The organism is Flavobacteriaceae bacterium, assembly GCA_014075215.1.
In the GTDB taxonomy this organism is placed as follows: domain Bacteria; phylum Bacteroidota; class Bacteroidia; order Flavobacteriales; family Flavobacteriaceae; genus Polaribacter.
In genome coordinates, this window is sequence record CP046177.1 from 576,714 (window position 1) to 634,384 (window position 57,671).

Genomic DNA, 57,671 nt, shown 5'->3' on the forward strand with positions numbered 1-57,671 from the left:
TCCATGGTTTAGTTCTTCACTTATAGAGGTTGCTATATTTTCACCAAATCTAAATTCATCTTCAATATTTTGATATAATTGTGCTTGATTTTGTTTTACAGCTAAAATATAGTCCGCTTGTTTTTCAACAATGGCAGTAGCTATATCTGTCTGACATCCCATAGCATCAATAGTTACAATAGTATCTTTAATAGATAACACTTTTAGTAATTCTGGAATTGCAGTAATTTCATTAGATTTTTCATGGGTCTTTACCTGCCCTAAAACTAAGTTGTTTTCATTTGCCCAAGCGCTTACCATATGTACAGGGGATTTTTTACCAGATGCCTTAGCCCCTCTAATGGTTTTACCATCAATAGCAATTACTTCTTTGGGTTGCAGTTTAGCTAACATACTAACCCATTGTATAAAACATGTTTCAAATTCTACACTATCAATATTAGAGAATACACGATTAAAAGTGTCGTGAGAAGGTATGCCATTGGGTAGATCTAAAAAAGAGCGTAAAAAATCTTCTTTTGAATAGGCATAGTCTTCCTTTTCATTCCATGAATCTGCACCACAAATAACTGAAATTATCCCGATAAGAAGGATGCTCTCTAAATCGTAAAGTTGCTTGTGGGTGCGTCTAAAATCAGGAATTTGACCGAATATGGTCTTTAGTTTGTTTGTTGTTTTCAAAACTATTAAATTATTGATTATCAGTATAATATACAAACAATCAATAACATAAACAACTAATAACTAACTGAATCTCAATGAATTAAGAACATTACATATCAATAGGGTTTTTAAAAAGTTTAATGCGTTTGCCTTATACCTTTTAATGTTTGAAACTTTTAGAGTGTACATCCTAAATATAGAGTCGATCTTTTTTAGGTTTATATTTCATTTTGAGGCTAGGCATCTTTAACAAAGCATCAAACCTCCATCGAATGATATACATGCTGGACATCGTCATCTTCTTCCAGGCGTTCTAATAATTTTTCCACATCTGCCTGCGCTTCTTCGGAAATCTTAGTAGTGATAGTAGGAATTCTTTCAAAACCGGAAGATATGATGGCGATGTTATGTTCTTCAAAGTAAGATTGAATGGCTCCAAACTGTTCAAACGGAGCATAAATGATAATTCCTTCATCATCGTCAAAAACTTCTTCTACTTCAAAATCAATCAATTCCAATTCCAATGCTTCCATGTCCATAGAAATATCTTCTTTCTTTACTGTAAAATTACAAGTATGGTCAAACATAAAAAAAACGGAGCCCGAAGTTCCCAAATTTCCATCGTATTTATTGAAAGCAGCTCTGATATTCGCAACGGTTCTATTGTTATTGTCAGTAGCCGTTTCAATTAAAACAGCAATGCCATGCAGGGCATAGCCCTCAAACAACACTTCTTTATAGTTAGCAGCATCCTTATCGGAAGCTTTTTTAATGGCTCTTTCAATATTATCTTTAGGCATATTAGCTGCCTTTGCATTCTGAATAACGGCTCTCAATCTTGAGTTGATATCAGGATTTGGCCCACCTTCTTTTACAGCCATTACAATATCTTTCCCAATCCTGGTAAACGTTTTGGCCATCGCAGACCATCGTTTCATTTTCCTCGCTTTTCGAAATTCAAATGCTCTTCCCATAATTAGTTGATTTTTAGTGTTTTAATTCAATTATTTTTATAAGTAAGTAACCATGTCAGGCATTTCCTTTATGATTTGTCAAACCTGAATTACACCCAGGTTGAATTTTTTCTCAACAGGAGCATGATTTGCCATTTCAATACCCATGGAAATCCAAACTCTTGTATCTAGCGGATTAATCACTCCATCTGTCCAGAGTCTTGCAGCGGCATAGTACGGAGAAATTTGTTTGTCATAACGAGATTTAATTTGATTGAATAAGGCTAACTCTTTTTTTTCGGTAATTTCTTCTCCTTTCTTTTTTAAAGCGGCCGTTTCTATTTGTAACAATACTTTTGCTGCAGCATTTCCACTCATTACTGCTAATGCTGCACTTGGCCAAGCAACAATCAACCTCGGATCATATGCTTTTCCACACATGGCATAATTGCCGGCACCATAAGAATTGCCTATAATAACGGTAAACTTGGGCGCAACAGAGTTACTTACGGCATTTACCATTTTTGCCCCATCTTTTATAATCCCTCCATGTTCGGATTTTGAGCCCACCATAAATCCGGTGACATCTTGTAAAAAAACGAGTGGAATTTTTTTCTGGTTGCAATTAGCAATAAATCGGGTCGCTTTGTCAGCAGCATCGGAATAAATAACGCCACCAAATTGCATTTCTCCTTTTTTAGTTTTTACTATTTTACGCTGATTGGCAACAATACCAACAGCCCAACCGTCAATTCTTGCATATGCCGTTATAATGGTCTTTCCATATCTTTCTTTATATTCATCAAATTCGGAATCATCCACTAATCGCCTTAGAATTTCTTTCATATCATACTGTTCATGGCGAGCTAATGGTAGAATACCAAAAATATCTTCTTCTTTCTCCTTTGGTTTTTGAGGGGCTATTCTATTAAAACCCGCTTTATTAAAATCACCAATCTTACTCACTATATTTTTAATTTTGTTCAAAGCATCCTTATCATCTTTTGCCTTATAATCCGTAACACCGGATATTTCACAGTGAGTGGTGGCACCTCCTAATGTTTCATTGTCGATAGACTCACCAATAGCTGCTTTTACAAGATAACTCCCCGCTAAAAATATGCTTCCTGTTTTGTCTACAATGAGTGCCTCATCACTCATAATGGGCAAATAGGCACCACCGGCTACACAGCTCCCCATGACCGCAGCAATCTGAGTAATTCCTAAACTGCTCATCACCGCATTATTTCTAAAAATCCTTCCAAAATGTTCCTTATCCGGAAAAATTTCATCCTGAAGCGGTAAATATACACCGGCACTATCCACCAAATAAATAATAGGTAATCTGTTTTCTATGGCAATTTCCTGGGCCCGCAGATTTTTTTTTCCTGTAATAGGAAACCAGGCACCAGCTTTCACTGTGGCATCATTTGCCGCCACAATACATTGCTTTCCTTGTACATATCCAATCTTAACAATAACTCCCCCCGAAGGACAACCTCCATGCTCAGGGTACATTTCTTCTCCCGCAAAAGCACCTATTTCAACACTATTTGTATTGGCATCTAAAAGATAATCAATTCTTTCTCTCGCAGTAAGTTTTCCTTTTGAATGATGTTTATCAATACTTTTCTGCCCTCCTCCCAATTTCACTTTAGCTATTCTTTTTTTTAAATCAGAAAGTAATAGCTTATTGTGATCTTCATTTTTGTTAAACTTTATGTCCATAAAGTAATCTGTTTTTATTGACGAAAATAAGAAATTTTAATTGCAAATATTCACTATGAGACCTTTGCAAAATAGTGATATATTCCGTATTAAAATTGATTTGACTTCAAATTTCTACTTTCTAGAAAATTTTAAATCCTCAAAACCAACAGGTTATTCCGGTTGAAAATTTTCTTCGGGTGTCGAACTTTTTTGGGCTCAAGTAAATTTTATGGGTATTAAGCGAATAATTTTTCAAGTCTAAAGAGGAAAAATTGTGTATCTCTTACGCCTCTTTGATTGGCTCTAAAGAGTTTTATTTTTGAATTAAAAGACTCTGCATTTGCATTTGTATTCCTATTGTAAAAAAAGTTTAAGATGGTATTAAAATGATGTTTAATACTGTTCATTGCTGTATTGAAATTTTTAAATTCCAATTTTTCTGTATCCTCAAACCAATGTTCAAATCGTTGTTTGGCTTTTACTTTACATTTTTCTTGATAAATGCTTCTAAATTCTAAAGTGTGTTTATAGGCTTGTTGGATGTTTGGATAAAGATTACATAATAATTCTGCTCTTTGTTTTTGATTAGGTGTCCAATCGTTTGTCTTTTTAGCTAAAATATATCTACTTCTAGCCAAAAGTTGCTTTTTTGTATCACCATTAGATAGCACTATGGGTTTGTGTTTCTTCCTTGCTTTTTTAGCAGCTTCAATGGCTTTGTTTTCATCTTCTATTGCTTTCCACCGATGCTGTACTCTAACATGCTGTAAAGCTTCTGTTACCAGTTTTACCACATGAAATCTATCGGTAACAATTTTAGCATTTGGAAAACAAATCTTAGCTGTTAAATTCATATTATTTGCCATATCTAAAGTTACTTCTTTGACTTGTTTGCGTTGTTCTAAGGGTATTCTTTCAATAGCAGTAATAATATCATCACTTTTAATTCCTTTTACACAAGCCACTAAAGTTCCTTGTTTACTTCGTGCGTTCTTGTTGGTCAAATAGGTATAAAGTTCACCTTTAGATAGACTTACTTCATCAAGACTTAAATACTCTCCTATATTCTTCGGATAAATAAGATAATCTTCACAATGGGGCTTTTGATTCCAACTATCAAACCCACTTATCTGTTTCTTATAATGGCGTTGTAAAGTTCGTGGGTAAATACCGTAATAACTCGCTATATTACTGATCGTATCTTCTCGGGCCTCTACCTGTAGCTTTTAAAAAATCAGAAAGTTCTGACGTTAATTTAGAACCTTCTGCAATGAATGAATAATCATTTTTAATCGCTCCCTTTTTAGTCTTCTTATCTCGCCATCGTCTTGTTTTTATATGTAGATAAACTGCTTTACCGCGTATGGGAAAATCTTGAATCTGTTTACTGCTAATAAAACCTTTGGACTCATAATTACCCTTTGAGTAACCCTCTGGTAGAATATTCTTCTCTTCTAAATAAATGTGAAAAGCATCCTTTTTAACTGAAATATCTCCTAATTCTTCAAAAAATACAATATCAAAATGAAGTAATAAATCTTGAGGGAGGATAGATGCTAATAATTCTAAATGCATCGTCTTTTTTTATGCATCTAAAATAATCAATCCCCATAAATTGTCGTTGACCCAAAAAATGACGACTTGAACAAGCACAACAAAAACGCCTTGCGTATAAATTTCTAATTTATTGCTTGGAATTTTCATAGGTAAGTTAAGTATAGTAAGTACGAAGTGGCGTGTAAAGTAAGTACCAACCAAAAAGCCCATCACCAAAGTAGAACTGCCCAGAGCAGTTCTTACACACAAGTTTCCAAGGTGTAGCACAAACCAGTACAACCCATTGATGACGGGGTTTCTAAACTGGTTTGTGGCTTGGGCTATTTGAACCGTGTCCTAAATGTGAGGGGGTAGGTCTCTTGGTTGTTAGAAATACTGTAACTGATTTTAAATTTTTTGAAAAGTGAGAGTTGAAAATTTAAAGCCTATTTTTACGTTCTTGATGTACATGAAGCTTTTAAAAATAATATTGCATATCATTCTAATTGCTTTTCTTACTATAGTCACACAAGTAGGAGGGTTACTTTATTTGATAGCATTAATTTTAAGACCTTTTGTTTTAAAAAATCTAAGTATTAACCGTAGAAAAATGGTACTCTTAGGTCTATTTTTAATTTTCTATTCTTTAGGTAGTTTTATTCTTGTTCCAAGAATAGCAAAATCTTATGGAAGAGAAGCCTTGCCCATATTTTCAAGTAAAAACCTAAAACCATTAAATATAATGACCTGTATATTAAACAGGCATTATGTAAATGCCACATTAAAAAATAGCCTACAAAATGTTGCTAACAAGATGGAGCAAAAGTATCCCAATACGATTATTAGTTATTTAGATGCAAATTTTCCATTTTATAATGGATTCCCATTACTTCCTCACTTAAGTCATAATGATGGGAAAAAAGTTGATTTGGCATTTTTTTATAAGAGCCAACAGGGAAATGAACTAAATAAAACTGCCGCGTCATTTATGGGATATGGAGTTTTTGAAGAACCAAAAACAGGAGAATACAATGCTCCTAAAAATTGTAAAGATAAAGGCTACTGGCAATATAGTTTTTTAGGAAAGGTAGTTCCTCAATGGAATAAAAGTGAAATGATTTTTGATCAAAATAGAACTAAATCATTAATTCAATATTTATTGCGAGAAAATAGTACACAGAAAATATTTATTGAACCTCATTTAAAAAACAGAATGGGGTTTAACAAATAATAAGATAAGGTTTCATGGTTGTCGTGCCGTTAGACATGATGACCACATTCATTTACAAACCTATTGAGTTAAATCCATTTCCAATAGATGTTAAAAAAGATGATTGTAAAATAAAACCACATCAAAGAAAAAATAATATGTATTAAAGTCCTAAGTACATGACAAAAATTTAGTCAAGTTCATATTGTTTTGATTTACAGGGTTTAATAGCACAGAAGCGATATAATCTAATCCATATTTGAATATGCTTTTAGCCATTCTTCCATGCTTTTTTATTTTGATAGGCTTAATCTGATGTAAATATATACCAACTTTGTAACACCATACGAAAGCCATCATTACAAGCAGTACTAATTTTTCAATACGCTTAATATCTTGCAGGTGTGTGTTTTCAATATCAAAGCCACTGGCTTTCATTGCTTTAAAACACATCTCTATCTGCCATCGTTCTTTGTATTGTTCAAAGGCCTTATCAGGAGCGTTGAACGATACAATGATTAAGAAATCAGGCTTTCCATTTTTTGGGTACAACTTGCATCCGGAAAGGAAACAAAGCTGACCATTAACACGTACAATTTTAGGATAATACACAAACTCATTGATCTTATGTGGATTAAACAAGTGAAATACTTTGATGGTTTTGTTCTTATCAGGAAGCTCTACCTTAAAGTTGTTTCGAATGCGGATATAATATTTGATTCCATTTGTATTCAAGAAATCCAACCAATGATTACCTACAAACTCTCTATCGGCTACAATGGATTTAATAACATCTTTGCCAAAAAGTCTTATGAAACGATTCACAAGATCAATACGCTCCTGACTGTTAGAGTTCCCTGGCTTATCTAACATAGTAAATAACAATGGGAAGGCAACACCTTTATAGACAACTCCCAACTTAAAAATGTTGATGTTGGTCTGACCAAACTTCCAATTGGTCCTATCAATACTCAAGATCAATCCCTCTTGCTTAGGAAGGAGACTAAATATAAGACGAGCGATCAAATCTCCATCCAACGAATAATCAGCAATAAATCTTTGAATACGTCTGAGTGATGACTTCGAATCTACTGAGGTCTCAAAAGCGTTGGCTACCTTTTCAAAGGTAACTGTCTGTACCTTACAGAGGGCGATAATGAAATGTGATATGAGTTTGATTCTTGCCAAATTGATCTTACCTTGGAAATGAGAACTTAAAACTGAATTTAATTCACTACTTTTAGTGGAAGCATTGGTTTTTTTCATTAGAAAAATGAGTGATGTTATTCTTCTAATATACTGAAAATCAATGCTTTATTTTAATTATTTAACATTTAATTTACTGATAATCAATTAATTATATTTTTTGTCATGTACTAAAATTAAAGTCTCAAATGTCTTCCCTCTCCATAACTCTGAAGAATAACCAAAAAATTGTATTCCCAAACGTAACAACCAAAAAACACCTAATCCTAGTGCTATGCGATTTCCTAAAGCCGTTCCAATAATATCTTTTGATGAAGTTAAACATAATAATCCCATTAAAAAGACAATAAATGCAATAAAAAAGGTATGAACATAAGTCATCTGCTTATTTATCAAGCTTAAAGAATTAAACTCTTTTTCCCATTTAAAATATTTTGGAAAAATAAAGTGTATCAATGCCAATATAACTAATAATGTTCCAGCTACTTTAAGATGAGTTTCCATAATTATTTCAAAACAAAGTTATTTACAAACGGGCTGGTCTTTATTTGTTTTTCAATTTTAAAATTTGATTGAGCAAAAATCTTCAACCAGTTTTCTAAAGAGAAAAAATGAAAAAAGCCTATTGTATAAGCCATGAAATTAGGAATATCTCTCAAATGTTCTGTAACTATCATTTTTCCCGACGGTTTTAATATTCTTTTTAATTCCTTGAAAAATAGTAACCTTTCATTAAAATCTCTAATTTCATGAACAGAAAAAATAAGAAATATCACATCCACAGAATTATCCATCAATTCTAAATTATTGGTTTTTATTGATTTAGTTTCAGGAAATGGAGGGTATGCTTTTCTGGCTCGTTTTATTGATATTTCGGTATGAACTTCTGGATTATAAAAATCGAAAACTTGTAAATCGCAGTCTGGGTACCTATCCTTCAACAATTTACTTGTCTCATCAAAGCCTGCATGTATATTTATAAGTTTAGAGCCTCTCTCAATATCAACAATATCTAGCCAATTCAGTTTATAAAATCCCGAAATATCGTATACATACCAAGATACAATTAATGAAGCAAGAATCGTAATCAATATAGTAAGGGCAAAAATATTTCCGATGAATTGTAGATTTTCATTCAACATTGGAAGAATTAAAAATGAAATAAAAATTACTACAAAAGCAACGACATAAAAATGCCAGTTAAAACGGATAATATTCCAAACACCCTGAAATGGTTTTCTTAGTTCCATGTTTCATATCTCCCTTTTTTCCAAGAATAAGTGATGTTATTAATGATGAATGCGTTTGCTAATATAGGGTTAACAAGATTAAGAGTTTTCAAAAATGAAATTTTATAGTCCACTACTTTAATAGGTTTTGGTTTCCAATTTTGACGAACACCTTGAATAATGAGAACCTTTTTATTTTTTTCATTATAGGTGAAAGTAAAAGGTAAAGGCCCAGCAAACTTTCTGGCTTCCTTCCAATCTGTAAAAGGTGATTCTTTTGGCAATGGGATGTTTTCAGAATTTTCATTTACCACAATCCTAAAATCTGATTTATGAGACTCTATCTGCCTATGATAATCAATGGAAGTAACTTCGATATCCGTTGTATCATAATTATAATGAGTGAACATATTTCCAAGGAACTCCATTTTCTTTTTATTGGTTTCAGATTTTAAAATGTATAGCCCTCGATATTTCTTTCCTTTTACATTAGTAAAGTTTACAAAAACACGATAACCAATTAAGAAAAAATCATTTCCCATAAATTTTGGAAACCCTTTTGGGCGGAGGTTTTTTGTCTGCACCATTGCTACTGCAATGAACACCCATTTATCTTTAAATGTCTCCAACTGCAAACATTCAGGGATAAGACCTTGCAATTCTCCTTTTGGAATGGCAAATGTTAGTACTAGAGAGCTTTCAAAAAATGCTTCTACAGCAAAAGGATGATTTTTAAGAAATGGAAGCATTATGATTTAGCGATTTTTGATTTCAAAATAAATTCATTGTAATAAATCAATAAAATAAATAAGAGCGCAAAAACTGAATTCCATTTGCCCCATAACAATAAATCTGGAACAAGGATGAATTCTAAAATATTCATAATAGCTATTATAATAATCTGAATTATTACATTTACTCTTGAACGAAAACCACTAATGATCCAAATTGCCATAATGATTTCAGAAAATCCTATCAATTTTGTATATATAGTGGCATTGTCGCTCCCTAAAATTCTACTAACAATTTCTTGATGTCTCGGAACGAGATTTAAGACTTTACAAAATAAACCGTTGGCAAGCCAAACCAATGCGATTAAAAATGTGATGACAGGTTTTATTTTGAAGAGCTTTTTTTAGTTGATTTCATTTTGCAGTTCATTTTTATAAAAGTCAAAACATTTATTTACAATACTTTTTTACTGCATCCAGTACCATAAAATTTTTATCACCAAGAGAAACCGCTTTATTTAGATATTTACATATTATATCCAAATCCGATTTTGGGATATCAGCTTCTTTAGATGCAATTACCTGAAATCCTTTTTTTGGGTGCATAACATTTTGTCGTTTTAAGCAGCTTTATTTTTCTCAGTACAGATTAGGTTAACTACTTTGTTCCATTTATCACTCAGTTTAGTTGTTCTTAATGTGAGCATATTTTGAGCTCCAATTTTAGACCAACGTTGTCCAGAGAGTTTCATTCTTTTTTGAACAACCTCCCTGTTAGCTGCTTCTATGGCTCCAGATCCTATAATACCTGCTCCTGTATTTTGATATTGCTGATAGTCCATACGCGACCTATTTTCGGTATAATATGTGATAAGTTGGCTTTGTTGTTTACGTTGATTTTGCTTTGTCAATTCTAAGTTTTTGATATTCTCAATGACTTGATTTACTTGACTGTTTTTTAGTAGTTGCTCCTGTTGACCAACCCAACTGTTATATGACTCTTGATTAGAGAGACAAACCTTAGCAAAATCGTGTAAATGTTCTAAAGCATGATACCAATCCAATATTTGTGTGGCAAAAGGGTAATGTTGATCTACCCATTTCCATATCCATCTAGCACCATCACCAACAAAAATCAGTCGCTTATCAATACTCCTGTAACAGCCTAAGTATCTATCCATTCTATCTGTAAACTTATCAGCTTTGCCTAAATATGCTTCATACAACGAATGGCGTATCCATCCACGTTTATTTGATATGTCCATACAGCTACTCTGTTTAAAAATTCTGCCTAATTTTACTTCTTTCCAAGCCTCTTCCCGAGTGAAAAGCATCGACCCATCGACCATAGCATATATGCACTCTTGGTTATCTACCTTAAGAATATCAGGTTCAACGGCATCAACCTCCAATACTTTTTCTTGCTCTAATAAACCACCATAAAAGTCTGTGACTCTGTAAAGCTGCATCGCATTGACTGAAACACCTAGAAGATTCGATAAAACTTCATGACCATCTCCATAACAATCGTTTTGACCAATATAAATCATTTTGTCTTGCATATAGGGACTTATCTTAAATCCATTGACTTTTTCACTAAAGGGATGAGTGTTGTTAATCTCTATCTTTCCGTAACGTGATAAGTTTTTTTTACGCCTGTCTTTAGATGGTTCGCTTATACTTCTCTCTAAAACCTCTCGACCATAGTCCGTCCATATTTGATCAAAAGTCTTTTCGTAATCATAGTAACTCTTTATGTTTGATAATTTTGCTATCGCTTGATAACGCTTCTTGGCTTGGGCTAAAAATTCCTCTTCGCTAATCATAATGGTGTCGCTTTTAAAAGTTAATCCTTAAAAATAACTATTTCGCGACAAAATGTTATGCACCCCTTTGTTTTTAGACAGGGTACGACTATCATTAAATTCATATTTTCGAATAAGTGCAAAGGCACGATTTGAATAAGCATTAGTATAGAAGGGTTCTATTTCTATCGCCTTATTAAAATCTATAATTGCCTTATCAAACTCCAAATTATTTAATTTTGCTGAACCTCTTGCAAAATACATATCTGCTAAGTCTGGTTTTAAAGCTATACATTTTGTATATTTTCTTATTGCTGATTTAAAATTCCCCTCCTTGTAATATGATTGTGCTTGATTGTATAATTCAAATATTTTGTCATTGATTTTATTTTTTTGATAGACCCCATTTTTGTATAGATTCTTGCCTTTTAACTCACCCGTTGAATAATATGAAATAGACTCTCCTTCCAGTTTGCCATTTTCAAAAATTGAATGTTGTTTCAATTGCCCATTAGGGTGGTACATCTCCCAAACCCCAATCTCCTTACCATTTTGATACTCTCCTTTTTGCATTAACGTTCCATCTTCATAAAAACGTTTTTCCATACCATTTGTGACTCCTCTATTGTAGTCAATCTCATCTGACACCTTTCCATTCAAATGGTACATTAAGCGTTTTCCCATTAATCTTCCATTTGAAAGTGTACCTTCTTCTTGTTTTTTACCGTTCAAATAATAGTCAATGAATAAGCCTGAATATGGATTTTTGTCACCTTTTAAGTACCATGTTCCGTTTTTTTTGACCATCAATTTTGTTGTTGGAATGGCTTTTATGCTATCAGATCTAAGAGCATATTCTTTAGTAAAAACATATATTATCTTATCTAAATTCTTATACCCTGTTAACTCAATACTCGCTTTGTCTTTGATCATTTCAACTCTGTCTATTTCGTTCTCTGTTAGAGTACCAAAGCCTTCTTTTGGTTCTTCTATAATCGGAATCGAATCTACAATATAGAGAATATTCTCATTTTCGTTTTGAGCAAATCCAAAAACGACTTTTAAAAACAATACTACAGTAAACAATATTCTTTTTCCCATACTCAAAAATTGATGCTATTTCCTAACGAGGGTAAACATTTTTTGGGTTTTTCTTTTTCATTTCCTCATAGCTTTTCCATTTTTGCTTCATAATCTCTGCTTCTTCCCAAACTTTGCTATCCCAAAATCTCATATCGTTAATATTATATCTCCCGTCAATGTATTCCATTTCTCGAAAATAAATTTCTCCAAGTTTATTTTTTACCCTTAAATACCCGTCAGATTCATCGGACCCAACAGAATACTTTACTCTGTAGATAATTTTAATATTGCCATTTACACTATCTTTCTTTCCTATAAAACAGCCACCATCATAATCAATTCCATCTTGATATTCCTCTCCTGTTTTTAGTTTAACATAAGGGTTAAACATTTTAGTAATTGCTAAAAAAACAATCTTATTGTCATTTCCATAAAAAATAGTATCTATACTAGTCTCTAAATTAGAGACCTTAGATTTTGGTTTTGTTACGTTTCCAATAGAGTCCAAAAAATGTAAAGTAAGTTCTTTTAAATTTTTGACATCTTCTTTGTATTTTCCCTTTGAAACCTCATTTTTATTCAAATACTTCTCGGGGGTACTTGTTTTCCATTCACATGAATAGAAAACAAGTATGATTAGAAAGATAATGATACGATTCGTAAAATATTCCATACTAATTACAATTTGTACAAACCCATTCTTCTTTATCTTTATCCCACTCATAAGTTCCTTCTTGTAAATTACTAATATCCCCTAAAAAAGTATCAATAAAATGTGATGATTTCTTTTCATCATCTTTTGTTTCATCTGCTCCCTCTTCGTTTTCATTAGCTAACCATCCTGCTCCAAAGATGTCCCAAAAACCGTCATGAATAAATTGTTGTGTATAAATATTAGGATCAGCTTTTCCATATTTACTTCCAGCTTGAAAAGGATCGAAGTCAGCCACTAAAGATATTAGCACTCTTCGGACTCTCGGGTCTTTATGGTTTTTGATATATTCTTTAATTGCTTTTACAAATCCTTTACCATAAACATCTCCCATACTGAGTAACAATCTTTATAGTCTCCGTAATATTTCCTTGAGGGTCTCTAGCTAAACTTTCAATGATTGAAGAAGCCAATGCTTTCCCTTTAGCATAACCCTGTTTATAACGTTGTCCTGCTGTAAAATTATTAAATATACTACCAGGAGAACCATCAATATATCTTGCGTTAAAATCTCCAAAATGCCTCATTACAGATTTATCAAATGCTGTAATTTCTCTATACTCATAATGGTATTCTCCTGGATCCATCCATTCTGAAGGTTTTCTAGTAAATACAGGTACTTTTCCATAGGTTCTCCAATAAGAAGCTCCTCCACCTCCAAGTCCATTTATGAAAATAACAATATTCCCATCTGGATCAATTGCTTGGATAGGGATATTTAATGCATATACATATGGTGAGTTTGCAAAATAGAATTCAGCTTTATTGTCAGTTGAATGCCATCTACCTAAAGCCGCATCGTAATTACGTGCTCCATAATCGTACCAATCTAACCCAAGCTCGTCATTTAATTCTTTGCCATTGTATGAAAACTTGTTCGCAACCGAATTTGAATTTGCCGAAACCACGTTATTATACCCTTTATGTTGCATTCCAAAGGGATAGTGGCTAGCTTACATTTTTTTGAGCTTTCATCAATTTTTAGAACCTTAAATTTAGTTTCAGTACGGTATTTTCAAAGAACGTTATGTTTTGTTAATAATCTTCAATTTAGAATTATTATCCCTTCTGAAAACTATATTTTAATTTCTATCTTTTATAATTCCATCTCGTATAGTTCAAGAATTTCTTCAATTTTTCTTTTTTTATCCTCAATGCTATTAAATTTTCCTCGGCACTTATTTAAAACACTATAAGCAATAGTGATAAATGTCACTCCAGACCCATAAATAAAATACATAAACTTTAATGAGTAATTACCTGATTCAAATATCTCTTTCAGATAGAAATTACCAAATAGGATTAAACTGAGACCTAAAACAATTAAAATGTAGAATTTAAAATAAATAACTTTTTTTCTTATCCTAAGATTTTCAAATTCGCCCACTATCTTTTTATAATTTTTTATAGTTGCATTTGTTATTTTAAAATTATCACAAATCGTTTTAAAATCAGGTTTTTTATTCGTAAGTCCACATGCCAGACCTTTTTTCAGACTTCTTTTTTCATATTTACACAAATCACAATGTTTAGATTGAATCATTTTATTTCAAAATCAATTTTTAGAGGGTTACCTTTAATCACTTTAAAAAGTATAGGTTTAGAGCATTTTCGGATTTTAATCGACTACGGATTCCGTATATAAAATGGGAAAAATCTCTGTAACTTCTTTTCCCTTTAAAAGGTCATCTTGTTTGTTAGAATTTATTAAATCACTTATACTTTTATTAAACATTTTTTTTGAAAATTCATTTCTTACTTTAGTGTAATCTTTATAATTAAGCATTTTATTATAAAAACCAACAATCAATAATTGCTTAGTTACTAACACCTTTCCAGAATAATAAAATTCTTTTTCAATGGGTTAAAGGCATTTGATTATTTTCTGAATTAGGAATTATGTACTTCTTTAATTCGGAAATAATTAAACTGTCGCTTACTATTTTTCCTTTAATCTGACATTCTCCTTTTTGATTTACCCTGATTTCTAAATAATCTCTTTCTTTGATAATAGGCGGATTTGATTTATCCCTAATGTTTCCAATGTAGTTGTGAAAATCGTAATTCAACTCAATAATTTCTGCGTTAGATTTTTGAATGGTTTCTTTTTTATCATTACAAGAAATCAACAGAATAGCTAAACTAAAGTAATAGAGAAATAGATTATTTTTTATATTCATTATTGTAAATAATTTTTATTTAATTTTTTTATTGACGGATTTTGCTTCCTCCTTCAAAATTTTTTTTATTATTCGTTTTGTTTGTTTACTGTTTAAGCCTGGCTTCATTTTTGGGTGATATAATAATCTTACAATATCAGTATCCATTTTTGTATATTCTTTCATATCATTATTATCTTCAGATTTATCTTTGTAAAAGATACTATTAGGGTAAGTCAAAGGATCATTTGGCAAGCCTATACTTTGGGTTATTTCTTCTAAAATTGTTGACTCTTGTATACCTAGTGGGTCTTCGGAATTTATATAAATCAATGCTTTATCAATAGTATAATTGTCCTCATTGAATTCGGTATAAGCAACTCCTGATGTTTCATAGTTAATAAAATCATTAATCTTTTTGTGAAAATTATGATTCAATGTAGAAAGTCTCTCAAAATTACAGATATAAAGTATCGAATTACTTTCTAACATGTTATCACTTAGCTTTATTTTAAAGCCATCAGTTGCCAACTTGTTGATATTATTAATTGTTCTTTCTATGGCTTTCATTTGACCTTGATATTCTTCATCAAAATAAATGGAAAGGCACATAGGTTTTTTCCATTTGATAACTTTATTTGGGTTATCAATATACTCAGATTTCATAACTACCTCGTTAAAATAACTGATTAACTCTTTTTCATATTCAGTAGGAGTGTAATTTACTCCAAAAGTCTTCTCGAAAATAAAAACCCCACAAATAAGAGGTATTAAAACAAATAATATAAGTTTTAATTTAGAACTATTAATCAGCATGTTACAAGTTTAGGCTAAAGAATTCCCAATACTTCTGTATTAGGAATTCTTTGTTTTTATCTGAAACTCAAAAATACTATATAATCTCTAATGATTCCTATGCTTCTTTTTTTTCGTGATCTATCACTTTTCTTTTTTCGTTTTTTTACTTTTTCTTTTCTAGCTTTAGCTTCTGCTTTTTTCTTTGCATCAGCTTTTGCTCTCGCATCTGAATTTTTCTTAACTTTTGATGATAAGGTAGATTTTTTAGGGTTTTTCATGTTAGATGTCCTGAGTTTACTTTTCGTACCTCCTGGTCTAGCATCATATAATCTAACAAGTGCACTTATCATTGTTAAATATATTCTAGATTCTTTGGTTAAAGTTACAACTCTGGTACTTTCATCTGTAGTTGGGGTAGCATTATTATCTTTTCCACTATTACGTGTAACATAAAATGTACCTAAATCTGTTGTTACTTTTCTACCAGCACGAACTATATTAGTTGGATGAACATTTGATTTTTCAATTCCACCTTCTGTTCTATTAGGCCCATATTGCTCTTGAACCATTGCGTCTACTTCCTCAAATGTATATCCTTGGTCTGCTAAAAATTGAGTATGTAAAGTAGAAGCACTATCTCCATCTTCAGCTGTATATGTTCCACCACCGTTATCAATCCACTCAGGCCCCATACCTAATTTGTCAATAAATCGAATAGGATTATTTATTGCATAAACATAGGTTGACTGATACGAATAATCCTCTGCTAGAGGGTCGATAGTAACAAATCTCCCTAAAGCAGCATCATAATGCCTTGCTTCATATTCGTACATTGCATAGCCTAAAGATTCTTCTAACCCTTTCCCGTTATACTTAAATTTCTGTGCTACAGAATTTCCGTTCGAAGAAACTACGTTATTGTAACCCTTATGTTTCAACCCAAATGGCATGTAATGATTCTCCTGGATAATCTCGTCTTGAGAGATATCCCCGGATTCATCCGTATCTGTATAGCTCAGGCGGGCGTTTCCGAGCTGATCTCGATACTGGTACACGTAGTTAAATTGCTGATTTTCATATGTTACATAGCCCTCAGGTTGACTAAAGAACTGTAGTGCGCTTACGCATTTTTTTTCTCCGGTTGCCTTTTTCTGGCACGGTATCTCCCCTGAGAAGAAAAAATTTTGATATGTATGCTCGCTTGCTGTCATAGCTGATGCTAATATATAAAAAAATTCCGGATACTTGTTGGTTCATTGGTGGATTTGTTATCGGTAATTGGTAGTGAGTATTGAGTACTGAGTATTAAGTATTGGGGGGAACTTCCGTTTTAAAAAGGTGAGGATTTATAGAAAGGGCCGAAGCCCTTTAGATTAGCAAATAGAAATAATTACTTAAAATAAAAACATAATAGTTATGATGAAATTTCTTTTTTTGCTTCTTTTTTTCTTTGTTAATAACTCTTATTTTGTTGATAACCAAAAACACAAAAGAACGGAGTGAACTTTAGCGGCCAGCTAGCTTTTTAGAGCCATCCCCCGTATTAGTCTCCGTTCTTTTTAAAAGTTACTTAGAACCATATAGAATTTCAGTTTCTGCCCTTATTAAAGGTCTTAGTTTAAGTAACTATTATTAATATCTAATTACAAAATTATGAAAACAAATGAAATTATCGGAATCGATGTCAGTAAATTATTAATTGATGTTTGTATCTATTCTAAACAAATTGTTCAACAGTTTGAGAACAGTAAATCTGGATTTAAATTAATGCTAAAGTGGAGTTTTAAAAATTCGTCTTTCTCTAAAGAAGAAACCATGTTTGTATTTGAACATACAGGAATGTACTCTCATTTATTATCTGTGTCTTTAACTGAACAAAAATTATCTTTTTTCATAGCTTCTGGTTTAGAAATTAAAAGATCTATTGGTATTGCTCGTGGAAAGGATGACCAAATTGATGCCAAACGCATTGCTCTATATGGGTATCGATTAAAAGAAGAACTTAAACCCAGTAAGCTACCTAAAAGAAGTATATTACAACTAAAAAGTCTCTTATCTTTAAGGACAAAACTTAACAAACAAAGAGCTGGTTTTAAAGTTACTTTGAAAGAACAAAAAAGAATTTATAAAGCAAAAGAGTATAAAATAATCTTTGACGTTCAACAAAAAATGATTGCAGAACTAACCAAACAAATACACAAGATTAATACTCAAATGCAAGCTATTATTGACCAAAATATAATGTTAAAAGAAACCTATAAACTTGTTACTAGTGTTAAAGGTATAGGAATGCAAACTGCTATAATGATGATTGTGTTTACTGACAATTTTTCAAAATTTGAAAACTGGAGAAAGTTTGCCTCTTATTGTGGTGTTGCTCCTTTTCCTTACCAATCTGGAACTAGTATTAAAGGACGTACAAAAGTCTCTCATTTGGCTAATAAAAAATTGAAAGCAATTATTAATATGTGCGCTATTTCTGCTATACAACATAACCCAGAAATGAAATTATACTATCATAAAAGAATAAAACAAGGCAAAAGTAAAATGAGTACCGTTAACATTATTAGAAACAAATTAATAGCAAGAGTGTTTGCCGTTGTCAAACGACAAACACCCTATGTAGATACTTTTAAATTTGCTGCATAAATTAGTAAAAATAATATCTCAACTTTTACTTGTTTTTATCATAGAATACGGGGAGATAAATCGTCAGCTTTTTAAAATGAGACAAGCGATAGCGCGTTCAGCAGGGGAACTACATAGTTTGTTGTAAGTTCTTTAGCTTCTGATATCTAAACTGTTTTCCGTACTGATTTTAAAAACTGTAAACTCATTTTAGGATTGATTTTGAACTGTAAATCTATTTTAGGATTTAACTAAAAAAACGGTAAACTTTTTGTAGGATAATAGCCCACTATGTATTTCCCTTTTTTTACTGGTACCGCACTGTTTGTAGAGGCCAACGCCGATTGAGTGTTCTGCGTTGTACGCAAAACCAGCGCAGCGAAAGCGCAGCGCCAAAGCCGACGTGGACACAGGGGCTGTGAACGATTAAGTGAGCAGCGTGGACACGCCACAAGCATTTTTTTGTTCCTTGATTTAAAAAATAAAAAACTCCTTTTAAAAAAAAATGCGCAGTAGGCTTTGGCACCAGCGGCTGCGCCAGATAAGCAGCGGTGGATTTTTGTAGGCGACCCATGAGCCGTTAACAAAAATACAGAGGAGCTGCAGGTGAGCGGAGCAGAAGTAAGGAGGCAGCAGCTTTTTTTTGACCAAAAGGAACGCCCGCAGGGACCCTTTTTGGCCAAACAAAAGTGCTGCACAGAGGGGCGTAGCGAACACCTTTGATTCCGCTATAGTTTGTTTCAAGTTTGAGGAGTTTCAAGTTTTGGATATTGCTAAATCACCCACTAGAAGCTTTGTACTATCCATTTTTCTTATACCACTATAAGAAAAATTGATAATAAAAGGTGCGGATTTTGGAACCTTGAACACCTTGAATTTTGAGCTGTATTTAACCTAGCGGGTGGAACTTTTGGATGGCCTTGTGTAAATTCTCTAAATTGTCTTGCTGATATCTTTCGGTAGAACCTATGTATTTATGACCACACATCTGTTGTACTTCTCTGATATTGTATTTACCGAGCCGAATGGACTTGCTACATTTAGAGTGACAAAGAGTTAAGCTAATTTTATCTAAAATAACTTAACCATATGAAACGAAGAAAATACAGTAAAGAGTTTAAAATTAAAGCAGTAGAATTAAGCAATGTACGAGGTAACACAAAGCAGATTGCCATGGAATTGGGAATCAGTGCAGATCTTATTTACAGATGGCGTAGAGAATTAGAACAGCGTCCTGATTTAGCTTTTAGCGGTAATGGCGTCAAACAACTCACAGAAGATCAGAAAGAGTTAGAGCGATTACGTAAACAGCTCAAGGATGTTACCATGGAGCGGGATATCTTAAAAAATGCCGTGAGCATCTTCTCCAAGAGCGATCGGAAGTATTGAAATTTATCAAAGATTACAGTAGAGAATATCCGGTTGGGAAGATGTGTAAAATTTTTAAAATTAGTAGAAACAGTTATTACAGGAGTAAGAATTATGTTCCATCAGATAGAGATGGAAAAAATCGTATGCTACTCTCTGAGATTCACCGTATCTGTGAGCGAAGTAAATCTACTTATGGAAGTCCTAGAATTACAGAGGAACTCAAAGCTAAAGGGTTTAAAGTATCTAGGTCTAGGGTAGCACGATTGATGAAAAAACACGGGATTAAAGCAGTTCGTAAAAAGAAATTTGTTGTCACGACAGATTCTAAGCATCAATATCCAGTAGCTGATAATGTATTGGATAGAGATTTTAAAGCTACCGCTGCTGCACAGAAATGGGTTTCTGATATTACCTATTTAAAGACTGCACAAGGATGGCTGTACTTAACGGTAATTATTGACCTGTTTGATCGTAAAGTCATTGGTTGGTCTTTGAGCAATGGACTCAAAGCAAGACAAACTATCATTGCTGCATGGAGAATGGCTGTAAACAACAGAATGCCTTGTGAAGGTATGATTTTTCATTCTGATCGAGGTGTACAATACGCATCTCATGCGTTTGTTAATATCCTTAAAAGTTATCATGTAACACCCAGTATGAGTAGAAAAGGAAACTGTTGGGATAATGCAGTAGCTGAATCTTTTTTTAAAACAATCAAAACAGAACTAATGATAGACAATAAGTTTATATCCAACAAAAGTCTTCAAATTAAAGTCTTTGAATACATAGAAACTTGGTACAACAGATACAGAAGACATTCTGCTCTTGGTTACAAAAATATCATCGAATTTGAAAAATTATATCAAATCAAAAATGTAGCTTAACTTTTTGTACCATTTTTTGTTGCATATCCAATCCTCACCAGAAGAAATCAAAGCAGCATTTCGCAAGCAGGTAGTAAAATGGCATCCTGATAAGAATCCTAATAATCCGCAAGCAGAGGAACGGACTAAGCAACTCATTCAAGCGTATGAGTTTTTGTCTGGAGAGGACGCTCAATCCGCATTTGAAGGGTTGGGCCAAGACGAATACTATTGGGTGGATGTAAGCCGTAGCCACAAATTTGAGGTTGGCGGATTCACCTTCGAGATGAATTTTTCTTTAGGCTCCGGAGAAGATTGGATATATGGTGCAGGAATTTCAGATGACGCTTCGAGAATTTACTTGGGTTGTTACTCAGGGAAAACCTATCAGGTCAACCAAAGCGGAAACACTGAAAAAAATATACATCATCCCAGAAGACAAGAAGGGGGATTATGGCACAACCAACCCCATTTCACTTGTAACAGAACATAATGATAGACAATACATATTGACCCATTGGTTCTTGTACATTCTTAAAGAGGATAAGACCATTAACTATTTGAAAAATGAAAACGGTAGCTATAAATGGTTCGACAATGGATTCATCCTTCAGCAAAAGAAACAGATTACTCTTTTCGACAAGGATGGAAATTCCCAGGGTTCAGTATCATTCAAATCACCAATCAAACATGTATGTTTCAAAGACAACATATTCTTGGTGGAAACAACTACAAAGTCTTTCTCTTTTATACTTAAATGAGGGTGAAATTGAATAATTAAAAACGTTTGCCAACAAAGGCTAAAAAATCATAGCCACCCTGCGGGATGGCAACGCTTTTTAGCCAGACCGTTGTGTTTCATAATGAATCAGTCGCATATTTTAGCACTTTCGGTTTTTGCCAACGCTAAATTCCAACGCTCTAAAAACCAAAAGAGCTAAAATTCCCCAACGCTCGAATCAAAATGAGAACAATTGACCGTTGTACAATAGTCTACATAATTTCATCTTTGCGAGATGAATTTGCAAAGAAAATTTGGACTTGTATTAAAAGAACTTCGACTTGAAAAAGGACTTTCTCAAGAGTCTTTAGCCAACCAATCTGATATTGACCGAACTTACATAAGCGATATAGAAAAAGGAGAGCGAAATATATCTCTAAAAATAATTGAACGACTTGCTGAAACACTACAAATTTCTCTTTCAGAACTTTTTAAAAAAATAGAGGAATATGAGTGAAATTACAGATTACTTATTAAGAAAATATGGTGTAACTGAAGATGTCTTTTTTAACGCTTTAAGATTAAGCCCTAACGCTGAAGGTTACGTTAACGGTTCAATAACAGAATTACTACTTAAACAACGACTAGAAGCAAGAGGCTTTGAAGTACACAGAATAAAAGAAAAATGGGAAGGTGCAAAACACGCAAATCATCACGGAGATTTCTACTTTAAAAGAGAGAACGAGCCTTGGTTTGTTCTTGAAAGTAAAGGTGTAAAATCAAACTCTGAAAAGTGGCATAAACTATATAATTATGACAAGTTATTAAGTTTTCTGTCCAACCATAGTGATAAGATTAATTGGATTAATGAAAACTCACCTGCTGAACAGCAAATAAAAGAATGGGTTGATAATGAACTTCCGAATTTCCAAGATGAATACTCATTAACAATATATGACTTTGAGGAAATAAAAAAATACTTGAATAGATATGAAGGTAGAGATTTACCAAATACTGGAAAAGCAGAAATTATTAACGAATTAAGGAATTTGACTAGAGAAGAAATATCTGCTCAAATTGATGAGAGATTATCGTATGTTATGCAAAAGGTTAAAGTTTTGGAGACACATTTTGTTTCAGGAACATCTGGTGCAAATCATAGAACTCAAGCTACACCAAGAATAGATGAGTTTAACCTTATTTCAATTGATATTTTTTTGAGATACACGCAACACGAATTTGTTTTTGCAAATCCTACAGATTTAGAACCTTCTAATTCCGACAACAATCATCTACAACAAAATTATATAATGGGATTTGTTTTTAATGATGACGAATTAAGTCTATCTGAAGAATGGCATAGAAATTTCAACTTGGCTTATGAAACTTTAGATGATGAAGATGCCATTTCCGCAACAGATATGCAAATAGATAATCGTAATTAAAATATCGTAATATTTTTTTAAACACGCATTTGTGATTACATTTGTCACAAATGTGTAACCCATGGAGTTAAATTTAGATTTTGAACTAACCAAGACCGATAAATTATTAAGAAAGTTTGAAGAAATTCATAACTTCATTTATGCTAATGATGGACTTTCAACTCAACAAACTTTAGAAGAATTTATAAAAATCCTCTTTATAAAAGTTATTGACGAAAAAAAGAAAGAAAAGAAATTTTATATTGACAATACAGAATTTGAAAAAATAAAAAGTTCTAAAAAATCAGAACAACTACTTCAACGAATTAACAATCTGTTTTCTACTACAATTCAAGAATATTCAGACTTGTTTGACAAAGGAGATAGAATAAAATTGAGCCCTTTATCTTTAGCAAACACAATTAATAAGTTACAAGATTTTTCCTTAATCAATTCCTCAAATGATGCTAAAGGATTAGCATTTCAAAAATTCTTTTCTCATCAAGAAAAAGATGGTAGAGGTCAGTTTTTTACACCAGAACCAATAATAGATTTCTGTGTAAGTATAATTCAACCAAAACCTAACGAAACAATAATTGACCCAGCTTGTGGAAGTGGTGGTTTTTTAAATTCTTCCTTTAATTATATCATAAAAAACAATAAAAAGGTTAACGTAGAAAAAGTCGTTTCCGAGAATCTTTACGGTTTAGATATTAATAAAAGTATTGCAAGAATTGCAAAAATGAAACTGCTTCTTGAAGCAAATGTTGAAACAAATGTAAAATGTATCAACTCATTAACAGATTATGATGAAGTTTTATTAAAGGTAAAAGTAGATAACGCATCTAAAGGCTTTGATATTGTTTTAACAAATCCACCATTTGGAACAGCAGGGAAAATATCTGATAAAAAAATCCTTGCTTCTTTTGATTTAAGCTATAAATGGAAAAAAGTAAATGACAACGAATTTATTAAAACCAATAAACTTCATACAGGACAGGTTGCTGAAATATTATTTATTGAAAGGTGTATTGACTTGTTAAAAGAAGGTGGTAGAATGGGAATTGTTTTACCAAACGGTCATTTTGAAAATCCTTCTTTAGAATATTTAAGGTTTTACATTAAACAGAGAACTAAAATTTTAGGTATTGTTAACTTACCACAAGAAACCTTTATACCTTATGGAACTGGTGTTAAAACTTCACTTTTATTCGTTCAAAAAGACACATCAAATTTAGATAGAGAATATCCTTTGTTTTTCAGTCAAATACGTAAAATAGGTTATCAAGGTAATAAAAACGGTAGCCCCATTTATCAAAAAGATGAATATGGTAATATATTACGTGATGACAATAAAAACCCAATACTTGATGAAGATTTAACTACTGTAATTGAAGATTACAAAAAATTCCATTCTTCAAAGAATATTGAAACCAAAAACTCGTACTCAATAAAGTACAATGAATTAAATGGTCGTTTTGATTATGATTATTATTCACCAAAAAACAGAAAACTAATTGAACTTATAGAAAAAAACAATGCTGTTCGTCTATCTGATGTTGTAGAAGTAGTCAAAACAAAGAGCAAGAAATTAGCGAACAAAAATTCGACAGTTGAATATGTAGAATTATCTGATGTTAACACACCTTCTTTAGAAATCATAAATTCAACAGAAATGTTAGTATATGAATTACCAAGTAGAGCATCTTATGAAATTAAGAAAGGGGACATTATAACTGCAATTGCTGGAAATTCCATAGGTTCAAGAAAACACGCAACCGCTTTAGTTAACTCTGAATTTGATGGTGCAATTTGCACTAATGGATTTAGAGTTTTACGCAATTTTAAAATAGACCCTTATTATTTACTTTACTATTTAAAGTCCGAATATTTTCTTAATCAAATCTCAATGTTAAGGACTGGAGCTGCAATTCCGAATATTTCTGATAACGATTTTAAGAATTTATTAATTAGCGTACCAAGTGAAAAAACTACTAAGGAAATAAGCAAAAAAGTGAAAATCTCGTTTGAATTAAGAGAAAAATCAAAAAGCGAGCTGAATAGCATTGAATATGAATTAGCATAAGCCAACGCTAAAAGCCATACACATTTGCAATTCGCTTCAGCCAACGCACAATCCAAAAATTGCAAAAGAGTATGTCTTTGCCAACGCTGACTGACAAGCGAAGTGAATAAAATAAAAACGGCATACAACAAGGTATATAGTGCATAGCCACCCTTCGGGATGGCTACGACACCATATACAGACCGTTGTGTTTCATTAAAAAACAGCCGCACAAATAGCACATTTGGTTTTTGCTACACACAAGCCAACCCTAAAAAACCAAAAGAGCTATTTTTCCCCACCGCTCACAGACTGTTGATAAGTTTGAAAAGATAAATCATTGAAAATCCAAAAAGACTGATTACATTTGACATTAATTGTCAAGTGTAATTAATCAAGTGATATTTCACAAATGAAAGAAAACAAATCAATAGGCGAAATACTCCGAGAAAACAGAGAAAAAAAAGGACTGTTTTTACGACACGTATCTGCCAAACTCGATATTGATACTGCAATACTCAGTAAAATAGAAAGAAGCGAACGAAAAGCTACAAAAGAACAAATCTTAAAGTTTGCCGAAATATTGGATTTAGACAAAGACACCCTACTGATTCAGTATCTGAGCGAAAAAATACTTTACGAAATAAAGGATGAGGCACTTGGAAGCAAAGCCCTAAAAGTTGCCGAGCAGAAAATGAAATACATCAACAAAAATACAAGCGGAAACTGATGGAATTAAAATTAGAACTATTAGAATATCAGGAAAACGCAATCAAATCTGTTGTGAATGTATTTGACGGAAACGATAAAAACACATTTGACAATGCTTGTTCGGAAGGTATTCGTTCAAATATTTGTTCGCTCTCAAACGAACAATTAGCGGAAAATATCAAAGCGATTTTACTCGAAAACGGAATTGATGAAGAAGTTGCAAAACTTGAAGAAGTTCGAGAATTGACTATTGAAATGGAGACAGGAACAGGGAAAACACTTGTTTACATTAAATCCATTTACGAAATGTACAAGCATTACGGATTTACAAAATTCATCATACTTGTTCCTTCGGTTGCAATACGACAAGGAGTTTTAAGTACACTTTCAACTTTTGAAAAACAACTGGAAGAAATTTACGGATTTACACCAAAAGCTTTTGAGTACAGCAGTAAACGACTGAATAAAGTAACCAACTTTGTAGAAGAACAACACCCGCAAATAATGGTAATGACCTTGGCTTCTTTTAACTCGGAAGACAAAATTTTGAACCAAGCCAAAAGAGAAGACCTTTTTGCAAACATTCCTTTTATTGAAGCTATTGGACGAACAAATCCAATTATCATAATGGATGAACCGCAAGAGGGAATGGACACAACAAATTCCGTTAAACAAATTGCTAAACTTAATCCTTTATTTAAGATTAGATATTCGGCAACACACAAAGTTGCAAAAAACAAGACCTATCGTTTAACGCCTTACGACAGTTACAAAAAAGGTTTAGTAAAAAAGATTGAAGTGTTAACCGTTACCGAAAAGAATGATGAAGCCACTTTAAAACTCGAACTTTCGGAAACCAAAAACGCAAAAAACCCAATACAAGCAAAAATTAAAGCTTGGCATCAATCAATAAGTGGAAAAATTGAATTTAAGAATACAAAATGGCTGAAAGATGGCGATAACTTAGGCAAAATAACCAACAACCCAAGTTATTTAAAATACACCATTAGTAGAATTAATAAAAGTCTAAGAACCGGAAAATGGTCTGTTAGCTTTCATAATGGTGTTGAAATTTTTGAAAAACAAGCATCTGGAAATGTGCAAAGCATTTGGGCGTTACAATTAGAATGGCTTATAGTTCGCCACTTCACAAAAAAACAAAAACTACAAGAAAAAGGCATAAAATGCCTTTCGCTTATTTTTATTGATAAAGTTGCAAATTATGTAAGTGATGAACCAATAATCAAAAACCTATTCATTGAAAAGTATAAAGAAATATACCCTGAATTTCACGAAAACAAAGAACCATCGGCAGAACATATTGAAATGATTCAAGGTTCTTATTTTGCAAAAACTACCAAAAACGAGTTTACAGATAATGAAACATCAATGCGTAAAAACAAAGCTGTTTTTGATGCTATTTTAAAAGACAAAAAAGGCTTGTTAAGTTTTGGCGATTCCGTATCCAATCAAATTGAGTTCATTTTTTCACACTCCGCTTTAGGTGTCGGATGGGATAATCCAAACATTTTTAACATTGCTACATTGAGCAATTCTTTTTCTGAAATTAAAAAACGCCAAGAAATTGGTAGAGGTTTAAGAATATGTGTAGATACTAACGGACAGCGTATTTATGATAAATTAAATGTAAGTGATAATGAACGAATTAACCAACTGACAGTAATTCCAAACGAAACCTACGAAACTTTTGTAACACAATATCAAGAGGAAATAAAAGAGGTTTACGGAAGTCCAGATGCGGGTGCTGGAATGACCCATACACACAAAGGAGAAAAACAAAATGAAGTTCATTTTAAGCGTAGCGAGAATGACACCATTAATAAAGCCTTTAAGCGATTTTGGAATGCTTTAGCAAAGAAAACAAATTACACTGTTGGTTTTAACGAAGAGGCGTTGATTAAAAGAAGTAAAGAAGCTTTGAATACTATTGAAATAGCTGATTATGTAGCAGAAGTGAGTAGCCGAACCATTGGTTCAATTACAGAAGAAAGTATTGAAGATAAATTTGGAGGTAAAGAAAACTATAAACTCAAAGCTCATTTTTCAGCATTGGATTTAGCAGAAGAAATAAGTGAAAACACAGGCTTAAGCTATATCACAACCATAAAGATTATAGAAGAAACTAATCTCGAAAACTTCGCTAAAAACCCTCCTCAATTTATTCATCAAGCATCTGCCTTAATTAAGAATATTGAATTGGAAGAAATGCTTAGAGGGTTAGATTACCACTTAACAGATGAAACTTTTCCTTTTGAATTTAATGACTTTGTAAAACAAGTTGATGATTCACAATACAGAGATACTCCAAACAGAGGTTTCTATAACAGAATGCTAACTGATAGTAATATAGAAAGAAGTTTTGCTTTAGGAGCAGATGTAGATGATGAGATTATTTGTTTTATGAAACTCCCTGCTTATTACAAAATCCCCACTCCTATTGGAAACTACAATCCCGATTTTGGTATTGTTATGAAACGTAAAAGTTTAAGAGATGGAAAAGAAAATGAGTTTTATTTTGTAATTGAAATCAAAGGAACAAACGACATCAATGATAAAAAATCACTAAAAGAAAGTGAGATTTATAAAATTGAATGTGCGGTAAAGCACTTTACCACATTAGGAGTAGAAGTTCAATACAAAGCACCTGTTAAAGATTACCAATATTTTAAAACAGAAGCTACAAAAGACATGAACGCATTAATTGAAGAAGCATAATGAGCAACGATAAACAAAACACTGAGAATCCATTGGAAAACGTACAATCTCACGATTGGAACAAAGAAAGATTGGAGCAATTAAAACAGTTAATGCCAGACCTTTTTACCAATGATGGCAAACTAAATGTTAGCGAACTGAAAAAAGTAGTTGACCCCAAAAGCGTAAACGAAACCGAGCGTTACGAATTTAGATGGTTTGGAAAAAGTAATGCCAAAAGAGAAGCCTTTACACCTACTGATGCAACGCTTGTTTATGATGAAGATAAAAGTGTAAATCCTACCGAAAGCTAAAACCTGATTATTGAAGGAGAAAATTTAGCGGTACTTAAACTATTGAGCAACAGTTACAGAGAGCAAGTAAAGTGTATTTACATTGACCCACCTTACAATACAGGTAAAGACTTTGTGTATTCCGACAGGTTTAATCAAGACCGTAAAGAATATTGGGAAGACGCTGAAATGACTGAAAACGGCTATAAAATTGACTCCAATGCAGAAACCGATGGGCGTTTTCATAGTAATTGGCTCAATATGATGTATAGCCGATTATTGATTTCAAGACAGCTTTTAAGCGAAAAAGGAGTAATTTTTATTTCTATTGATGATAATGAAGTACACCATTTAAGGAAATTATGTGATGAAATATTTGGTGAAGAAAATTTTGAAGGTCATATACATTGGCGTAGAAGACACAATCAACCGAATGATAAATCCAAAATGATTGGATTAGTTGCTGAACACATTATCTCATATTCTAAAAATAAAGAAGAGTATAAAAAGGCAGGTGTTGGTAAAGTAGATTTAACGGGAGATTTTTCTAACCCAGATAATGATAAAAGAGGTGATTGGGCTTCAAAACCTTGGAAAGTAGGCTCAGATCAATCGGGTAGTAAATATGTTATTACAAACCCAAATAATAAAAAAGAATATAATGGAGAATGGATGGGAGATGAAGACACTTATAAAAAACTATTAAAAGATAATAGAATAGTATTCCCAAAAAATGGAGATGGATTTCCGCGTAAGAAATATTTTAGGTTTGAGCGAGAAGAAGAAGGCCAATGTGCTACAAATTGGTGGTCTCACGACCAATTTGGACATAACCAAGGTGCTAACAATGATATGACTTCTTTATTTGGAGAGAAAAACATATTCAGTAACCCAAAACCAAAAGAATTAATCAGAGGTCTAATTCAAATTTCAAATGCCAAATCGAACGATATAGTTTTAGATTTTTTTGGAGGAAGCGGAGTAACAGGACAAGCTGTTACAGAAATAAATGAAGAAGACAATCAACAAAGAAAATATATAGTTGTACAGATTCCGGAAATAATTGATAAAAAAGAAGAAGCCTACAAAGCTGGCTACAAAAAAATAAGCGACATCACCATTGAACGTAACAAACGAGTAGTTGAAAAGATAATTAAAGAAAAGAAACTGGCTAAGCCAGACTTATTTAAAAAAGAAGAAAGTGAACAAGAGCAATTAAGAGGTTTGGGCTTTAAAGTATTCAAACTTCAAAAATCAAACTTCCCAAGAGTAGAATTTGCTCCAGACCCTGAAAAAACGTCAGCAGAGAATATTGAATTACTAAAAAAATACATCAAAGACAAGGAAGCACAATTGGTTTCTGCATTCAATAAAAATGAATTGATAACCGAAATACTCATCAAAAATGGTTTTAAACTCAATTACACCTTAACCAAACAAGAGGAATTCAAGAAGAATGAAATTCTATTTGCTACAGATGGAGACAAAGAAACGCTAATTTGTTTAGATGTAATTATTGCAGACGAAACAGTAGAGCATTTTAAAACGAATACAGACCAAAAACTAATAGTTCTTGAACGTGCCTTAGACACTACCAAAAAATGGAATCTAAAACACGCTATGGGAGATAAGTTTAATGCTTTTTAAAGCAGAATGAAAAAGCCAAAGCGTTGTATTTTGTTTTTAATTTATTCATTCTTAAAAGCCAAATCAATGATTTAGAGGTGTATGTAAATAGCACTGAACTTTCCTAAACCACCGAACGCCCTATTTGCTATATACCTTGTTGTATGCCGTTTTTATTACTTTAATCAAACAATTTTGAAATTAACCAAGTAGCTAGAACAACCCCCCCAATGGTTAGTGCTGCTTTAACAATATCATCTGAGTTTTGGTCAGATAAAAAATTATCATATTGTTGCTTTGAAATATTTCCATTGCGAAACAATATACCCATATACTCTTTCTTGTCAGTTTTACTTGCAGAATTGTTGTTAATTAAGTCCTTTAATTCAAGCAAGCGATTGTATTCACTATTGTTCATGTTCTTGCTTTTTGTGTTTTAACTCATCAACTAATTTAGGAATCAAATTGTCCATTTGTTTTCCTATTTGGTCAATTACTTGTTGCTGTAAATCGTCCTTTGATTTCTGTTCCTGTAATTTAATTTTCAAATCATTGATTTGTTCTTTTAACAAATCATTTTTGTCTCTGATATATTCTTTAAGCTTATGCCTTGTACCTAGAAATGAAATAATAGCCGAAGCTACTATTCCAACGATGTACAATAAATCTTTTAGTCCAAATTCCATTTTGTTTAATTGAGTTCTGCTTAATTGTCCTTTAATTTCAAATCCTCAAAAACTTCTTCAAACATCTCCCCAGGGGCTACATCAATTGCCAACGCAATCAAATAAAGCTCTCTGGCTCTTAACTGAGTAGAAGGATTAAGTGTCAATTCACTAATTCTTGATTTGCTAATCCCAGTCTTCTTTGCAATTTCAGCTTTACTAGCTGATTTTTTGGATAAATACTGACCTAATTCTGTCATGTTGTCTTTTTGATATTCGATACTCAAATTTAATCTTTTGAGATGTTAGTTTAGAATTTCTGGACAATAGTTTTGTTTTATTCCAGAAAGTAATTACCTTAGTCATGATATTCGAAATCATAGTTTAATTTATCAAAACAAATTTAGATGAGTAGATATACTAAAGCCGATTTAGAAAGAATAGTTTCCATGCAATATGAAAACTTAAATGCGATTCATGATTTATTAAGTATTATGAAGCATCAAAATGAATTATTGACAAATGCCAATAAGAAGTTAAGTGATGAGGTTAGGGGAGTGAAACAGAAACTTTATTCGGGAAAGCGATAAGATTCTTAAAGAAGAAGAGGCTAATGACCTGAGTCATTTGAAAGGTGAGATAGGTCAATTCCCTTTTGGATAACTGATTTCCTTAATCTTTGAAAATCTTTTTTATCTAATTTCCCCTTTAGTTTCTTTTTAACAAATATTTCACCTGTTCCAAGGTGCAATTTCCAGTTGTTTTCATATTCATGAGGATGGGAAGGGAATGAATCTAAGTCGTTTTTGTGAATTCGCCACTTTCGATTGTTAATTTTGATTGTGGCTTTTTCTAAATTATCTGCCTCAAATAAAGTTAATGTTGGTGAATCGAATTCAACAATTCCAATATTTGATTTTAACTCTTCTAAAAGGATAGATTTTAACTTATCGTAGGATATTGCTTTGTTGTTAATGATATATTCATGGACTCTTTCCTCGTCATAATGATGAACCAAAAGAGCACTAGCCGATTCTTCCGTTAAATCTATATCTGATTCGGAGTTTAAGTCATTAAGAACTTGTTTAAAAATTCTTTGATATTCTATGACTGATTCTTCACTTCTCATCAATGACATACAACTTCTCAGTTAGCGACATAGGAACATCAACGACTCAATACAGGTTATTACCAAGATTTGTACTTTTGAAAATGGAATATAGATTTTAAAAAACGAATGAATTAAAACGGCTACCAACAACGTATAAGCATAATAAGGGTTAAAAGCCCCGAACCAAATGTGATTTTATGTTTGTTCAGGTCATTTCTATACTGAAATTAACAACTTACCAATCCCTTACTATGCTTATACTTTACCGTTGGCGGTAATTTGAATGAAACATAAAATCAAAAAAATAATAGCACGAGAATTTTTACTTTTAGTCGCTTCGGTTTTATTGTATCTGATAATAGCTCTGATATTTTCAGTTAGTGAGCTTGATAGTTACTTTGGTATGGGTAGTGAAATAGAAGTGTTTTCATTAATCCTGTTGTTAGTTTTGTTTTGAGATATTTGTACTATGCAATGCAGTAAATTGGAGCATAAAACAACTGAAAGAATAATTTTAGGAATAGTATTTTAAATTCAGTAATTTTATAGCACAACAAATGATTTATGCCAACACTTTTTAGAGTTTTTGGATTACGGTTTTTCTTCTATTCTAACGAACACGTGCCAATTCATATTCACGTTAGAAATGCAGATGGAGAACTAAATTTGACATTGAAAATATGAAATGGATTGATAACAAAGGACTAAAAAGCAAAAATTAAGCTAGCAGAATCATTAATTGAAGAAAACAAGGATTTGATAGTCAACGCTTGGTATAATTATTTTAAAAAACAGATGAATTATGGAAGTTTTAAAAATTTGGTTCGACAATAAAAACATATTTCTTAAAACAAAAAAAGGAATTGAAAAGTCGATGCCCTTAAAATGGTTTCCCAGGTTACAAAATGCAACACCAAAACAAAGAGAGGGTTTTGAACTTTCACCGTATGGAATTCACTGGAAAAACATAGATGAAGATTTGAGTTTTGAAGGTTTTTTAAAATTTCAAAAAGATGAGGTAGAAGTGTAAAACTACCGCCAACACAGGTAGCTGTTGCACAACTCTTAGTTCTCAAAAACAAAGGTTCGTTTTAGTAGATTTTCTAATGCATCATTCGGGTTAAAACATAAGTTTTTGTAGATTTATCATCTTAACAAAAATCAATGCCAACAAAAAAAAGACTTTTTTTATTAGATGCTTTTGCATTAATTTTCAGAGGGTATTATGCCTTTATTAAAAATCCCCGTATCAACTCTAAAGGGATGGATACCTCGGCGATTATGGGCTTTACCAATTCGCTGTTAGATGTTATAAAAAGAGAACAGCCCGATTATTTGGCTGTTTGTTTTGATCGTGGCGGAAGTGTTGCCAGAACAGAGCTTTTTCCGGAATATAAAGCAAACAGACAAGAAACGCCCGAAGCTATCAAAATTGCCATACCCTATATCGAAAAAATTTTAACTGCCATGCATATTCCCATAGTGGTTTTAGAAGGATATGAAGCAGACGATATTATCGGTACCCTGGCAAAGAAAGCAGAAAAAAAAGGTTATGAAACTTTTATGGTTACGCCTGACAAGGATTTTGCCCAGTTGGTTACTGAAAATATCCTGATGTATCGCCCTCGTTTCGGAGGCGGCTATGAAACCTGGGGCGTTTCGGAAGTAAAAGAGAAATTTGGTGTAGAACACCCGGAACAAGTTATCGATTTTTTGGGAATGATGGGAGATTCCGTTGACAATATTCCCGGGCTACCCGGCGTTGGAGAAAAAACAGCCAAAAAATTCCTGGCAGCCTATGGTTCTATCGAAAATCTATTGGCAAATACTGCCTATTTAAAAGGAAAGATGAAAGAGAAACTGGAAGCTTCTAAAGAGGTAGGAATCCTCTCCAAACAACTGGCAACTATTATGCTGGATGTCCCCATAGATTTTCATGAAGAACATTTTGAAATGTGTCAGCCGGATATGGAAGTCACCAAAGAAATTTTTCACGAACTGGAATTTAGAAGACTGACAGATAATTTTTTAAAGACATTTTCTTCGGTCCCGCCCCTACCCGATGAACAAAACGATGTTCAAAAGGCTCAACAAAAACCTCTAAACCCTGTCGCCTCTAAAAAAGTGACTCAAGGAGAGCAATTTGATTTATTTGTCGCTCCGGGTGCCGGTACCCTCTCCGAAGAAGAAAAGAGTACCGGGTTTAAAACCATTACCAATGCAGATCATTTCTACCAACATATAAATACACCCTTATCCCGAAAACTCCTGTTACAAAAATTATTGCAGCAACCTTCTGTCTGTTTTGATACGGAAACTACCGGATTAAAAGCTCTGGAAGTAGCATTGATAGGCATTGCTTTTTCATATGAAGCAGGGAAAGGGTATTATGTTTCTTTTCCGGAAAATCAGGAAGAAACCAAAGTTCTTTTAGAGTCGTTCAGACCCTTTTTTGAAAATAAACGCATTGAGAAAATCGGACATAACTTAAAATATGATATCAAAGTGTTATCTAATTACGATATTTCCGTAAAAGGCTCGTTGTTTGATACCATGATTGCTCATTATCTGATCAATCCGGATATGCGCCACAATATGGACATACTTGCAGAAACCTATTTGAATTATCAACCTGTTTCCATTACCGAATTAATTGGCAAAAAAGGTAAAAACCAATTGTCTATGCGAGAGGTTCCGATTGCTGACCAAACGGAGTATGCCGTAGAAGATGCTGATATTACGCTGCAATTGAAAACGCATTTTACAAAAGAATTAGAAGGCGGAAACGTAACCAAATTGTTTACTGATATAGAGCTCCCTTTGGTTTCCGTATTAACTGCTATGGAAATTGAAGGCATCAATCTAAATACCGGCTTTTTAAAAGAGCTTTCTGCCGATCTGACCGAATATATTGTAACACTAGAAGAAAACATTTACACACAAGCCGGTGAGGAATTTAACATTGCCTCTCCAAAACAACTGGGCGTCATTTTATTTGAAAAAATGAAGTTGGCAGACAAACCTAAAAAAACCAAAACGGGCCAGTATTCTACTGCAGAAGATGTATTATCTTATTTGGCAAAAGAGCACCAAATTATTGCGGATATTTTAGCATATCGCCAATATAAAAAATTGCAGAGCACCTATGTAGATGCGTTACCTAACGAGATCAATCCGAAAACAGGAAGAGTACATACGGTATATGCACAAGCTGTTGCCGCAACAGGGCGGCTTAGCTCTAATAATCCTAATCTGCAGAACATTCCGATTCGTACAACACGTGGCCGGCAGGTGAGAAAAGCCTTTATTCCCCGTAACAACGATTATGTGTTGTTGGCTGCTGATTATTCGCAAATAGAATTACGCATTATCGCGGCTTTCAGCGAAGAGGAAACCATGACCCAAGCTTTTAAAAACGGAGAGGATATTCATGCTTCGACTGCTGCAAAAGTATTTAATGTTCCTATTGAAGAAGTAACGCGTGAACAACGCAGCAATGCAAAAACAGTTAATTTTGGCATTATCTACGGAGTTTCCCCTTTTGGATTGAGTAATCAGACAAATCTGACCCGAAAGGAATCCAAAGAGCTTATTGACCTGTATTATGAAACCTATCCCAAGCTTCGGAGTTATATAGCAAAGCAGGTAGATTTTGCGCGAGAACACGGATATGTGGAAACAGTTTTGCAAAGACGACGGTATTTAAAAGATATCAACTCTCAGAATGCTATTGTTCGGGGTGCTGCCGAGAGAAATGCCGTAAATGCTCCTATTCAGGGATCTGCAGCAGACATTATCAAACTGGCAATGATTGCTATTTACAAGCGTTTTTCATCTGAAAATTTTAAATCGAAAATGCTGTTGCAAGTACACGATGAACTGGTTTTTGATGCTTGCAAAAGCGAATTGGAAATCATCAAACCCATTATCAAAGAAGAAATGGAAAATGCTTATAAAATGACTGTTCCTTTGGACGTGGAAATAGGTATTGGTGAAAATTGGTTAGAAGCGCATTAAAAAATCATATCCGTAATTTCAAGTGATAAAAATTACAAATACTTATCTCCTCGATATCAACTGATTAAATTTATTTTTAGATTCAATATAAGGGCTAAATCAACATAACTTGACATAAAATAAGATTTGCAGATACATTTTAAAACAAGACTACTACGCTATTAGAATTAAGAATCAAGACCGTCATGATTCTTGGTTCTAGAGTCAACAGGTCTTTAAATAATGACATTTTGTATTGGTTTAGCCATAATACCTAAAAGAAAGAGTGCTCTTATGAAAAAAGCACTCTTCACAAATCAACAGAACTTAACTGTGAAAGACAATGAAATATCCCCTAAAGTTGACGTAAAATTAAATCGGAAAGGGATAAGATTGACTTAAAAAAGCCCAAGTCCTATTAATTCTATATCAACGACAAAAAAATATCGATAAAAGGAAATGGAACAAACAAGTCTGTTTTGCAGAAATAGAATACTTAAGTAAATAATGCTTTTAATTCGGTAGCATCCTCAGGGCTCATTTTCCCGGCAAGTAGTAAGCTCAACTGTTTTCTCCGTAAAGCACCGTCGTAGCGTTCTTTTTCTAAGTCCGTTTCCGGAATAATCGGAGGGGTTTCTACAGGTTTTCCGGTCTCATCAACAGCAACGAAAGTATATATACCCTCGTTTACTTTTGTTTTGGTTCCGGATTGCCGATCTTCTATCCATACATCTACATAAATTTCCATAGAAGATGTAAAGGCTCTGGAAACTTTTGCTTCTATCGTTACTACACTTCCTACAGGTACGGATTTGTTAAAAGCTACATGATTTACGGAAGCAGTTACTACAATTCTTCGCGAATGTCTCCTTGCGGCAATACTACACGCCCTATCCATTCTTGCCAATAATTCACCTCCGAAAAGATCGTCCAGATAATTGGTTTCACCGGGTAAAACCAAATCTGTCAAAACGGTTAATGATTCTTTAGGTGATTTTGCTTTCATCATAAATTTTATGTAAAAATCATCAGGCCTGTTAAGGCATACTATAGAAAGGAATTAATTTTAGCGAAAAGACTTGTGCAACATCCAGGCGTCTTCGGCATCTAACTTACGAATCCTGGTCAAATTTTTATAGGCTACAAACCTGTCTGAAAAACTTTCATAGGCTACTTGTGTCAAACCCCACCTATTTTTACCTAAAATAGCAGCATTTAAAAAACCTTTTGCTTTTAACCGGGCTACTTTCTTTTTTGCATTTGCTTCAAATTGAAAAGAACCGGCAATTACATGGTATGATTTAGAAGCTTCTTTCACAACGTTTAGATTAATTGTGGGCAAAGGATCACTTATGACAAAAGTGGCATTTTGAATTTTGTATTCCAGCACTTTTTGTTTTTCGACCATCTCTTTTTGTTGCCGGTTATTTTCATAACTATCCCATCCGACAAAACTTAACGCCAGTAATATAGCCGCCGCTGCTGCATATTTTGCCATATGAGAAATACCGGCAGGTGTTTTTGCAGGAACTAAAGGAGCTGCTTTTTGTTGATGTCGTTTGGTCGGTACATGAAAAGAAGACAGCCCGAACGAGCTTGTTAAATAACTAATGTCTTTCGAAGGTTCAAAAACAAGTTGCCCCTTATCATTTAAGAGCATACAGCCAATCTTATCTATGGAAAGCTCCCCCGATTGAATTTTTTTCTGCCAATTAGCTACAACCGTATTCGCTTTTTCAAAAGCTGTGCTATATGAAATACCTTCTGCTTTGGCAATATAATTGACTAACAAACCGTCATTCAATTTTAGATGCGAATTAAAAGAAATTTGTTTTGTCGGCGGATAAAACAACTGTTCTTCTTCATTAATTTTAGCACTAACGGTATTCGTAATAAAGCTTCCAAAATCTGGCACAATTACACAATCGTGTCTGTACAGTAAGTCATGAATATAATTTGCTATTGTCATTTGGAACAAAGATAAAAATTATAAGAGCAGGAAAAATGAGCTGTTTTTAAAAATTATTAACAATAATTTTGTAATTTTAAAATCAAAATAATGCATGTGAAAAAAGAAAAGTTATTTGCTATTCTGCGTTTGCAAAAAGTCAAATTTATAGGAGATGTTCTCGCAAAAAAGTTGATTTCTGCTGTTGGAGATGTAGAAAGTATTTTTAAAGAAAACCCAAATACACTTCAAAAAGTACATGGAATAGGTTCGTACGCCATAAAACATTTACTAGATGAGTCGAAACTGTATTGGGTTGAAAGAGAATTGCAACACATAGAAGATCATCATATTGAATATTCTTATTTTTTAGATGATGATTATCCTGAAAATTTGCAGCATTGTACAGATGCTCCCATATTGTTTTTTAAAGACGGAAATATTGACTTTGATAACAAAAGAATCATTGCGATTGTCGGAACGAGAAATATGTCTCACTACGGACGGGATTTTTGCAATCAGCTAATTGAAAACCTGGCCGTATATGATCCGATTATTGTCAGTGGTCTTGCTTATGGAGTTGATATTTGTGCACACAAAGCAGCCATAAAAAATCATTTGCAAACCATTGCGGTTTTAGCACACGGTTTTTCGCGGGTGTATCCGAAAGCTCATAAAAAATATATCCATCAACTACATAAAAAAGGAGGATGTATTACTGAGTTTTGGTACGAGGACACCCCACAGAGAGAACATTTTCTAAAACGCAACAGAATTGTAGCAGGCTTGTCGGCAGCCACTATTATCATAGAATCTGCACATAAAGGAGGTGCGTTGGTAACGGCAGATATTGCCAATTCTTATAATAGAGATGTATTTGCAGTTCCGGGAAAAGTTAATGATCTGACAAGTATAGGTTGCAATGAACTTATCAGACGGCATAACGCCTGTTTGCTGCAATCTCCTAAAAATATAGTGGAGATGTTGAATTGGGACATTAAGGAAACACCTAATAAGAAAATTCAAAAACCACTATTTGCAAAACTAAATGAAAAAGAGCAGAAAGTATATGACTTTTTAATAAAAAATAAAGCACAGGTATTAGATACTATAGCTATTGAGTGTGCTATTCCTATATATCAGTCAGCATCCGTTTTATTAGAACTGGAATTAAAAGGAGTAGTAAAATCATTACCCGGAAAGATGTTTGAATTGAGTTAGAGGAAGAACAGGTGTAGTTAAAAATTCAAATGTAATATTATCAAATGACACATTTGAATTTTCAAAAAATGCAATTAACGCGAATAATGGATAAGAAAAAGGTGTTTAAATCATTGTTTATTTATGTGAATTTCAGTAAATTGAATAATAAAAACACCTCAAATGCTTAGAGATAAAGTTACGGAATTCTTTGTAGAATTAGACGATTTTCACATAGAATTTGCTTCACAACTAGAAAATGGTCTATAATTGGAAAGTTCAGGAGTTAAAAAACGCGATCATAAAGGGAAATTGTCTGATGCAGAAAAGATGAGTATCTATCTGTTGTTTCCCTGTTTTCTACTACCTATTTAAAAGGGTTTTACTTTTTTTCTTCTATTTTATCTTCGGCTTCTTCTTTTTTAGTAGCGTTTTTAAATTCTTTGATTCCTTTTCCGAGTCCTTTCATTAATTCGGGTATTTTTTTCCCTCCAAACATCAATAAAACCAGTACAACTATTATGGCAATTTGCCAAGGACCAACAAAACCGAGAAGCATAGTAAGTGCGTTCATTATTTTTGTATTTATCTTACAAAGATACAAAAAGGTTTCAATTGACAGAAAAGACATTGAATAACCTAATTCCTTTGTTTTATAATACCTCCTATTACTTTTTTATCTTTAATTACTTCCGGATTTCCTTTATAAAAAACAGACCCGCCAAAACTTACCTTTGCATTTAGTGTTTCTCCGGCCAGTATTTCCGCTTTGGCTCCTGTTCCTACATTTACAGTGGAATTGTCAGATACTTTCAGACCATACCCGTGATAGATACCATACAAGTCTAATTCTACATCCTGGTTTTTTGAAGTTCCGGTAAGTTTTATAATGCCTCCCGAAGAACATTTAACTCTTAGATGTTTTACCTTTAAAACCATATTGATAAAAGCTCCTTCTTGTGCTTTTATTTCTATTTGTGGTTGTGAAACTTCTTTAGCGGTAATCGTAGCACCTTCATTGCCATCAATAATTTTAATTTCCGTATGGTAGTATAATGTAACATCAACTTTGTTATCTGATGAGATGTCCGGAAATTTTAAAGATATTTTTAAAATATCTCTGGTGTTTTTTACTTTTACTCTCTCTGATTTTTCTCCTGAAATCACTAACTTATGCTCGTCCGATTTTATAAGTTCAACATTAATTCCGTTAAAAACCTTTAAAGTTGTAAAAAAACCCAGTTTTTTAGTAATCACCGTTTGGCTTGCCGAAGCAGCTGTTATGAATAATGCTACTAAAAAAAACGTTTTTTTCATTTTTATTTTATTAGATCATTAATTTACAATTTATATCCTATAAATAAAATAATTATTTACTTTTTTATTGTAGTATTTATGTTAAATCTCATCTTCAATTAATAAAAAATCCAGATTTTTACGCTCTAAATTTGCGTGCTTCACTTGTATTTTTACGATATCTCCCAACTGATACACCTGTTTGGTAGTTTCTCCAACAATTGCACATTGCTGTTCGTCAAATATGTAATAATCACTTTTAATATCCCGTATACGCACCATTCCTTCGCATTTGTTAGAAAGTATTTCCACATAAATTCCCCATTCCGTGGCGCCTGAAATAACACCTTGAAAAATTTCATTTTCACGACCTTTCATATATTTAATCTGCATATATTTAACGGAGTCTCTTTCTGCTTTTGTTGCCAGTTCTTCTTGCTTTGAGGCGTGTTTACACTTTTCTTCATACAGATCTGCTTTGGGGTTGCTGCCTCCGTCTAAATAATGCTGTAATAAACGATGTGTCATTACGTCAGGATATCTACGAATGGGGGAAGTAAAATGACTGTAATAGTCAAAAGCCAGTCCGTAATGCCCGATATTTTGTGTTGTGTATGCAGCTTTACTCATGGAACGAATGGTAAGCATTTCAATCATATTTGCTTCCGCCTTGCCGTGAATATCTTTTAATAACTGATTTAAACTTTTTGAAGTAGATGTTCTTGTATCCGTATGTATTTTATAACCAAATTTACTTATCATGTTTTGTAAAGTTGCCAATTTTTCTACATCCGGGTCGTCATGAACTCTGTAAATAAACGTTTTTTTTGTGGCCTTTCCTTTGTAAAATCCAATGAATTCAGCTACTTTTTTGTTTGCTAATAACATGAATTCTTCAATTAATTTATGAGCATCTTTTGTTTCTTTAAGATATACCCCTATTGGGTTGCATTCTGTATCCAAATGAAATTTTACTTCTGATCTGTCAAAAGAAATAGCACCGTTTTTCATTCTTTTATTTCGAAACTTCTTTGCAAGCTCATCCAATTTTAAAATAGCTTTCGCTATTTTTTGCTCAACTTCATAAGCAGTTCCTGTCAGAGAAACTTTACCCGGCATTGTGTAAGTGACTGCATCTCCCTCAAGAATTGAGCAATTTTCTATTATCGATTGTGCTTCTTCATATGAAAAACGCTTATCCGAACAAATGATCGTTCTGCCAAACCATTGATTGCTAATTTGTCCTTTTTCATTTATTTCAAAAATGACAGAAAAAGTCAACTTTTCTTCATTCGGACGTAAAGAACAAATGCCGTTGGATAAAATTTCCGGCAACATGGGCACTACTCTATCCACTAAATATACGGAAGTTGCTCTTTGACAGGCTTCATCATCTAAAACCGTTTTTGGTTGTATATAATGAGAGACATCTGCAATATGGATTCCTATTTCATAATTTCCGTTTTCCAATTTTGTAAAAGACAATGCGTCATCAAAATCTTTAGCATCTTTTGGATCTATGGTAAACGTTACATCTGATCGCATATCTCTCCTTTTCAAAATTTCTTCCCGAGTAATTTCTGTTGATAATTTTGAAGTTTCCCATGCTACTTCTTTTGGGAATTCATAAGGTAATCCGTATGCTAATAAAATAGCATGAATCTCCGTATCATGATCTTCCGGTTTTCCAAGAACCCGGGTAATGGTACCAAATGGGTTTTCCGACCTGTCGGGCCAATCAGTAATCTTAGCTAATACTTTATCTCCGTCTTTTGCGCCGTTTAATTTATTTTTAGATATAAAAATATCCGTATATATTTTGCGATTGTCAGGTATTACAAAACCAAAATTTTTATTCATTTGCAGTACTCCTACAAATGCTGTTTTATTTCTTTTTAAAATCTCCACAACATCCGCTTCTATTCTATTGCTTCTTCTTCTTTTATAGATATAGGCTTTTACAATGTCGTTTTGCAAACCTTTATTTAGATTGATGGCAGGTACAAAGATGTCTTTTTCAAAATCACCGCAAATAAAATATCCATTTCCGTTAGTAGTCAAATCAAGTGTACCGGTATAGTATTTTCTATCTTCATTGATCTGAAATTTTCCCCTGTTAATCTCCTTTATTTTTTTGTCCTTCTTTAGTTCTTCTATTTTTTTTATGATCTGATTCTTTCCATCTGTATCGGATATCTTTAATTTTCCGGCAATTTGTTTATAGTTATAAAATTTAGAAGAGTTTTCTTTTAATAGCTTTAAAATAGTTCTTCTTAAATCTTTAATGTTGTTTCTTTTATTCTTGTAGATTTTTTTCTTTTTACTCATTAGTTCTTCTCTATCTTATCTAAATATTTTAAGCAAAAATATCATAATACCTAATTTACTATAATCCAATGCTTTTTTAAACCATCTTCGGGGATGTTATCCTACTATATTAACAATTTTTCCAGGGACTACGATCACTTTTTTAGGAATACTCCCCTGCAATTGCATCTGTGTTTTTTCATAAGCCATTACCGTTTTTTCAATTTCCGCTTTACTCATCTCTAATGGTAGTTCCAGCGTAAATCGCATTTTCCCGTTAAATGCTATTGGGTATATTTTTGTATTCTCTGCCAGATATTTTTCTTCAAAAACAGGAAATATAGCTGTGGAAACAGATGTGGTATACCCTAGTTTTTCCCATAACTCTTCTGCAATATGTGGTGCATAGGGAGAAATTAAAATCAAAAGCGGTTCTAAAATGGCTCGCTTATTACATTTTTGAACAGTTAATTCATTTACGGCAATCATAAAAGTAGAAACGGATGTATTGAATGAAAAATGTTCAATGTCTTTCTCTACTTTTTTGATAGTTTTGTGTAATATCTTTAGTTCGTCTTTGGTAGGTGCTACATCTGAAATATTTAGTTTACTTTCCCGCCCTTCTTCAGAAGAAAAATAAAATAGTTTCCACAATTTCTTTAAAAATGAATGTGCACCAGAAATTCCTGAGGTTTTCCATGGTTTAGATTGCTCTAATGGGCCTAGAAACATTTCAAATAAGCGTAAAGAATCTGCTCCGTACTCCTTGCAAATGTTATCTGGGTTGACAACATTGTATTTGGACTTAGACATTTTTTCGACTTCGCGAGAAACTTTAAATGTGCCATCTAATGAGAAAAAATTAGTGTTTTTAAAATCAGTATTTAATAATTCGTTTTTAAACTTCTCTACATTTAATTCATCTGAAGCATTAACTAATGAAACATCAATATGAGTTTTATAGTGAGAAAAAGTTAAAGGCATCGACATTGGTTCAATATAATTTTCAATACTAAGTTCTTGAATTTCTTTTTTTATTGGATTATAAATTACTCCGAAAATTTTATTGAGGATTTCATTATGTTTTTTATCATCTTCATTAATCGGGTTTGAAATAAGTTTTGTTGTATATTTTATCAAATCACTTGAAAAAGCATATTCTTTTACTAATTTACACTTCTCTTTAACCTTCTTTACCTTGTCCCTATCTTCCTTAGAAGGATTTCCTTTAGTGGCTAAAATTATTCCTAACCTGTGCACAAAAGCACTCGTCCCCAAAATCATTCCTTGATTGATCAATTTTTTGGCAAATTCATCTACAGGAACGCATCCTTTATCAAACAGAAATTTTTGCCAGAAACGCGCATATAGTAAATGTCCTGTTGCGTGCTCAGCCCCTCCGATATACAGGTCTACCTGTTTCCAGTAGTCCAGCGCTTCCCGGGATGCGATCTCATTTTCATTGTGCGGGTCCATATAGCGATTAAAATAATAGGAGCTTCCTGCCCACCCAGGCATGGTATTCAGTTCTAACGGGAAAACGGTTTCATGGTCAATCTTCTCGTTTTCAACTACAGTATTGGTCTTTGTGTCCCATGCCCAAACCGTTGCATTTCCCAAGGGAGGCTGCCCGTCTTCGGTAGGTAAATAGTTGTCTACTTCGGGCAGGACTAGGGGCAGATGTTCGTCGGCAATCATTTGCGGCATGCCGTCTACATAGTAGACAGGAAAGGGTTCTCCCCAATACCGCTGTCTGCTAAAAACAGCATCGCGTAACCTGTAATTTGTTTTTCCATAGCCTGTTCCGCTTTTTTCCAGTTCATAAATCACGGTTTTTGTCGCTTCCTTATAGGACAATCCGTTTAAAAAATCGGAATTGGCAATGATCGTTTTTTCTTTATCTGCGAAAGCTTCTTCGGAGATATCAACATCTTTGAAAATATTGGGAATATCAATTTTAAAATGTCTGGCAAAATCATAGTCGCGCTGATCTCCGCACGGAACAGCCATTACGGCTCCTGTTCCATAGCTTGCCAGGACATAATCTCCAATCCAGACAGGGATTTTCACTCCGGAAAAAGGGTGGACGGCATAGGTTCCCGTAAAAACTCCCGAAATAGTTTTTACGTCTGCCATACGCTCGCGTTCGGAGCGTTTTGCGGTGGTTTGTATATAGGCTTCAACAACTGATTTTTGAGCTTCGGTTGTAATTTTTGGTACTAATTCGTGCTCCGGGGCCAGGGTCATAAAACTCGCTCCAAAAATGGTATCGGGCCTGGTGGTAAAAACGGAGATTTTAGCTGTTGAGTTTTGAACTTCGAATGTTATCATGGCTCCCTGCGAGCGGCCAATCCAGTTCATTTGAGTATCTTTTAACGGTTGGGGCCAGTCGATCGTATGCAATCCGTTTAATAAACGCTTTGCATAGGCGGAAATTCGCATGGACCATTGGGTCATTTTTTTGCGAACTACCGGATGCCCTCCGCGTTCCGAAACTCCATTGACAATTTCATCATTGGCTAAAACGGTTCCTAATGCCGGACACCAATTGACTTCCGTATCGGATAAAAATGCCAATCGGTATTGTAGTAATATTTGCTGCTTCTCTTTATCGGAAAATTTTTTCCAATCGGCAGCAGTAAAGTTTTGCACCTGATCATCACAAGCTGCATCTACGGTCAGGTTTCCTTCTTTTTCAAACAGCGAAATCAGTGTTGCAATGTCTTCTGCTTTATCGGTTGTTTTGTGGTACCAGGAATTGAACAATTGAATGAAAATCCACTGTGTCCACTTATAGTATTGAGGGTCTGAAGTTCTTACTTCGCGAGACCAGTCGAAAGAAAACCCTATTTGATCTAATTGATGCCGGTAAGTTGCAATATTTTTTGCTGTTGTTTTTGCAGGATGCTGCCCTGTTTGAATAGCGTATTGTTCTGCCGGTAATCCAAAGGAATCATATCCTTGCGGGTGCAATACGTTAAATCCTTTGTGTCGTTTGTAACGAGCATAAATATCCGAGGCGATATACCCTAACGGATGGCCGACATGTAGCCCTGCTCCTGACGGATAGGGGAACATATCCAACACATAATATTTGGGTTTATCGGCATTATTATCGGTCTTGAAGGTTTGGTTATCAGACCAGTATTTTTGCCATTTTTTTTCTATTTTTTTATGATTATACTGCATACACCGTTTCGGGTTTGAAAGTTGTAAAGCTAAAAGTATTCGGCTAATTTAAAATACAAATACTATTTTCTATTTAAAATGTGCAAATTTACATTTTCTTCTTGAGTTTGACACTTTGAAGCCCAAAAATGGCATTTTCACATTTAGGTTTTGATAAAATCTGTCCTATCATTGGGGGAATTATAACAGCGTTGTGAACTATTAGGTTTAAAAATTAAAATTTGTATTTCAACTCAACTAAAAATACACGAGATAGTGTAAAAACTTGATTAGATATAAATAAATTATTACTGAATGAATTTCTAATTATGACATCATTGTTATAAATATTTCTAAAGTTTAAACTATACGAAAACTTACTATTTGGCTTAGAGTATCCTAAATATAAATTTTGTAACGTGTAATTTTGAGCATTATCACTAAAATCATTAACAAAATGATGGACTTGCTACATTTAGAGTGACAAAGAGTTAAGCTAATTTTATCTAAAATAACTTAACCATATGAAACGAAGAAAATACAGTAAAGAGTTTAAAATTAAAGCAGTAGAATTAAGCAATGTACGAGGTAACACAAAGCAGATTGCCATGGAATTGGGAATCAGTGCAGATCTTATTTACAGATGGCGTAGAGAATTAGAACAGCGTCCTGATTTAGCTTTTAGCGGTAATGGCGTCAACAACTCACAGAAGATCAGAAAGAGTTAGAGCGATTACGTAAACAGCTCAAGGATGTTACCATGGAGCGGGATATCTTAAAAAAGGCCGTGAGCATCTTCTCCAAGAGCGATCGGAAGTATTGAAATTTATCAAAGATTACAGTAGAGAATATCCGGTTGGGAAGATGTGTAAAATTTTTAAAATTAGTAGAAACAGTTATTACAGGAGTAAGAATTATGTTCCATCAGATAGAGATGGAAAAAATCGTATGCTACTCTCTGAGATTCACCGTATCTGTGAGCGAAGTAAATCTACTTATGGAAGTCCTAGAATTACAGAGGAACTCAAAGCTAAAGGGTTTAAAGTATCTAGGTCTAGGGTAGCACGATTGATGAAAAAACACGGGATTAAAGCAGTTCGTAAAAAGAAATTTGTTGTCACGACAGATTCTAAGCATCAATATCCGGTAGCTGATAATGTATTGGATAGAGATTTTAAAGCTACCGCTGCTGCACAGAAATGGGTTTCTGATATTACCTATTTAAAGCCTGCACAAGGATGGCTGTACTTAACGGTAATTATTGACCTGTTTGATCGTAAAGTCATTGGTTGGTCTTTGAGCAATGGACTCAAAGCAAGACAAACTATCATTGCTGCATGGAGAATGGCTGTAAACAACAGAATGCCTTGTGAAGGTATGATTTTTCATTCTGATCGAGGTGTACAATACGCATCTCATGCGTTTGTTAATATCCTTAAAAGTTATCATGTAACACCCAGTATGAGTAGAAAAGGAAACTGTTGGGATAATGCAGTAGCTGAATCTTTTTTTAAAACAATCAAAACAGAACTAATGATAGACAATAAGTTTATATCCAACAAAAGTCTTCAAATTAAAGTCTTTGAATACATAGAAACTTGGTACAACAGATACAGAAGACATTCTGCTCTTGGTTACAAAAATATCATCGAATTTGAAAAATTATATCAAATCAAAAATGTAGCTTAACTTTTTGTACCATTTTTTGTTGCATATCCATTTATTCTCAAGTTTTTAATGTCTCGTCCTAAAATAGGGCTACAGTTAATTATTAAAATTTATGCTACATTTTTGTGCACGTAATTAGGTGTTTTATAATCTAAAGATAAATGTAATCTTTTATTATTATATAATTTGATTGCATTTTTTGTTGCTTTTTTGGCGTGATTGATATTTGTAAATGTTTGGTCGAGGAAGAATTCATCTTTTAAAATTCCGTTAACTCTTTCGGCCATTGCGTTTTCGTAGCAATGATTTTCTTGGGTCATACTGATTTGTATCTTTTTTCTTTTCAAAATTTGAGTATAAACATTGCTACAATATTGTATTCCTCTATCAGAATGATGTATGATTTCTTCGGTATTTTTAGTTTGATAAATAGCTTTATTTAAAGCTCTAACACAGCCTTTAAGTTCTAAACTATCACTAATATCATAGCCTACTATTTTTCTTGAATACATATCAGTAATAAGTGCTAAATAACAAAATCCATTTATAGTTCTTATATAGGTAATATCCGAAGCCCAAACTTGGTTAGGTCTATTAATGATCAGGTCTTTTATGATATTTTTATATTTATAAAAACGATGGTAAGAGTTGGTTGTTTTAGAAGAATATTTTTTCCTTCTAATTAACAAATTATTTTCTTTTAAGATTCTAAATAACTGGTCTCTACCTATATTTATATTCTGTTTCCTAAAATCATTATGTAAGGATTTCATTAGCTTTCTAGTACCTTCTCTGGGTAATGTTTTCCTGCTTTTTTTAACAAGCATTATTACATTTTGTTCTATTTGTTTTTTAAGAACAAACCTTTTTTGATATTTGTAATAAGCATCTCTTTTTAACTCGAAAGCATTACAAATAGTAGCGATGGCGTACCTTCTTTTTTTTCTATTAATCGGTGCTATTTTCATTAAGGCTTTATGTTTAAGTTTTTTTTTAATTCTTCAACATTTTTATAGCCAAGATTTTCAGCAGCTACTTCAAGATAACTATCATTCACAAGTTTATCTAGATCCTTTTTAATAAGAAGATCTTTGAGTTGTTTTAGCTCTTTTTGAAGGGCTTTAATACGGGATAATTCGTCGTCTGTTTGCACGGTTACACGGGTGTTCATTAAATCTTTACGGTCATATTTTTTAATCCATACGTTTATCGTACTAGATTGTATGCCGTAAGTTAAGGCAATTTGTCTTTTGGAATGGTTTCCTTTGGTAAGTTCTGCTAATACTTTGAGTTTAAAACTCTCACTATAACGTCTTACATATCCATCATTTTTATACATATACTTGTTGTTTTTTGTATACATATTTCAGGACGGGTCATAATTGCGCCCAACGTCTTCGTATATGAAAAGTTGCGTGGTTTAGCACTTAACTTTGCAAGTACGCACCAAACTGAAAATCCGCGAGGATTTTCAGAAGTAGGCGAGAACAAGCAATTACTTATAGGATACAATGTTGTGTTTAGTGTTTCTTTAATCAGTCTTGAAATGTATTGTTTGCCCAAGTGAAAAACTCAGCTAAAGAGAATACTTGAACATTCGTGTCATTGTTCCTTTTGTTTGTGTAGAGTTTTTCTTTTACTGCATTCCTCAACCAAGTTTTAGCACCTGCTTTAAATCCATCTCCATCAATCAAAATCATAATGTCTTTTTCTGGCATAGCCTCGATTGTGTTTAAATACAAGTATGGAAGTTTTTCATCGACCGATCCTGCACTTTGTTGCCATTTACATTCAATTCTAATTAGCAAATCGTACTTTTCTGAAAGCAGTAAAAATTCAGTATTTCCACCGTGTCCGTAAATTGTTGTAAATGGAACATTTTTTAGCAAAAGTTCTTTGCCATAATTTTTTGGGTTCTTTTCCCATTTACGGTACATTTCTATCTCAAACCCCTTTTCCAAGAAAACAGTTTGTACTGCTTTCTCAAGTTGAGTTCCTGTAATATTGGTTTTTCTTCCTTTTTTCACGTTTAATAATTGGTTACTACAATTTCTTTGATAGAACTTCGCTTATTTGGGTCAGAGTTTATTGATCGTTTTGCATCAACTCGTATTATATTAAAGTCTTTATAAATTTCATCAAAGAAATCGTCTTTTGGGTCTGTGTTTTTTGGATCAGAATTGCTCAACATTTGTTTGTAACCCTTTTCGTTTAGGTCGAAATACAAATTTGCCAGTTGCAGTTGTTCATCATCTTCAAAGTTGAGTCTATTGTAAGAAGTAAAACTTGCTGTTTTGCTAATAGGTTTATAAGGTGGATCGAAATAAATGAATGAGCTAACTCCATTTAAGTCGTTTTTTATTTCTTTAAAATCAGCTTTTTTTATGGTTGCAATTTCGAGCAGTTTAGAGACACTCAAGAGGTTTTGTTCATCCACAATTTTGGGATTTTTATATTTCCCTTGTGGTGAATTGAATGCACCCTTTGAGTTAAATCGAAAAAGCCCATTAAAACAAGTTCGGTTCAAAAAAATTGTTTGAGCTGCTCTTGGTATCCAATTTTCAGAATACTTATCATAGTCAATATTGAAACGTTGTTGGTTAAAACTTTCTCTTATGCCGTAATAGTATTCTTTTTGTTTGTCTTCGGTTAGTTTTTTGTACTGTTTATCGTATCTGTGTAAAAAGTTGAGCAGTTTTGAAACATCTTTTTGAATTACCAAATAAGTTAAAATCAATTCTTCATTAATGTCGTAGAGAAAAGCATGTTCAATTTCAAAGCGTTGAGCCACGTCAAAAAATACTGCTCCGCCACCAACAAAAGGTTCATAGTAATTTTTTACTTTCTTTTGTTTTAAATCAGTCGGATAAAGGTATTCAAATTGTTCTAAAAGCTGCCTTTTTCCACCAACCCATTTAAGGAAAGGTTTCGCTCCAACATTGTATTCATAAAACAAGTCTTCAACTACATCTATTTCGCAATGTTCGATTTGATATTCTTTCATTTTTTGGTCGAAATGAACTACCCCGATACAGAGCGTTCGAGGTATCAAGTGGAAAGAGATTTTTTTAATTGATGAAAACCTAAGATTTTCAAACTTTCCACTTTACCCCGACGTAGACGTGGAGGAATTCATTAGATTAAATTCTTTTGCAAGATAATATAATTTCTTTGAAGATGGTTATTCTACATTAAACACAACGGTCTTGTGTATGAAACGTAGCGTATAAAAAGACACTAATTTTTCGGATAAACACAAAGCCGAATTTTTATGTTTTGTTTTTAATTTTTTTAGAGGTCAGTAGATAATTTCATAACTTGTATGTCAATAAAAATAGGGATTTTATGGAAATTTTCAAGGGTCAAAACCTTTTAGAGTTCGCTGAACGCTTTAAAACAGATGTAGATTGCAAAGCATATCTAGGTCAAATCAAGTGGAAAGAGGGTTATGTATGTCGTAAATGTGGTAATACCAGTTACCAAGTACGTAAGAACTTTTCAAGAACATGCAATAAATGTGGTGATACAGAAAGCCCAACGGCTAACACCATTTTTCACAGAGTGCGATTTGGTGTACGAAAAGCCTTTTTTATCTGTTTTGAAATGGCAACTACCACCAAGAGTTTATCAGCTACACAAATGGGTGTACGCTATGGTATTACAGAAAAGACAGCACGATTGTTTATGCTTAAAGTAAGAGAAGCTATGGCTTCTAGTGAAAATACTGGACTTGCTACATTTAGAGTGACAAAGAGTTAAGCTAATTTTATCTAAAATAACTTAACCATATGAAACGAAGAAAATACAGTAAAGAGTTTAAAATTAAAGCAGTAGAATTAAGCAATGTACGAGGTAACACAAAGCAGATTGCCATGGAATTGGGAATCAGTGCAGATCTTATTTACAGATGGCGTAGAGAATTAGAACAGCGTCCTGATTTAGCTTTTAGCGGTAATGGCGTCAAACAACTCACAGAAGATCAGAAAGAGTTAGAGCGATTACGTAAACAGCTCAAGGATGTTACCATGGAGCGGGATATCTTAAAAAATGCCGTGAGCATCTTCTCCAAGAGCGATCGGAAGTATTGAAATTTATCAAAGATTACAGTAGAGAATATCCGGTTGGGAAGATGTGTAAAATTTTTAAAATTAGTAGAAACAGTTATTACAGGAGTAAGAATTATGTTCCATCAGATAGAGATGGAAAAAATCGTATGCTACTCTCTGAGATTCACCGTATCTGTGAGCGAAGTAAATCTACTTATGGAAGTCCTAGAATTACAGAGGAACTCAAAGCTAAAGGGTTTAAAGTATCTAGGTCTAGGGTAGCACGATTGATGAAAAAACATGGGATTAAAGCAGTTCGTAAAAAGAAATTTGTTGTCACGACAGATTCTAAGCATCAATATCCAGTAGCTGATAATGTATTGGATAGAGATTTTAAAGCTACCGCTGCTGCACAGAAATGGGTTTCTGATATTACCTATTTAAAGCCTGCACAAGGATGGCTGTACTTAACGGTAATTATTGACCTGTTTGATCTTAAAGTCATTGGTTGGTCTTTGAGCAATGGACTCAAAGCAAGACAAACTATCATTGCTGCATGGAGAATGGCTGTAAACAACAGAATGCCTTGTGAAGGTATGATTTTTCATTCTGATCGAGGTGTACAATACGCATCTCATGCGTTTGTTAATATCCTTAAAAGTTATCATGTAACACCCAGTATGAGTAGAAAAGGAAACTGTTGGGATAATGCAGTAGCTGAATCTTTTTTTAAAACAATCAAAACAGAACTAATGATAGACAATAAGTTTATATCCAACAAAAGTCTTCAAATTAAAGTCTTTGAATACATAGAAACTTGGTACAACAGATACAGAAGACATTCTGCTCTTGGTTACAAAAATATCATCGAATTTGAAAAATTATATCAAATCAAAAATGTAGCTTAACTTTTTGTACCATTTTTTGTTGCATATCCAATCTTCTTCATTAATCTCTGTTTTAGAAATTTCGTTGTAGGAATTTAAATGCTCGCCTTTTGAAATTACAAAAACGTCAACATTTTTTAATAGTTTAATTCCGTTAATGAAACTATTCATTTTGTCTTTGCCAATATTACCTTGTGAAATAACAACATAAACGAACTTAATGTCAGGTGAAATTTTTATCCGTTGATTTATTTTTGTTTTGCCATCTTTATAATGTGCATATTTTTCTTTAATCGTATTAAGTTGATTATTTCTGTCTTTCGCTTGGTTTAAGAATTCAAACCTTTTGTAACCTAAATCTGTTTTGATGTCAAAAAAGCAGTTTACAATATTGTCTTTCGTAAAAGCAATATCTGGTCTAAGTAATAATGACCTTTTTCCACTTTTATTCTTTAGTTCAGTTCCTTTAAATGAAATTGGTGGGTCGATTAGAATTTTTATTCCATTTGGTTCTCGGACTTTTTCTGCACAATAGCAACCAAATAAATCTTCTGTAATTGACGATATTGAGTGACTTGTTCCTCTACTTAAAATACTAGAATTTGATTTTGGTGGAAAAGAACATTCTCTTGCACCCAAATATGCTTTTCTAGTTTTCTCTAAAAATTCAGTTTGTTCCAATTAGTTAACTTTTAGGAATTACATATTCAGCCAATTTCACGCCTTTAGTCAATTCAGTCAAATATGATGCTGAAATCCCAGATTGTTTAATAATATCTTTTTTAGAATACTCATTTTCCTTTATTTCGTTCGAGTATTTAATTCCGAACAAGTGTATCATAGCAACTGCATCTCCTTTTGGTGCATTGTTATACATTTCGTTGAGTTTTGCTCCTAATTCATTTAAGGTCATCTTTTCTATTTTATTGTTCAGATTGTGGTTTGGTCAAATTGTGCCCAACTTGTTTATATACAGAACTTTCTTCCTCTTATTCTGCCATTATGGTGGTATATGCAGAAGTTTTGATTGTTTTTATGTTTTTTAGCTTTCGGTATAAAAACTAAGAAAATTCCAAAAATTTCCTTACAATTTAATGATATTTCACAAATTGTCAAAAGGACTCTTAATTTTTCGAATACTCGTTCCGGTTACATGTATATAAATCATTGGTGGTTTGTAAGATTATTATACCCTGAAATTGTATACCATTCTAACCTTTATTTCCTTATAAAAACAACACTATTCCCCAGGTGCTTTTATAAGAATTGAGTTGCTTTTACACTTTACAACTTTCAAACCTTGAAACAGTATTATTTAACGATAACAAAAACACATAGTAATTCCACAGGTACCAATTTGTAACCTTATATTTGAACTTAATTTAATACCTGTAGTATTCCGGTTTAAACGGACCATTTTTAGCCACTCCAATATATGCAGCCTGGTCTTCTCGCAATTCCGTTAATTCAACACCTATTTTTGCCAAATGCAATTTCGCTACTTTTTCATCCAGGTGTTTTGGCAACATATACACTTCATTTTTGTAAGCACCGTGATTTGTCCATAACTCAATCTGAGCTAATGTCTGGTTTGTAAATGAATTACTCATTACAAAACTCGGATGCCCTGTTGCACATCCCAGGTTTACCAGACGCCCTTCTGCTAAAATAATGATGTCATTTCCGTTGATGGTATATTTATCAACCTGTGGTTTGATCTCAACTTTAGTGTCTCCATAGTTCTTATTTAACCAGGCCATATCAATTTCATTGTCAAAGTGGCCAATATTACAAACAATCGCTTTGTCTTTTAATGCGCTAAAATGGTGCCCCTGAACAATGTCTTTATTCCCGGTTGTGGTAATAACTATATCGGTAGTTTTAATCACCGTTTCCAAACGTTTCACTTCAAAGCCGTCCATAGCAGCTTGCAATGCACAAATAGGGTCGATCTCTGTTACCGTAACTATAGAACCTGCTCCTTTAAATGAAGCTGCAGTCCCCTTTCCAACATCACCATAACCGCAAACAACTACCCTTTTCCCTGCCAACATCATATCAGTAGCCCTACGAATGGCATCAACAGCAGACTCTTTACATCCGTATTTATTATCAAATTTAGACTTGGTTACCGAGTCGTTTACATTAATGGCCGGCAAGGGTAATGTTCCTGCTTTCATCCTGTCATACAATCGGTGAACTCCCGTAGTTGTTTCCTCAGACAGTCCTTTAATGCCACTTACCAATTCCGGGTATCGGTCCAATACCATATTTGTTAGATCTCCGCCGTCGTCCAGAATCATATTCAACGGTTTTCTGTCTTCTCCAAAGAATAATGTTTGTTCAATACACCAGTCAAACTCTTCTTCGTTCATCCCTTTCCAGGCATATACCGGGATTCCGGCAGCGGCAATGGCAGCGGCAGCCTGATCTTGGGTGGAAAAAATATTACAAGAACTCCAGGTAACCTCCGCACCCAGTAGTTGCAGTGTTTCTATCAGTACAGCTGTTTGAATAGTCATATGCAAACACCCGGCTATCCTGGCCCCTTTTAGCGGCTGCTCGTCTTTGTAATCTTCTCTCAAAGACATCAAACCCGGCATTTCCGCTTCGGCTAATGCAATTTCTTTTCTTCCCCATGCAGCCAGAGAAATATCTTTTACTTTGTAAAGCATGTAAGTTGCTGTTTTTGTACTCATATTCTTATATTTGTTTATCTCGAAATTCCAATGTGGAAATTTACGCAATAACTTTTAGATATATATGGCTCTTTACAAAAAGACAAGTATTGATAATGATATCTTATTACTGATTTGGAAAATAGAAGAGTCTATGGAAGAACTGTCATTTGATATACTTTTAAAACCTGAAAGTAAGTACCGTTTACAACAGATGAAATCGGAATTACATCAGAAAGGGTTTTTAAGTATTCGCCATTTGCTAAAGGAAGCCGGATACTCCGATATGGATTTGTTTTATGACGTTCATGGTAAACCCTGTTTAAAAGACGAAAATTTTATTTCAATTACCCATTCTTTTATATTTACCGGCATTATCGTTTCCAAAGAAACTCCGGTTGGAATTGACATTGAAAAACAGCGGGATAAAATTACAAAGATAGCTCATAAATTTACGCCTGTTGAAGCGTATAGAACCATTGCCCGTCACAATGTTTTAGTAAGAAAACTAACCATTGTATGGGGGGCAAAAGAATCGTTGTATAAAATTTACGGGAAGAAAAAAATACTTTTTTTACCCCATATATACATCGAAGATTTTAAGTTTGCAGATACAAAAACAACAGGAGAAATTCGCTACGGGGGAACGGTAGCAGCGTATACTATTTATTTTTTAGAATTTGAAGGATTTACTTGTGTATATGCATTTTAGAGGTAACGAAAATGAGAAGCGTTTAGCAACTTAAAAAAGTTTAAACGAGTTCTCTTTTAATACATTGAATACCAAAAAGATCATTAGATGTCATGACGGATACTCAATTAATAATTTAATTAACATCGTTTTATGGGTGAAATTTTTGATTTTTTTCTGAAGTCATATCAAAATACGCCAACGCTGTTTATTGTTTTGGAGGGGATTGCTTTTGTATTTGGAATAGCCAGTGTATGGTATGCAAAAAAAGAAAACATTTTAGTATATCCGACAGGTTTGATAGCAACCATTATTACGGTTTATTTATTATATAAAGCTACCTATTTCGGTGATATGATGATGAATCTCTACTATTCTATTATGAGCATTTACGGTTGGTGGAATTGGAGTAGAAAGAAAAATAACAAAACGGTGGTGCCCATTTCCGGGACCACTGTAAAAGAAAAAATAGTCGGGGTCTTTTGGATGGCTGCCACAATGCTATTGACCTATTCGGTATATAACTATTTTGGTAATGAAATAAAAACAGAAAACTACCTGGATATATTCACTTCGGGTATTTTCTTTACTGCCATGTGGTATATGGCAAATAAAAAAATAGAGAATTGGACACTGTGGATTTTTGCCGATATCATTACTGTTCCGCTCTATGCATATAGAGGATTAGGAATGCTATCTTTACAATATTTAATTTTTACAATACTGGCAATACAAGGATATAACGCATGGAAGAAAAGCTTAAACAAACCCCGGTTAACATCATAAAAGTTGTGCTGTTTGGGCCTGAAAGTACGGGCAAAACGACATTGTCGGGTCAGTTAGCCAGGCACTACAATACTGTTTGGGCCCCCGAATATGCAAGAGCGTACCTGCAAAAAAAGTGGAATAACGAACGTAAAACCTGTGAGCAAAAAGATCTGGTACCGATTGCTATCGGGCAAATGAAATTAGAAAATACATTGGCAAAAAAGGCAGATAAAATATTGATTTGCGATACGGATTTATTGGAAACCAAAGTGTATTCCGAAGAATATTACGGCGGATTTGTCAATCCGTATGTAAACAAAGCCGCTATTGAAAATTCATATGATTTGTATTTTTTAACCTATATCGATACCCCCTGGGAAGCGGATGATCTGAGAGACAGGCCGGAATTGCGTGAAGAGATGTTTGCAGCTTTCCAAAACGCTTTACAAAAATATCAACGCCCCTATATTTTGCTAAAAGGAGATAAAGAAACACGCCTGAAACAAGCTGTCAAAGCAATTGATAAATTAATAAAAGAACGTGATCATTTATATTCTTTCTCCGACTCTCTGTAGAAAATTTAATGCAGTAAACTATGGTACGAGAATTTAGAGAACATCTTGCACGCCATTTTTCTTTTTTAAACCATAAAAAGATTTTAATTGCCATTTCCGGAGGGGTAGACAGTGTTGTTTTAACACATCTTTTTTATCAATTGGGAATTGATTTTTTTTTAGGACATTGTAATTTTAAGCTTCGGGGAAAAGAAAGCGATGAAGATGAAAAATTCATCATGGCTTTGTCAGAAAATCTGGGAAAGAAGATTTTTACCACTTCCTTTGATACGGAGCATTATGCCGGCGAACAAAAAATGTCTATTCAGGCAGCTGCCCGGGAGTTGCGTTATCACTGGTTTCATACAATTTTAAAAGCCAATCATCTGGATTATGTACTAACAGCTCATAATACAAACGATAATTTGGAAACCTTCATCATTAATTTAACCCGGGGAACCGGACTGGACGGGCTT

General features: G+C 33.4%; 57 protein-coding genes and 4 pseudogenes (2 of these 61 cut by a window edge). 23 read left to right on the forward strand and 38 right to left on the reverse strand.

What is annotated here, in order from left to right; translation table 11 throughout:
- The 5 genes from GKR88_02895 to GKR88_02915 form a co-directional block, all read right to left on the reverse strand.
- On the reverse strand, nt 1-681 hold the 5' portion of the coding sequence (locus GKR88_02895) for an ISAs1 family transposase (GenBank protein ID QMU63328.1). It extends 435 nt beyond the left edge of the window; only the first 681 of its 1,116 coding nucleotides appear in the window; its start codon is at nt 679-681; its stop codon lies off the left edge, out of view.
- A 239-nt stretch (nt 682-920) separates the two neighbouring features.
- A complete protein-coding gene (locus tag GKR88_02900) occupies nt 921-1,637 on the reverse strand; it encodes a YebC/PmpR family DNA-binding transcriptional regulator (GenBank protein QMU63329.1) in 717 nt (238 codons plus the stop codon).
- 78 nt (nt 1,638-1,715) lie between these two features.
- Nucleotides 1,716-3,344: an acyl-CoA carboxylase subunit beta gene (locus GKR88_02905; GenBank protein QMU63330.1), complete on the reverse strand. Its 1,629-nt coding sequence runs from the start codon at nt 3,342-3,344 to the stop codon at nt 1,716-1,718.
- A 218-nt stretch (nt 3,345-3,562) separates the two neighbouring features.
- Nucleotides 3,563-4,456, reverse strand: a complete 894-nt coding sequence (locus GKR88_02910) for a DDE transposase (GenBank protein QMU63331.1) — start codon at nt 4,454-4,456, stop codon at nt 3,563-3,565.
- Nucleotides 4,457-4,514: 58 nt separating this feature from the next.
- Nucleotides 4,515-4,901 carry a hypothetical protein gene (locus tag GKR88_02915; GenBank protein ID QMU63332.1) on the reverse strand — a complete coding sequence of 129 codons (387 nt, stop codon included), beginning with the start codon at nt 4,899-4,901 and terminating at the stop codon, nt 4,515-4,517.
- A 430-nt stretch (nt 4,902-5,331) separates the two neighbouring features.
- Here GKR88_02915 and GKR88_02920 point away from each other — a divergent pair.
- Nucleotides 5,332-6,160 (forward strand): annotated as a pseudogene (locus tag GKR88_02920) (hypothetical protein).
- 83 nt (nt 6,161-6,243) lie between these two features.
- On the opposite strand, the gene GKR88_02925 reads toward GKR88_02920, so the two are convergent.
- The 15 genes from GKR88_02925 to GKR88_02995 all read right to left on the reverse strand — a co-directional run bounded on the left by GKR88_02925 (nt 6,244) and on the right by GKR88_02995 (nt 17,006).
- Entirely contained in the window at nt 6,244-7,338 is a 1,095-nt protein-coding gene (locus GKR88_02925) for an IS4 family transposase (protein ID QMU63333.1), read from the reverse strand.
- 87 nt (nt 7,339-7,425) lie between these two features.
- The gene (locus tag GKR88_02930) at nt 7,426-7,782 is read right to left on the reverse strand and encodes a hypothetical protein (GenBank protein QMU63334.1); all 357 of its coding nucleotides are present in this window, start codon (nt 7,780-7,782) and stop codon (nt 7,426-7,428) included.
- Nucleotides 7,783-7,784: 2 nt separating this feature from the next.
- Nucleotides 7,785-8,528 (reverse strand): methyltransferase domain-containing protein, encoded by a 744-nt coding sequence (locus tag GKR88_02935; GenBank protein QMU63335.1) that lies wholly within the window; start codon nt 8,526-8,528, stop codon nt 7,785-7,787.
- Nucleotides 8,519-9,256 (reverse strand): hypothetical protein, encoded by a 738-nt coding sequence (locus GKR88_02940; protein ID QMU63336.1) that lies wholly within the window; start codon nt 9,254-9,256, stop codon nt 8,519-8,521. Before GKR88_02940 ends, GKR88_02935 begins: the two co-directional genes overlap by 10 nt.
- On the reverse strand, nt 9,256-9,627 hold the full coding sequence (locus tag GKR88_02945) for a hypothetical protein (GenBank protein ID QMU66623.1): 372 nt from the start codon (nt 9,625-9,627) through the stop codon (nt 9,256-9,258). The genes GKR88_02940 and GKR88_02945 overlap by 1 nt, the downstream gene beginning before the upstream one ends.
- A 61-nt stretch (nt 9,628-9,688) precedes the next feature.
- Nucleotides 9,689-9,844, reverse strand: coding sequence for a hypothetical protein (locus GKR88_02950; GenBank protein ID QMU63337.1), 156 nt, complete (start codon nt 9,842-9,844; stop codon nt 9,689-9,691).
- Nucleotides 9,845-9,858: 14 nt separating this feature from the next.
- Nucleotides 9,859-11,064, reverse strand: coding sequence for a hypothetical protein (locus tag GKR88_02955; GenBank protein QMU63338.1), 1,206 nt, complete (start codon nt 11,062-11,064; stop codon nt 9,859-9,861).
- 27 nt (nt 11,065-11,091) lie between these two features.
- Nucleotides 11,092-12,144, reverse strand: a complete 1,053-nt coding sequence (locus GKR88_02960) for a tetratricopeptide repeat protein (GenBank protein QMU63339.1) — start codon at nt 12,142-12,144, stop codon at nt 11,092-11,094.
- A gap of 22 nt (nt 12,145-12,166) precedes the next feature.
- Nucleotides 12,167-12,799: a hypothetical protein gene (locus tag GKR88_02965; GenBank protein ID QMU63340.1), complete on the reverse strand. Its 633-nt coding sequence runs from the start codon at nt 12,797-12,799 to the stop codon at nt 12,167-12,169.
- A gap of 1 nt (nt 12,800) precedes the next feature.
- On the reverse strand, nt 12,801-13,172 hold the full coding sequence (locus GKR88_02970) for a hypothetical protein (GenBank protein QMU63341.1): 372 nt from the start codon (nt 13,170-13,172) through the stop codon (nt 12,801-12,803).
- On the reverse strand, nt 13,153-13,770 hold the full coding sequence (locus GKR88_02975) for a hypothetical protein (protein ID QMU63342.1): 618 nt from the start codon (nt 13,768-13,770) through the stop codon (nt 13,153-13,155). The genes GKR88_02970 and GKR88_02975 overlap by 20 nt, the downstream gene beginning before the upstream one ends.
- Before the next feature lie 164 nt (nt 13,771-13,934).
- On the reverse strand, nt 13,935-14,357 hold the full coding sequence (locus GKR88_02980; protein QMU63343.1) for a hypothetical protein: 423 nt from the start codon (nt 14,355-14,357) through the stop codon (nt 13,935-13,937).
- 337 nt (nt 14,358-14,694) lie between these two features.
- Nucleotides 14,695-15,018 carry a hypothetical protein gene (locus tag GKR88_02985; protein QMU63344.1) on the reverse strand — a complete coding sequence of 108 codons (324 nt, stop codon included), beginning with the start codon at nt 15,016-15,018 and terminating at the stop codon, nt 14,695-14,697.
- A gap of 15 nt (nt 15,019-15,033) precedes the next feature.
- Nucleotides 15,034-15,813 (reverse strand): DUF2927 domain-containing protein, encoded by a 780-nt coding sequence (locus GKR88_02990; GenBank protein QMU63345.1) that lies wholly within the window; start codon nt 15,811-15,813, stop codon nt 15,034-15,036.
- A gap of 56 nt (nt 15,814-15,869) precedes the next feature.
- On the reverse strand, nt 15,870-17,006 hold the full coding sequence (locus GKR88_02995) for a hypothetical protein (protein ID QMU63346.1): 1,137 nt from the start codon (nt 17,004-17,006) through the stop codon (nt 15,870-15,872).
- A 442-nt stretch (nt 17,007-17,448) separates the two neighbouring features.
- Between GKR88_02995 and GKR88_03000 the strand changes: the two genes are divergently transcribed.
- On the forward strand, nt 17,449-18,444 hold the full coding sequence (locus tag GKR88_03000; protein ID QMU63347.1) for a transposase: 996 nt from the start codon (nt 17,449-17,451) through the stop codon (nt 18,442-18,444).
- Between the two features lie 230 nt (nt 18,445-18,674).
- Here GKR88_03000 and GKR88_03005 read toward each other — a convergent pair whose 3' ends face one another.
- Nucleotides 18,675-19,010 carry a hypothetical protein gene (locus GKR88_03005; GenBank protein QMU63348.1) on the reverse strand — a complete coding sequence of 112 codons (336 nt, stop codon included), beginning with the start codon at nt 19,008-19,010 and terminating at the stop codon, nt 18,675-18,677.
- A gap of 502 nt (nt 19,011-19,512) precedes the next feature.
- Here GKR88_03005 and GKR88_03010 point away from each other — a divergent pair.
- From GKR88_03010 to GKR88_03050, 9 genes are all read left to right on the forward strand, one after another.
- Nucleotides 19,513-20,678, forward strand: a protein-coding gene (locus GKR88_03010; protein ID QMU63349.1) for an IS3 family transposase whose coding sequence is annotated in 2 segments (ribosomal slippage) — nt 19,513-19,777 and nt 19,777-20,678 — 1,167 coding nt in all. Because the reading frame shifts where the segments join, the coding sequence is not laid out codon by codon here.
- A 4-nt stretch (nt 20,679-20,682) separates the two neighbouring features.
- A complete protein-coding gene (locus GKR88_03015; GenBank protein ID QMU63350.1) occupies nt 20,683-21,150 on the forward strand; it encodes a DnaJ domain-containing protein in 468 nt (155 codons plus the stop codon).
- A 523-nt stretch (nt 21,151-21,673) separates the two neighbouring features.
- Nucleotides 21,674-21,895: a helix-turn-helix domain-containing protein gene (locus GKR88_03020; protein QMU63351.1), complete on the forward strand. Its 222-nt coding sequence runs from the start codon at nt 21,674-21,676 to the stop codon at nt 21,893-21,895.
- Nucleotides 21,888-22,823 carry a hypothetical protein gene (locus tag GKR88_03025; GenBank protein ID QMU63352.1) on the forward strand — a complete coding sequence of 312 codons (936 nt, stop codon included), beginning with the start codon at nt 21,888-21,890 and terminating at the stop codon, nt 22,821-22,823. The genes GKR88_03020 and GKR88_03025 overlap by 8 nt, the downstream gene beginning before the upstream one ends.
- A gap of 61 nt (nt 22,824-22,884) precedes the next feature.
- Nucleotides 22,885-24,888 carry an N-6 DNA methylase gene (locus GKR88_03030; GenBank protein QMU63353.1) on the forward strand — a complete coding sequence of 668 codons (2,004 nt, stop codon included), beginning with the start codon at nt 22,885-22,887 and terminating at the stop codon, nt 24,886-24,888.
- 391 nt (nt 24,889-25,279) lie between these two features.
- Entirely contained in the window at nt 25,280-25,597 is a 318-nt protein-coding gene (locus GKR88_03035; GenBank protein ID QMU63354.1) for a helix-turn-helix domain-containing protein, read from the forward strand.
- Nucleotides 25,597-28,314 (forward strand): DEAD/DEAH box helicase, encoded by a 2,718-nt coding sequence (locus tag GKR88_03040; protein ID QMU63355.1) that lies wholly within the window; start codon nt 25,597-25,599, stop codon nt 28,312-28,314. Before GKR88_03035 ends, GKR88_03040 begins: the two co-directional genes overlap by 1 nt.
- Nucleotides 28,314-28,607 (forward strand): hypothetical protein, encoded by a 294-nt coding sequence (locus tag GKR88_03045; protein ID QMU63356.1) that lies wholly within the window; start codon nt 28,314-28,316, stop codon nt 28,605-28,607. The genes GKR88_03040 and GKR88_03045 overlap by 1 nt, the downstream gene beginning before the upstream one ends.
- A 3-nt stretch (nt 28,608-28,610) precedes the next feature.
- Complete coding sequence (locus GKR88_03050; protein ID QMU63357.1) at nt 28,611-30,233, forward strand: site-specific DNA-methyltransferase; 1,623 nt, start codon at nt 28,611-28,613, stop codon at nt 30,231-30,233.
- A gap of 160 nt (nt 30,234-30,393) precedes the next feature.
- Here GKR88_03050 and GKR88_03055 read toward each other — a convergent pair whose 3' ends face one another.
- Genes GKR88_03055 through GKR88_03065 form a run of 3 tightly spaced genes read right to left on the reverse strand, consistent with a single transcriptional unit; the run spans nt 30,394 to nt 31,137 of the window.
- Nucleotides 30,394-30,630 (reverse strand): hypothetical protein, encoded by a 237-nt coding sequence (locus GKR88_03055; GenBank protein QMU63358.1) that lies wholly within the window; start codon nt 30,628-30,630, stop codon nt 30,394-30,396.
- Nucleotides 30,620-30,898 (reverse strand): hypothetical protein, encoded by a 279-nt coding sequence (locus GKR88_03060; GenBank protein QMU63359.1) that lies wholly within the window; start codon nt 30,896-30,898, stop codon nt 30,620-30,622. The genes GKR88_03055 and GKR88_03060 overlap by 11 nt, the downstream gene beginning before the upstream one ends.
- A 20-nt stretch (nt 30,899-30,918) precedes the next feature.
- Nucleotides 30,919-31,137, reverse strand: coding sequence for a helix-turn-helix domain-containing protein (locus GKR88_03065; protein ID QMU66624.1), 219 nt, complete (start codon nt 31,135-31,137; stop codon nt 30,919-30,921).
- Between the two features lie 147 nt (nt 31,138-31,284).
- On the opposite strand from GKR88_03065, the gene GKR88_03070 reads away from it, so the two are divergent.
- A complete protein-coding gene (locus tag GKR88_03070) occupies nt 31,285-31,467 on the forward strand; it encodes a hypothetical protein (GenBank protein QMU63360.1) in 183 nt (60 codons plus the stop codon).
- A gap of 20 nt (nt 31,468-31,487) precedes the next feature.
- Here GKR88_03070 and GKR88_03075 read toward each other — a convergent pair whose 3' ends face one another.
- Nucleotides 31,488-32,006: a hypothetical protein gene (locus GKR88_03075; GenBank protein QMU63361.1), complete on the reverse strand. Its 519-nt coding sequence runs from the start codon at nt 32,004-32,006 to the stop codon at nt 31,488-31,490.
- Nucleotides 32,007-32,552: 546 nt separating this feature from the next.
- On the opposite strand from GKR88_03075, the pseudogene GKR88_03080 reads away from it, so the two are divergent.
- The 3 genes and pseudogenes from GKR88_03080 to polA all read left to right on the forward strand — a co-directional run bounded on the left by GKR88_03080 (nt 32,553) and on the right by polA (nt 36,005).
- Nucleotides 32,553-32,696, forward strand: a pseudogene (locus GKR88_03080) (DUF4160 domain-containing protein).
- A 94-nt stretch (nt 32,697-32,790) separates the two neighbouring features.
- Entirely contained in the window at nt 32,791-33,018 is a 228-nt protein-coding gene (locus GKR88_03085; GenBank protein ID QMU63362.1) for a DUF2442 domain-containing protein, read from the forward strand.
- A 134-nt stretch (nt 33,019-33,152) separates the two neighbouring features.
- On the forward strand, nt 33,153-36,005 hold the full coding sequence (gene polA, locus GKR88_03090; protein ID QMU63363.1) for a DNA polymerase I: 2,853 nt from the start codon (nt 33,153-33,155) through the stop codon (nt 36,003-36,005).
- A 475-nt stretch (nt 36,006-36,480) separates the two neighbouring features.
- Here polA and GKR88_03095 read toward each other — a convergent pair whose 3' ends face one another.
- Both GKR88_03095 and GKR88_03100 read right to left on the reverse strand, forming a co-directional pair.
- Complete coding sequence (locus tag GKR88_03095; protein ID QMU66625.1) at nt 36,481-36,990, reverse strand: acyl-CoA thioesterase; 510 nt, start codon at nt 36,988-36,990, stop codon at nt 36,481-36,483.
- Between the two features lie 60 nt (nt 36,991-37,050).
- Complete coding sequence (locus tag GKR88_03100) at nt 37,051-37,953, reverse strand: hypothetical protein (GenBank protein ID QMU63364.1); 903 nt, start codon at nt 37,951-37,953, stop codon at nt 37,051-37,053.
- 90 nt (nt 37,954-38,043) lie between these two features.
- On the opposite strand from GKR88_03100, the gene dprA reads away from it, so the two are divergent.
- A complete protein-coding gene (gene dprA, locus GKR88_03105; protein ID QMU63365.1) occupies nt 38,044-39,153 on the forward strand; it encodes a DNA-protecting protein DprA in 1,110 nt (369 codons plus the stop codon).
- A 361-nt stretch (nt 39,154-39,514) separates the two neighbouring features.
- Here the strand turns inward: dprA and tatA are convergent, their stop codons facing one another.
- The 4 genes from tatA to GKR88_03125 form a co-directional block, all read right to left on the reverse strand.
- Nucleotides 39,515-39,706 (reverse strand): twin-arginine translocase TatA/TatE family subunit, encoded by a 192-nt coding sequence (tatA, locus tag GKR88_03110; protein QMU63366.1) that lies wholly within the window; start codon nt 39,704-39,706, stop codon nt 39,515-39,517.
- Nucleotides 39,707-39,771: 65 nt separating this feature from the next.
- The gene (locus tag GKR88_03115; GenBank protein ID QMU63367.1) at nt 39,772-40,449 is read right to left on the reverse strand and encodes a DUF2807 domain-containing protein; all 678 of its coding nucleotides are present in this window, start codon (nt 40,447-40,449) and stop codon (nt 39,772-39,774) included.
- Nucleotides 40,450-40,530: 81 nt separating this feature from the next.
- Nucleotides 40,531-42,756, reverse strand: coding sequence for a ribonuclease R (rnr, locus tag GKR88_03120; GenBank protein QMU63368.1), 2,226 nt, complete (start codon nt 42,754-42,756; stop codon nt 40,531-40,533).
- 96 nt (nt 42,757-42,852) lie between these two features.
- Nucleotides 42,853-45,924: a leucine--tRNA ligase gene (locus GKR88_03125; GenBank protein ID QMU63369.1), complete on the reverse strand. Its 3,072-nt coding sequence runs from the start codon at nt 45,922-45,924 to the stop codon at nt 42,853-42,855.
- Between the two features lie 503 nt (nt 45,925-46,427).
- Between GKR88_03125 and GKR88_03130 the strand changes: the two are divergent.
- A pseudogene (locus GKR88_03130) lies at nt 46,428-47,592 on the forward strand (IS3 family transposase).
- 89 nt (nt 47,593-47,681) lie between these two features.
- Here the strand turns inward: GKR88_03130 and GKR88_03135 are convergent.
- From GKR88_03135 to GKR88_03150, 4 genes are all read right to left on the reverse strand, one after another.
- Complete coding sequence (locus GKR88_03135) at nt 47,682-48,539, reverse strand: IS3 family transposase (protein QMU63370.1); 858 nt, start codon at nt 48,537-48,539, stop codon at nt 47,682-47,684.
- Nucleotides 48,539-48,910, reverse strand: coding sequence for a transposase (locus tag GKR88_03140; GenBank protein QMU63371.1), 372 nt, complete (start codon nt 48,908-48,910; stop codon nt 48,539-48,541). The genes GKR88_03135 and GKR88_03140 overlap by 1 nt, the downstream gene beginning before the upstream one ends.
- A 196-nt stretch (nt 48,911-49,106) precedes the next feature.
- Nucleotides 49,107-49,598 carry a 4-diphosphocytidyl-2C-methyl-D-erythritol kinase gene (locus tag GKR88_03145; protein ID QMU63372.1) on the reverse strand — a complete coding sequence of 164 codons (492 nt, stop codon included), beginning with the start codon at nt 49,596-49,598 and terminating at the stop codon, nt 49,107-49,109.
- Nucleotides 49,599-49,600: 2 nt separating this feature from the next.
- Nucleotides 49,601-50,575: a Dam family site-specific DNA-(adenine-N6)-methyltransferase gene (locus tag GKR88_03150; protein QMU66626.1), complete on the reverse strand. Its 975-nt coding sequence runs from the start codon at nt 50,573-50,575 to the stop codon at nt 49,601-49,603.
- A 341-nt stretch (nt 50,576-50,916) separates the two neighbouring features.
- On the opposite strand from GKR88_03150, the pseudogene GKR88_03155 reads away from it, so the two are divergent.
- Both GKR88_03155 and GKR88_03160 read left to right on the forward strand, forming a co-directional pair.
- A pseudogene (locus GKR88_03155) lies at nt 50,917-51,288 on the forward strand (IS1595 family transposase).
- A gap of 71 nt (nt 51,289-51,359) precedes the next feature.
- A protein-coding gene (locus tag GKR88_03160; protein ID QMU63373.1) for an IS3 family transposase occupies nt 51,360-52,525 on the forward strand; the annotation gives its coding sequence in 2 pieces (ribosomal slippage) (nt 51,360-51,624 and nt 51,624-52,525; 1,167 coding nt in all).
- Here GKR88_03160 and GKR88_03165 read toward each other — a convergent pair.
- The 3 genes from GKR88_03165 to GKR88_03175 form a co-directional block, all read right to left on the reverse strand.
- A complete protein-coding gene (locus GKR88_03165) occupies nt 52,499-53,185 on the reverse strand; it encodes a hypothetical protein (protein QMU63374.1) in 687 nt (228 codons plus the stop codon). The two genes, GKR88_03160 and GKR88_03165, sit on opposite strands and share 27 nt — an antisense overlap.
- Before the next feature lie 4 nt (nt 53,186-53,189).
- Nucleotides 53,190-53,381: a hypothetical protein gene (locus tag GKR88_03170; protein ID QMU66627.1), complete on the reverse strand. Its 192-nt coding sequence runs from the start codon at nt 53,379-53,381 to the stop codon at nt 53,190-53,192.
- Nucleotides 53,382-53,886: 505 nt separating this feature from the next.
- A complete protein-coding gene (locus tag GKR88_03175) occupies nt 53,887-55,203 on the reverse strand; it encodes an adenosylhomocysteinase (protein QMU63375.1) in 1,317 nt (438 codons plus the stop codon).
- Nucleotides 55,204-55,267: 64 nt separating this feature from the next.
- Between GKR88_03175 and GKR88_03180 the strand changes: the two genes are divergently transcribed.
- The 4 genes from GKR88_03180 to tilS form a co-directional block, all read left to right on the forward strand.
- Complete coding sequence (locus GKR88_03180; protein QMU63376.1) at nt 55,268-55,894, forward strand: 4'-phosphopantetheinyl transferase superfamily protein; 627 nt, start codon at nt 55,268-55,270, stop codon at nt 55,892-55,894.
- 141 nt (nt 55,895-56,035) lie between these two features.
- Complete coding sequence (locus tag GKR88_03185; protein QMU66628.1) at nt 56,036-56,659, forward strand: nicotinamide riboside transporter PnuC; 624 nt, start codon at nt 56,036-56,038, stop codon at nt 56,657-56,659.
- Complete coding sequence (locus GKR88_03190) at nt 56,620-57,216, forward strand: AAA family ATPase (GenBank protein QMU63377.1); 597 nt, start codon at nt 56,620-56,622, stop codon at nt 57,214-57,216. The genes GKR88_03185 and GKR88_03190 overlap by 40 nt, the downstream gene beginning before the upstream one ends.
- Nucleotides 57,217-57,236: 20 nt before the next feature.
- A protein-coding gene (tilS, locus tag GKR88_03195; protein ID QMU63378.1) for a tRNA lysidine(34) synthetase TilS crosses the window boundary here: on the forward strand, nt 57,237-57,671 show its 5' portion. It continues 882 nt past the right edge of the window; only the first 435 of its 1,317 coding nucleotides appear in the window; its start codon is at nt 57,237-57,239; the stop codon falls past the right edge of the window.

Coding starts and splice junctions, on each gene's coding strand:
- GKR88_03150 (QMU66626.1), bottom strand. CDS start 50,575: ATGAAAGAATATCAAATCGAACATTGCGAAATAGATGTAGTTGAAGAC.
- GKR88_03020 (QMU63351.1), top strand. CDS start 21,674: ATGAATTTGCAAAGAAAATTTGGACTTGTATTAAAAGAACTTCGACTT.
- GKR88_03030 (QMU63353.1), top strand. CDS start 22,885: ATGGAGTTAAATTTAGATTTTGAACTAACCAAGACCGATAAATTATTA.
- GKR88_02975 (QMU63342.1), bottom strand. CDS start 13,770: ATGCAACATAAAGGGTATAATAACGTGGTTTCGGCAAATTCAAATTCG.
- GKR88_02900 (QMU63329.1), bottom strand. CDS start 1,637: ATGGGAAGAGCATTTGAATTTCGAAAAGCGAGGAAAATGAAACGATGG.
- GKR88_03115 (QMU63367.1), bottom strand. CDS start 40,449: ATGAAAAAAACGTTTTTTTTAGTAGCATTATTCATAACAGCTGCTTCG.
- GKR88_02930 (QMU63334.1), bottom strand. CDS start 7,782: ATGGAAACTCATCTTAAAGTAGCTGGAACATTATTAGTTATATTGGCA.
- GKR88_02935 (QMU63335.1), bottom strand. CDS start 8,528: ATGGAACTAAGAAAACCATTTCAGGGTGTTTGGAATATTATCCGTTTT.
- GKR88_03025 (QMU63352.1), top strand. CDS start 21,888: ATGAGTGAAATTACAGATTACTTATTAAGAAAATATGGTGTAACTGAA.
- GKR88_02965 (QMU63340.1), bottom strand. CDS start 12,799: ATGGAATATTTTACGAATCGTATCATTATCTTTCTAATCATACTTGTT.
- GKR88_02985 (QMU63344.1), bottom strand. CDS start 15,018: ATGAATATAAAAAATAATCTATTTCTCTATTACTTTAGTTTAGCTATT.
- dprA (QMU63365.1), top strand. CDS start 38,044: ATGCATGTGAAAAAAGAAAAGTTATTTGCTATTCTGCGTTTGCAAAAA.
- GKR88_02970 (QMU63341.1), bottom strand. CDS start 13,172: ATGGGAGATGTTTATGGTAAAGGATTTGTAAAAGCAATTAAAGAATAT.
- GKR88_02925 (QMU63333.1), bottom strand. CDS start 7,338: ATGAAAAAAACCAATGCTTCCACTAAAAGTAGTGAATTAAATTCAGTT.
- GKR88_02915 (QMU63332.1), bottom strand. CDS start 4,901: ATGCATTTAGAATTATTAGCATCTATCCTCCCTCAAGATTTATTACTT.
- GKR88_03060 (QMU63359.1), bottom strand. CDS start 30,898: ATGGAATTTGGACTAAAAGATTTATTGTACATCGTTGGAATAGTAGCT.
- GKR88_03065 (QMU66624.1), bottom strand. CDS start 31,137: ATGACAGAATTAGGTCAGTATTTATCCAAAAAATCAGCTAGTAAAGCT.
- GKR88_03070 (QMU63360.1), top strand. CDS start 31,285: ATGAGTAGATATACTAAAGCCGATTTAGAAAGAATAGTTTCCATGCAA.
- GKR88_03125 (QMU63369.1), bottom strand. CDS start 45,924: ATGCAGTATAATCATAAAAAAATAGAAAAAAAATGGCAAAAATACTGG.
- GKR88_03175 (QMU63375.1), bottom strand. CDS start 55,203: ATGAGTACAAAAACAGCAACTTACATGCTTTACAAAGTAAAAGATATT.
- GKR88_02950 (QMU63337.1), bottom strand. CDS start 9,844: ATGCACCCAAAAAAAGGATTTCAGGTAATTGCATCTAAAGAAGCTGAT.
- GKR88_02960 (QMU63339.1), bottom strand. CDS start 12,144: ATGGGAAAAAGAATATTGTTTACTGTAGTATTGTTTTTAAAAGTCGTT.
- GKR88_03135 (QMU63370.1), bottom strand. CDS start 48,539: ATGAAAATAGCACCGATTAATAGAAAAAAAAGAAGGTACGCCATCGCT.
- GKR88_02990 (QMU63345.1), bottom strand. CDS start 15,813: ATGCTGATTAATAGTTCTAAATTAAAACTTATATTATTTGTTTTAATA.
- tatA (QMU63366.1), bottom strand. CDS start 39,706: ATGAACGCACTTACTATGCTTCTCGGTTTTGTTGGTCCTTGGCAAATT.
- GKR88_03190 (QMU63377.1), top strand. CDS start 56,620: ATGGAAGAAAAGCTTAAACAAACCCCGGTTAACATCATAAAAGTTGTG.
- GKR88_03100 (QMU63364.1), bottom strand. CDS start 37,953: ATGACAATAGCAAATTATATTCATGACTTACTGTACAGACACGATTGT.
- GKR88_03035 (QMU63354.1), top strand. CDS start 25,280: ATGAAAGAAAACAAATCAATAGGCGAAATACTCCGAGAAAACAGAGAA.
- GKR88_02940 (QMU63336.1), bottom strand. CDS start 9,256: ATGCTTCCATTTCTTAAAAATCATCCTTTTGCTGTAGAAGCATTTTTT.
- GKR88_02905 (QMU63330.1), bottom strand. CDS start 3,344: ATGGACATAAAGTTTAACAAAAATGAAGATCACAATAAGCTATTACTT.
- GKR88_03085 (QMU63362.1), top strand. CDS start 32,791: ATGGAAGTTTTAAAAATTTGGTTCGACAATAAAAACATATTTCTTAAA.
- GKR88_02955 (QMU63338.1), bottom strand. CDS start 11,064: ATGATTAGCGAAGAGGAATTTTTAGCCCAAGCCAAGAAGCGTTATCAA.
- GKR88_03180 (QMU63376.1), top strand. CDS start 55,268: ATGGCTCTTTACAAAAAGACAAGTATTGATAATGATATCTTATTACTG.
- GKR88_03170 (QMU66627.1), bottom strand. CDS start 53,381: ATGTATAACAATGCACCAAAAGGAGATGCAGTTGCTATGATACACTTG.
- GKR88_03045 (QMU63356.1), top strand. CDS start 28,314: ATGAGCAACGATAAACAAAACACTGAGAATCCATTGGAAAACGTACAA.
- rnr (QMU63368.1), bottom strand. CDS start 42,756: ATGAGTAAAAAGAAAAAAATCTACAAGAATAAAAGAAACAACATTAAA.
- GKR88_03095 (QMU66625.1), bottom strand. CDS start 36,990: ATGAAAGCAAAATCACCTAAAGAATCATTAACCGTTTTGACAGATTTG.
- polA (QMU63363.1), top strand. CDS start 33,153: ATGCCAACAAAAAAAAGACTTTTTTTATTAGATGCTTTTGCATTAATT.
- GKR88_03055 (QMU63358.1), bottom strand. CDS start 30,630: ATGAACAATAGTGAATACAATCGCTTGCTTGAATTAAAGGACTTAATT.
- GKR88_03040 (QMU63355.1), top strand. CDS start 25,597: ATGGAATTAAAATTAGAACTATTAGAATATCAGGAAAACGCAATCAAA.
- GKR88_03075 (QMU63361.1), bottom strand. CDS start 32,006: ATGAGAAGTGAAGAATCAGTCATAGAATATCAAAGAATTTTTAAACAA.
- GKR88_03140 (QMU63371.1), bottom strand. CDS start 48,910: ATGTATAAAAATGATGGATATGTAAGACGTTATAGTGAGAGTTTTAAA.
- GKR88_03000 (QMU63347.1), top strand. CDS start 17,449: ATGAAAACAAATGAAATTATCGGAATCGATGTCAGTAAATTATTAATT.
- GKR88_02995 (QMU63346.1), bottom strand. CDS start 17,006: ATGACAGCAAGCGAGCATACATATCAAAATTTTTTCTTCTCAGGGGAG.